Consider the following 57671-nt stretch of genomic DNA (forward strand, 5'->3'; position numbering starts at 1 on the left):
CGCTACTTTCACTTCGGTGAATGTCTGCGAGGAAGGAAAGCCTCCCGATACGCAGGCTATCTTCACGTTGTCGGCTTCCAGCGTGTCGTGCACGATTTCCGCCATGTTGGGGTAGACGCAGATAGCTGCTACGTTCTTCAGGTCGGGGTGTTCGTCATCGAAGGCATTGATCCGTTCGGTGAATTTCATGACGCTGGTTTCGCTGTCCGTACATTTCAGCGTGGTGAGGTCGATGCAATGGAAGAGGAACTTCTTTACTTCGGGCGTGTCGTTTTCCGCCGCGTATTTCTCGATAATGTGGGCGGTCTTTGCCGCGATGTCCTCGTCTTTTAATGCCGTGTTGTATTTTCCCAATGCCATGTCATACTTGCTGGGTTGGTTCAGGTGCTCTTTGTCTTCCATATCCAAGTTTTGGAAGAGTTCGCTTTCAAATTCTTCGTTCTTGCTCATGTCGTTTTCAATTTTGGGTTGTTTTGATGTCTTTCTTTATCGCGTGCTGTTTTCTTTTCCAGGTTCTTCCGGAAAGCTTCGGTCAGGTTTACGCCCGTTTGGTTGGCAAGGCAGAGCAGCACCCAAAGTACGTCTGCCATCTCGTTGCCCAGGTCGTGTTTCTCGCCTTCCTTGAACGACTGGTCGCCATAGGTGCGTGCCATGATGCGTGCCAGTTCGCCTACTTCCTCGGTCAGTACCGCCATATTGGTCAGTTCGCTGAAGTAGCGTACGCCGTAGGTCTTTATCCAGTTATCGACTGTTTTCTGTGCTTCTTCGATTGTCATAATTATTTAGTTGACAAGTTAACGAGTTGACAAGGGAACAAGGTCTTGAATTGTTATGCAAGGTATTTAGAGCCTTGTTAACTCGTCAACTTGTTACCTTGTCAACTGGATTGTTTTTTTATTCCTTATTCTTCGTATCCATACATATCGTGACGGGACCGTTGTTCAGCAATTCTACTTTCATGTCGGCTCCGAATTCGCCGGTACCTACCTGCTTGCCTAAGGCGATGCTCAGTTCGTTGCAGAAGTATTCGTAGAGAGGAATGGCGGTTTCGTGCTTGGCGGCGCGGATGTACGAAGGACGGTTTCCCTTCTTGGTAGAAGCCATCAGGGTAAACTGGCTGACGACGATGATATCGCCTCCTGCTTCCAGAATGGATTTGTTCATCACTCCGTTCTCGTCATCAAATACACGCAGGTTGACGATTTTCTTGCATAGCCAGTCTGCATCTTCTTGTCCGTCGGCTTCCTCGATGCCAAGCAGGACGAGGAAGCCTTCCTTAATAGCCGATCTGCACGTCCCGTTGATGGTGACCGATGCATGGCTTACACGTTGGATTACTACTCTCATATCGGTTTTTAGGTTTTTCGCAAAGATACAATTTTAGTTTGTAAGTTTGTGAGTTTTTGAGTTTGTTAGTTCTTTCGTTTTTCGAGTTCTTCATGTTTCAATCTACAAACTCTTAAACTTAAAAACTCACAAAGTCTCTTTGATGGTTTGCGCCACGCTCATCCCTACCACTTCGGCGAGTTCTTCCAGCGAGGCTTTCTTGATGCGTGCCACGCTCTTGAAATGTTTCAGCAACGCTTCCTTACGCATTTTGCCTACGCCCTTGATGCCGTCCAGTGCCGAGGCAATCTGGCTTTTGCTTCGCTTGTCGCGATGGAAAGTGATGGCAAAGCGGTGGACTTCATTCTGTATGTTTTCCAATAAGTGGAAGAGGGGAGTCCCCTGCTTGAGTCCGATGTTTCTGGGTGGAAAGCCGAAGAGAATTTCCGAAGTGCGGTGTTTGTTGTCTTTGGCAAGTCCGGCTATCGGGATATGCAGACTGAGTTCGTCTTCGATGACTTGGCGCACCACTTCCATCTGTCCTTTGCCGCCATCGGTTAGAATCAGGTCGGGCAATTCTCCTTGCTCTTCCAGAATGCGTGTGTAGCGGCGGCGTACCACTTCTTGCATCGAAGCATAATCGTCGGGACCTACTACTGTCTTGATGATGTATTTGCGGTAGTCCTGTTTGCTGGGGCGTCCTTTCTTGAATACCACGCAAGCCGCTACGGCATCTGCTCCCTGGATGTTGGAATTGTCGAAGCACTCGATGTGAAGGGGAATTTTCTCCATGTGCAGTTGTTCCTGAATTTCCTTTAGCAGACGGACACTGCGTTGTTCGGGATTCAATTTTTCGGCTTGCTTCAGCCGGTCTACTTTGTATTGCTTTACGTTGAGGATGGACAACTCCAGCAGATGCTTCTTGTCGCCCCGCTGGGGAATGGTGAAAGTTACGTCTTCCATTTCCAAATCTAACTCAAACGGCACGATGATTTCTTTCGACTGGCTTTTGTAGCGTTCGCGCATTTCTACGATGCCCATCTCCAGCAGTTCTTCTTTTGTTTCCTCCAGCCGCTTTTTGTATTCGAACGTGAAGGCTTGGTTGATACACCCGTTGGTGATGTGCAGATAGTTGATGTAGGCGGATTGCTCGTCGTCTTCGATGGAAAAGACATCGATGTTGTGCAGCACCGAACTTACCACTTCGCTTTTCGACCGGTAATTCTCAATCAGCTCGTATTTCTCTTTGATGAGCTGTGCTTCTTCAAACCGCATTTCATCGGCAAGCCGCATCATTTCCTGCATCATCCCTTGGCTCACTTTTTGCGTGTTTCCCTTTAGCAGTTCTTTAATGGATGCAATGTTTGCCATATATTCTTCGTGCGATTGCGCTCCTATGCAGGGACCTTTGCAATTCTTGATGTGATATTCCAGGCAGACCCTGAATTTGCCCGCCTGAATGTTTTCGGGTGTGAGAGCCAGGTGGCAAGTACGGAGAGGGTACAGTTTCTTGATAAGGTCGAGCATGGCTTGCATGGAAGGGAAATGGGTATAAGGTCCGAAGTAGGTGGAACCGTCGCGCACAATCTTCCGTGTCTTGAACACACGCGGAAAGTATTCGTTGCTCACGCAAATGGAAGGATAGCTTTTGTCATCTTTCAGCAAGACGTTGTAGCGGGGCTTGTATTTTTTGATAAGGTTGTTTTCGAGCAGGAGCGCATCTTCTTCCGTGTTTACCACGATGTAGCGTATGTCGGCTATCCTGCTCACCAGAATACGGGTTTTTGCCGAGTGGTGGTCTTTCGAAAAATACGAGTAGACACGGCGCTTCAGGTTCTTTGCCTTCCCCACATAGATGATGGTTCCCTCTGCATTCAGGTATTGGTAGATGCCCGGGCTGGTTGGCAGGTTCATTACGATTCCCCGCAAGTATTCGTTGGTCTTCAGTTCTTCCATTTTCGTAGTTCATTTGAGATGACTAGTTGACTAGGTACTAGGGACTAGGTCTTAGATACTAAAGCTTTCTTCGCCACATCAATGGAGGTATTAAAACCTAGTCCCTAGTACCTGGTTAACTAGTCCCTGCTGATTATAATTGCAAGAGGGTAGTCACTTCCACGTCTTCGGGGAATGCCTTACGCCCGTTCAGCCCTTTCAGCTCAATGACGAAGTTGATGTAGGCTTGCTTGGCTCCGCATTTCTTAACCAGCCGATGAGTAGCCGCCATGGTGCCTCCTGTGGCGAGCAGGTCATCGTGAAGAAGCACTACGTCGTTTTCATCGATGGCATCGCGATGGATTTGGATGGTATCGGTTCCGTATTCTTTGGCGTAGGTCTCTTCGATGACTTCGGCGGGAAGCTTGCCCGGCTTGCGTGCCATGATGAAGCCGGCGCCTAACCGTGCCGCCAAGGCTCCGCCCAGAATAAAGCCTCTCGACTCGATGCCTACTACTTTGGTGATGCCTTTGTCCTTGTACATCTCGTATAATTCGTCGATGAGCCCTTGCAGGCACTCCGCATTTTTGAAGAGCGTGGTTACGTCATAGAACAAGATTCCCGGCTTGGGGAAGTCTGGGATTTCTCTTAGATTTTTTCTTAATGTTTCTTTGTTCATAGCCAGTGTTTTATGATTGTTTCTTAAACTTGTTGTTTCACGTGAAACATTGTGCTTTACCTGCCCAGCAGGACAAGGAGCACGTTGATGTCGCTGGGCGAGATACCCGGTATGCGGCTTGCCTGTGCCAGTGTCTCGGGATCTATCTTGATAAGCTTCTGACGTGCTTCGGTGGAGAGCGAGTTCAGGTTGGCATAGTCGAACCGTCCCTTTATCTTGATGCTTTCCAGCCGGTGTATCTTGTCGGCTATCATCCGTTCGCGGTCGATGTAGCCTTGGTATTTTATCAGCACCTCCGCGGCTTCGAGGGTCTCTTCTTTCCGGTCGGTCACTTTATCCAGTTCAGCTTGGAAGGCGGGGATGTGCGGCGCGATGTTTTCGATGGTGATTTGCGGGCGGCTCAGCAGGTCGATTAACTTGCATCCGTGGGCAAGCCTTGCCGTGCCCAGACTCTCCAGTGTGTCGTTGATTTTATCGGTTTTGATGGAGTAGACCTTGGCAAACTCTACCAGATGCTGTATCATTTCCCGCTTGCGGCAAAGCATGTCGTAGCGGTCGCGCTTGGCAAGGCCGAGGCGGTAAGCCCGTTCGGTAAGGCGCATGTCGGCATCGTCCTGACGGAGCAAGATGCGGTATTCGGCGCGTGAAGTAAACATGCGGTAAGGCTCGTCCACGCCTTTTGTCACGAGGTCGTCTATCAGCACGCCGATGTAAGCCTCGTCCCTTCCCAATACGAACGGTTCGCCTCCGGTGCAGTTCTGGTGTGCGTTGATGCCGGCAATGATGCCTTGCCCGCCTGCTTCCTCGTATCCGGTAGTGCCGTTCACTTGTCCGGCGAAGAACAGGTTCTTGATGACCTTCGATTCCAGCGTATGCGTGAGCTGGGTGGGGTCGAAATAATCGTATTCGATGGCATAGCCCGGGCGGTAAGCCACTACGTTGCGGAAGCATGGTATCTTACGCAGGGCGGCAAACTGGATGTCCATCGGGAGCGAAGACGAGAAGCCGTTCAGGTAAAGCTCGCGGGTCGTTTCGCCTTCGGGTTCCAGGAAAAGCTGGTGTTGCGGCTTGTCGGGGAAGGTCACGATTTTGGTCTCGATGCTGGGGCAATAGCGCGGACCGATGCTTTGGATTTGCCCGTTGTAGAGAGGAGAGTCGGCAAGCCCGCTCCGCAATACGGCGTGCACTTCCTCGTTTGTATAACATGTCCAGCATTGCAATTGCTTCAGGTGGCGCGGTTCGCTCATGAAAGAGAAGCTATGGAAATCATTTTCTCCGTCTTGTGTCTCCATGAGCGAGAAGTCTACACTCCGTGCGTCGATGCGTACGGGGGTACCTGTCTTCATCCGTCCGGCGGTAATGCCGTGCCGGGTGATGGATTCGGTCAGGTGATACGAAGCCGGTTCGGCGCACCGTCCTCCGGCGAGCATCTTGCGTCCGATGTGCATCAGCCCGTTCAGGAACGTGCCTGCGGTAAGGATGACACACCGTGCGTAGAAGGTGACACCCCAGCAGGTGACCACTCCTTTTACTTCTCCGTCTTCTACCAGCAGTTCTTCTACCGTGTCTTGCCAGATATGCAGGTTGGGGATGTTTTCCAGTATCTCGCGCCAGGTCCAGATGAACTTCGCCCGGTCGCACTGGGCGCGGGGGCTCCACATGGCAGGTCCTTTCGAGCGGTTGAGCATCCGGAACTGGATGGCGGTGCGGTCGGTCACGATTCCCATATAGCCTCCCAGCGCGTCAATCTCCCTTACGATTTGTCCTTTGGCGATTCCGCCCACGGCAGGGTTGCAGCTCATCTGGGCAATCTTGTTCATGTCCATCGTAATGAGGCAGGTCTTCGAACCTAAGTTGGCGGAAGCCGCCGCGGCTTCGCATCCGGCATGTCCCGCCCCGATTACAATCACGTCGTAGTTAAAATCCATTCGTCTTTACATTTTAATATACGGCACAAAAATACGAAAAAAAGGTGGGTTAAGCTATGGAATAAGGGAAAAAGAAAAAGGCACCTATATGCATCGGGCGATGCATATAGGTGCGTGGGTGGATGCATATAGGTGCCTGGCTCTGTGTCCTCCGTGGTGAATCACGTCAACCCATTTCCGCCAGCAGGGCGAGTGCCTTGTTCTCGGCGGCTTCCATGATTTCACGCTCGCCCGGACCTTTGTCGTTGATGCCGCACAGGTGCAGGATGCCGTGGATGATGACCCGGTGCAGCTCGGTGTCATACGGGGCATTGAATTGTTCGGCATTGGTGCGCACCGTGTCGAGGCTGATAAACAGGTCGCCCGCAATGCGGTTTCCTTCGGAATAGTCGAAGGTGATGATGTCGGTATAATAATCGTGTTGCAGGTATTGGCGGTTCACCTCCAATATCTTCTCATCGGAGCAGAAGATGTAGGCTATCTCTCCCACCTTCTTTCCATACGTTTGGGCGACGGCTTTCACCCATTCCGTGGTCTCTCTTTTCCTGATAGAGGGCATTTCCACTCCCTCGGTCTGATACGTAATCATAGTTGACTTGTGTTTTTATATTGAACACAGAGACACAGAGTCACGGAGTTTTTTATTTGAGAAAATAAAGATGTAAATGAAAAATTCTCTGTGTCTCCGTGTCTCTGTGTTCCTAAAATTAGAAGAATAAATAGCAAACGAATATCGCGGCAAGGATGCCCGCAAAGTCTGCAAGCAAGCCGCAAGGTACGGCATGGCGGGTCTTTGCTACGCCTACGCTTCCGAAGTACACCGCAAGGATATAAAACGTGGTGTCGGTAGAGCCTTGGAAGATACATGCCAACCGTCCTACGAACGAATCTGCTCCGTAGGTGCTCATGGCATCTACCATCAATCCGCGTGCACCGCTTCCGCTTAACGGTTTCATCAGAGCCGTAGGAAGCGCGCCTACGAAATCGCTATCCAGCCCACACATCTCTACCAGCGAGGCAATGCCTTGGGTCAAGTAATCCATACACCCCGAAGCACGGAACACGCCGATAGCCACCAGTATCGCCACCAGATAGGGGATGATGCGCACGGCGGTGGTGAATCCCTCTTTCGCTCCTTCGATGAATGCATCGTACACATTCACTTTCTTGCGGATGCCCGCCGCGATGAACCCGATGATAATCACGAACAGGAAAACATTGGCAAAGGTGGTAGAGTAGAGGTCGATTTGGTCTTGTGACAAGGTGCTGAAGAACCAGATGATGCCTGTTATGAATGCGATTGCTCCTCCTAAAAAGAGCAGAATCGTGCGGTTCAAAAGGTTGATGCGCTGATAAAGAGCCACGGCAATGATACCGGCAAGGGTGGAAATAAAGGTGGCGATGAGTATCGGCACGAATACATCGGTGGGTTGTGCCGCCCCCAGCTGGGCGCGGTAGACCATGATGCTGATAGGTATCAGGGTCAGTCCCGAAGTGTTTATCACCAGGAACATAATCATCGGGTTGGTGGCGGTATCTTTCTTTGGATTCAGTTCTTGCAAGCCTTCCATGGCTTTCAGCCCGAGGGGCGTGGCGGCATTGTCCAATCCCAACATATTGGCCGCCATGTTCATAAAGATGCTTCCCGTTACGGGATGCCCTTTGGGAATGTCGGGAAAGAGTTTGGAAAACAAAGGGCTAAGCACGCGCGAGAAAAGGGCGATGACTCCGCCTTGCTCGCCAATGCGCATGATGCCCATCCAAAGTGCCAGCACACCGGTCAGCCCGAGGGAAATCTCGAATGCCGACTTGGAAGAGGCAAAGGTGGAGTTGATGATGTCGGGGAATACCTCCGCGTCACCAAAGAATACCAGCCGTATTGTGGCAACAATAAAAGCCAGCACGAAGAAAGCAATCCAGATGTAGTTCAGAACCATAGTCTTATTGTTTTGTCAAGTAAGCAGATGTCTTTATGAAACGCAGATTAGCGCAAATTTTCGCAGATTATTATTTTCCCTATCTGTGAGAATCTGCGTTAATCTGCGTTTTAAAGTTGGAAACATAAAGATTTGTGCCTCATTTTCTGTTATTAAAATTCTCCGCAAAAGTAAAGAATTAATTCCGAAAATGATAACTTTGCATTCATGAAATACATTCGATTCCGATATATTCGTTGGGCGGTACTGGCTCTGCTTCTGATAGGTGTGTGGATGTTCCGCTGGATACCCGGTGCCGGAGAATGGTACGCACGGGAGGTATATCCTGGGCTTTCCGTTTGCCTTTCGGGTGTGGCTTCGGTAGTTCCGTTCTCGCTTTGCGAAGTGACGGTTATCGGGATTGGAGGCTTCCTGCTGGTTTATCCTTTTGTGGCACGGCGGAAGAAACGGAGCGGATGGCACATCTTAGGGCGTGAAGTGGAAGTGTTGGTGTGGGTTTACGTCTGGTTCTATTGGGGCTGGGGGATGAATTACTTCCGGAATGACTTCTTTTCCCGTTCGGGCGTAGCGCGTGTTTCGTATGAAGAGGCACGGTTTCATCGTTTTCTCGAAGCCTATACCGATAGCTTGAATGCCACGTATGGTGTGCAGATGTCCTTGTCTGAAACCGGAATGCAAAACGAGGTGAAACGGATATACCGGCATGTGCCGGAGCGGTTCGGGCTGACCGTTCCGAAAGACTTTCAGCATCCGAAGCGCTCTTTGGTAAACGGACTGTATTCGAAAGTCGGTGTGCTGGGCTATATGGGACCTTTCTTTGATGAGTCGCACGTCAATCACGAATTGCTTCCGGCACAATACCCGTTTACGTATGCTCACGAGCTTTCCCACCTGCTGGGCGTGAGCCAGGAAGCCGAAGCCAATTTCTGGGCGTATCAGGTTTGCGTCCGCTCCGCAAATAGGTACGTGCGCTATTGCGGATACTTCGGTTTGCTACCTTATATATATAGGGACGCTTATCGGATATTGGGCGAAGCCGGCTGTAAAGAATGGGCAAGCCATATCCGTTCCGACATTATGCGGGAACTCCGCGCGAAAGAAATTTATTGGGGAGAACGGTATAGCCCGTGGATAGGTGCGGTACAGGATGCTGTCTATAACTGGTACCTGAAAGGAAACTGTATCCCGTCGGGGACGAAGAATTATGGCGAGGTGACAGGTATGATTCTTTCCTTGCCCGAAAACTGGTGGCAATGAGGCTGCGAGAATTGAAAAATTACGTAGGGGAGGCGGGAAGGTCTTTGATTTTGCGATTCTGAATGGTTGAAGGATACCGTATGGGATAAGTTTTCCTTTCTATTTGTCGCAAATAGGAGAGGATAGGATGCAGATTTGTTTCCTTTTGCTTGGCTATTTGCGCTTATCGTGTCAATTTGATGAATTTACGTTGGTTGATATCTGATGCGCATTTAGAAAAATATCCCGCAATTCATGCTCCGGTTTCAAGTTCCTTCTATTTTCGTCCGAAATCAGCCGGTACTTCACCCCATTTCTCAGTCTCCCATTTTAGTAAAGGAGTGGTGTAGGCATTTTCTTTCAACCATTTCTCGGCACGTTCTATCAGGCGAAACAATTCTTCGGTCTTTGCCGTACGCTCCAGTTTGGTTTTGCATTTCTTTTGCTTCACCCAGCTCAAGGCGTTCCGGCTATCTGAATAGACAGGCATTGAGATGTTCTTTTGTTTTAACAAAGCAAGGGCATGTACGATGGCAAGGAATTCGCCGATATTGTTTGTTCCATATACGGGACCGAAGTGAAAGATTTCCTGCCCCGTCAACAGATACACACCCCGGTACTCCATCGGACCTGGATTACCGCTGCATGCCGCATCTACGGCAAGGCAATTCAAGTCGAAACCGGAAGGCAAGCGTTTTTCAAAAGATTGGCTTGCCGTTTCTTTATGGGGCTGCAGGTAATGGTGCGGAGGGGTAACCAATGCCTTTTCTGCTTCTTCACGTGTATCAAACGATTTATAGAGCGCACCCTTATAGCCTTTAATCTGTAGCTGGCAATCTGTCCACGAGTCGTACACACCTGGTTCTACGCCTTTCCACACCACGTAAAATTTCTTCTTTCCCATATAATTTCTTTTTTCACCACAGATTACACAGATTTTCAATCAATTTTTTAATCTGTGTAATTTGTGGTGAAGCTGTTTCTTACATGCGTTCAGGCACTTCGATGCCCAGCAATCCCATGGCTTCTTTCACAATCTTGCCCACGTTCTGGCTCAGAGCAAGGCGGAAGACTTTCAACGCTTCGTTTTCTTCGCGCAGGATGCTGAAGTCGTGGTAGAACTGGTTGTATTCTTTTACCAAGTCGTAAGCATAGTTGGCAAGGATAGACGGGTTATAGTCGGTACCTGCCTGATCTACGGTAGCCGTAAAGTCTGCAAGCATCTGAATCAGTCCTTCTTCTTTTGCTGTCAGTTCCATGCCGGCTGGGATAACCGCCGGAATCGTGATGCCGGCTTCGGCTGCCTTGCGCAGGATGGACTGGATACGGGCATACGTGTATTGGATGAAAGGACCGGTATTCCCGTTGAAGTCGATAGATTCTTTCGGATTAAAGGTCATGTTCTTGCGCGCATCTACCTTCAAGATGAAATATTTCAATGCGCCCAATCCTACGATGCGGGCGATGTCATCGGCTTCTTCCTGTGTCAGTCCGTCCAGTTTGCCCAACTCGTTGCTGGTTTCCTTAGCAGTCTGAATCATGGCTTCCATCAGGTCGTCGGCATCTACCACGGTACCTTCGCGGCTCTTCATCTTTCCTTCGGGCAATTCTACCATGCCGTAAGAGAAGTGCACCAAGTCTTTTCCCCACTCGAATCCCAGCTTGTCGAGCAGGATAGAAAGCACTTGGAAGTGGTAGTTCTGTTCGTTGCCTACCACGTATATCATCTTGTCTATCGGATAATCGGCAAAGCGCTGTTCGGCAGTACCGATGTCTTGGGTCATGTAAACCGAGGTACCGTCGGCACGGAGCAACAGTTTCTGGTCAAGTCCTTCGGGGGTAAGGTCTGCCCATACCGAACCGTCTTCCTTGCGGTAGAAGATACCTTTTTCCAGGCCTTCCAACACTTTCTTTTTCCCTTCCAGATAGGTGTTCGATTCGTAATAAATCTTGTCGAAGCTTACTCCCATCATCTTGTAGGTCTCATCGAATCCGGCATATACCCAGTTGTTCATCTTCTCCCAAAGGGCACGCACTTCGGGGTCGCCTGCTTCCCATTTGCGGAGCATTTCACGGGCTTCCTGCATCAAAGGCGACTGGGCTTCGGCTTCTTCTTTGCTCAAGCCTTTTTCCATCAGTTCGGCTACTTCGGCTTTGTAGTGCTTGTCGAAGGCTACGTAGTAATCGCCTATCAGGTGGTCGCCTTTCTTTCCCGATGATTCGGGAGTCTCGCCGTTGCCGTATTTCAGCCATGCCAGCATGGATTTGCAGATGTGGATGCCGCGGTCGTTCACGATGTTGGTTTTCACCACGCGGTTGCCGTTGGCAGCCATGATATTGGCAAGTGCATTACCCAGCAGGTTGTTACGCACATGTCCCAAGTGGAGCGGTTTGTTGGTATTGGGCGATGAATATTCAATCATCACCAGCGGAGCCTTCTCGTCGGCTTTGCGGATACCCCATTGCGCATCGGCATGGATGCGGTTCAGCAAGTCAATCCATACGTCCGAAGCAATCGTCAGGTTCAGGAATCCTTTGATGACATTATAGTCGGCAATGGCAGGTTCGTTCGCCTTCAGGTATTCTCCGATTTCCTGCCCGGTTTGCTCCGGTCCTTTCTTCGAAAGTTTCAGAAAAGGGAACACTACCACTGTCAAGTGGCCCGCAAACTCTTTCTTCGTCTTTTGCAACTGCACCATGGCGGGGGTAATCTCCGCTCCGTACAGCTTCTTCACTCCGTCGATAACGGAAGCTGTAAGTTTGTCTTCTATTTTCATGTGTATATCTTTGTGCGTTTGTTTTTTACTTTGTGCGCAAAGGTACGAAATTTTTTTAAGTTAATGCACAAATCTGTACTGCGCCAAATCGTAAATCGTAAATTGTCAAATCGTAAATCAAGCGGTTTTCCAGTCCTCCACCGTCCCCGTCTCGGAAGAGAAGCTGACACCTATTTTATATAAGGTGCGCGGGTCGGCTTCGTAGGGTCGGGCGTAGCCTTTCGCCTCTATCTGCGCCAACGCTTCGTCTGCCGTGCCGTCTCGTTTGAACTCGAAGATATAGATATAGTCATCGGTCTCTACGATGCAGTCGGCACGCCCTTGGCTCTGCTCCTTTTCGGTATAGACCGTGTAGACGCTTATCAGGCGGAAAATCAGGTAGAGCGTGTAGTGGAAGAAGCGTTCCTTCTCCGTCTCGCTCTTCTTGCTGCGCATCGAGTAAGGGATGCCGGCGAGGAAGGAGGTGAACAGCTTGCGGAGCTGCTCCAAATCACCGTGTTTCAGAGACTCCACCACGTCTATAACCCAATTCCCCATATTTTCTTTGGATTTCAGGTAATCGGAAGCGATTAAGGACACGAAACCGTTCTTTACTTCATTGTTCGGGAAGTCGAGCAGGAAACGTTCGTATACAGGCTCATATCCTTTGATGGTCAGATAGCCGCTCTGGTAAATCATCGGCAGAGGCTTTTCCACGTCCGCCTTGTAATCTACAAACTCTTCGGGGCGGTAATAGCGTCCGGTCAGTTCGTTCAGGTTTTCTTGTGTATGGTTCAGCAGGCGGATCAGGTAGGTAGGCGTGCCGCTGGCAAACCAATAGTCGCGGAGTGTCTTTTTGGCAAACGCGTTCAACAGGCTGAACGGGTTGTACATGTCCGTCAGGTTGCCGCTGAAGTGATAACCGTCATACCGGTGCTTCAGCATGTCCAGCATCCTTTCTTCAGTAACCTTATATTTCGTGGCCAACACCTTGATAGGTTCGGCAAAATAACGCTCCAGCTCTTCCTGCGTGATGCCGCAGAGCGTTTCATACTGCTCGTCCATGCTGATGTCGCTCGGCTGGTTGAATCCGCTGAACACGCTCACCTGAGAGAACTTGGTCACACCTGTCAGCAGGACAAACTGGAGGTCTTCGTCCGCTAATTTAAAGGTGGAATAGAAACCTTTCAGGATTTCCCTGTGGGCGTCCTCCAGCAGACGCTTCTCTCCGCCTACCGTAGTCGTGTAGCCCGTATCCAGCACATCGAGTATCGGCTTGTCGTATTCGTCTATCAACACCACGCACCGCCTGCCGTACTGCTTGTGCGCCTGCTGCAGCACGTAGGCGAACCGGTCGCCCAATGTTTCCCTTCTTGCATCTTTGCCATATTGGTCTTCCCATGAAGCAATCCTGCCCTCTATCTTTTTCTCCAGTATTCCGGCTTTGGTGAAATTATCTCCGTTGAAGTCGATATGGAACACGGGATATTCCGCCCATTCCGTCTCTAACTTGTCAATGGCAAGCCCCTTGAACAGTTCTTTCCGCCCTTGGAAATAGCATTTCAGGGTAGATACCAGCAGGCTCTTGCCGAACCGGCGAGGGCGGCTCAGGAAATAAATACTACTGCCCTTTACCAGTTGGTAGATTAAATCGGTTTTGTCTACATAGACATAACCGTCCTCTATAATTCTGTCAAAGCTCTGGATTCCTATCGGATACTTCATCATGGCGCATGCTTTTTTGAATACAGATACAAAGAAACGATTTTATTTCGAGAATATCAACCTGCCGCTATAAAAGAGCAGTGTTTTTTTTGATTCCGCAAACATCCCCTGTAGGGGCGTTTGCGGATATTCAATTTTTTTATATCTTTAGAAGCTGTTTTGAATTTATCGTGCGATGATTTGGGATGAGTTTTTGAGGCATTTTCGCTTCTGTGATGAGGAAGATAGCGGGCTATCTGACGAAGAACAGGAGCGGAAAGGACCAAAAAATCGCCCAAAGCACACACGAAAACGAACACATCAAGCCAAGAAAAACTTTTTGGAGAAATTCAAAACAGCTTCTATATCCTAATGTAAACAAAAGCATAAGTCATGACAAAGAAAGAAGCGTTGAAACTTTTTGAGGACAAAAAAGTCCGTACCGTATGGGATGATGAGCAGGAGAAGTGGTATTTCGCCATTGTAGACGTTATTGCCATTCTTACAGACAATGATTATCAAGGCGCAAGAAATTATTGGAAAGTTCTGAAAAACAGGCTCGCTAAAGAAGGCAATGAACCGGTTACAAACTGTAACCGGTTGAAACTCCGTGCGGCAGACGGCAAGATGCGGCAGACGGATGTAGCCGATACCGAACAGCTTTTCCGGATTATCCAGTCGGTCCCTTCGCCTAAAGCCGAACCTTTCAAGCAATGGATGGCACGTGTAGCGTCCGACCGCATTGACCAAATGCAAGACCCGGAACTTTCCATAGACCAAGCAATCATCGACTATAAGCGGCTGGGCTATTCGGACAATTGGATTAACCAGCGCATCCGCAGCATTGAGGTGCGCAAGGAGCTTACGGACGAATGGAAGCGTGGAGGGCTGGAGGAAGGCGTGCAATACGCCTCGCTGACGGATATTATTACGAAAGAATGGAGCGGGCGCACCACGAAAGAGTATAAACGCCTGAAAGGCTTGAAGAAAGAAAACCTGTGTGACAATATGACCAATGTGGAACTGGCTCTTAATACGCTTGCCGAAGCGTCTGCCACGGAGATTTCCAAGCAACGTAACCCGAAAGGCTTCAAGCAGCATGCGGAGGTGGCTCAAAATGGAGGCATGGTGGCAAAGGTGGCACGCGAACAGCTTGAACAGCAGTTAGGGCGTACGGTCATTTCGTCTGCAAAGGCGAGTGATTATTTGCTCCCTTCCGAAGAAACGGAAGAGGACGCATGACTTCTGAAATCCCTACTTTATATGAATTTGACATATCCTCCCCGAAAAAGTAATATATACTTCATCCGCCGATGAATATATACTTCGATGGCAGTTGCAGTATATATTCATCGGCGGATGAAGTATATATTACTTTCTAATGCCTGTATATTGGCGAAATTCGGGACAGCCTGTATGCGGGAAAAGAGGCTCATCCTCTGCAGCGGAGAAGATATGCTGTTGTGGCGGATGTGGTGAAAGATCACTTGATGTCAATCATGTGGATTTTTTCAAGCTCGATGGTTACGTCAATGGAGAGCATGGTGAGGAAATATTTCTTAAAGTCATATTGCTTAAGTATGTTATTCTTGAAATCACCGGTTTCATGGATAATCCCGCATATTTTATCGATTTGATTTTGATAATCTTTATCTTTGTCTTTATCTTTATCTTCTGAAGTGAATATGTCATGTTCATAGCTTAACGTAGTGACTTTAGCATTATCGAACAGACGGTTCCGCGAACGCCTTAATCCGTCGTAGGGCTTGGGGATAGGCTTTTCTTCTTTTTCCCTTTCTCCCTTTTCTTCAATGAACGGAGGAACTATTTTAGCCAAATCGGTATATGCGCCCAGTCCGCCCCTTGTCTTTGTCCAGTCATCCACTTTGCTTATATGTTCGCGTGTCATGATAGATGCGGCGTTTCGGGACGCGTCATAATCTTTGCCGCCGTTTTTTTGAGCCATAATCTTGCCCGTTATGCTGCGGATTGCTTCGATGAGATGCAGAGGCTTGTATACCAATGTGTCCAAATCGTTTTTCACCTCGTCAAGCTTCATGTTCCTGTTTTTCAGATGCATCAGTGTCGTGTCTATTTCTACATCGTAGTTTCGGAACAGCAGCTTCAGTTCATGCATCTTTTGATAGATTTCAGGATCATTGTTGTATTTTTCCAGATGCAATGCATCCTCAGAAAGGATTTTAAGTTTTAGCAAATGTTCTTCCGAGGGGTATTGACCTATTTTCTTCTCCTCTTCTTCCGTTTCATCGGAGGCGGATTCCAAAATCTTTTGGCTGAATGCCAGCGTACACACCAGGTTCCGGTACAAGTGTCTGATCAGGTCGTTGAATTGTCCCTCAAGCACGTTGAGAGAGGCGCGCATCACGTTGTCGGCGGTTCTCTTTGAAGCTTCATAGCCAAGTTTGGTAAACTTATAGCTAATGAATGCAATAACCAAACCGGCAATTGTAAGAAAAATCGTAAAGATTGCAATCTTGACATTCAACTTGTCTATATCGTCCCCGAACATGATTTTAACCTCGTCCATTTTATCTATAGCAGACGAGATTTGAACTTGTATGGCATCTAGGCTCGCTTTTACAGGCTCGGCCTCTTTCGTGATAGAATCGGTTGTTATTGAATCATTTCCGTTTGGGTTGGGGAGTGCGTTTACGGAAAATACACTAAGCGTTGACGCAATGAGGGCGAAAATAAGTTTCTTCATAATGTCTGTTCATTTAAGGGTTTTGGCAAAGATAATCTATTTTTCGAAAAGAAAAAAAAGCGACTCGAAAGAGCCGCTTTTTTTATTTATAGAGTAATGATTAGTGACGAATAACGTTAAACTTAACATCTGCTTCGAGAACAAGTCCCCACTTATCAGTAACTTTAATTGGCAATGTTTCACTTGCAGTAGCTTCAACAGGTTCACCTGTAACTTTGAAGTAACCGTCTTGTGCTTCAATACCAGTTACCGGATTTGCTTCAACTGCATCCTCCGGAGTAACGGCTTTAATGTATTTAGCTTTTGAAGCGTCAAATGTTACATCATATACCTGCGGAGTTTCCCATTTATGAGCTTTATTATCTACTGGCATCAAACTGTATTCAAGAGTATTATAATCGATGAGTTTAATCATTTCATCTGTAATCTTAGCACCCTTAACCAAGTCGTTACCATCAATAGTGATTTCACCATTAGTTACTTCGATTGCGCCTTCGTAAATCGGACTCATCAAGCGGATATTGAATGAATACTTAGTATCTTTTGTATCATTGTACTTCCAGCCTGCGTAGTTGTCTTTACTAACTTTAAGATTCAAGATTTCTCCATAACCACCTGCAGGTTTACCATCTTTTACATAAGCAGCATTAAAGTTAAGAGTCTTAGTGCCAAATCCAGTTTGAGTACCTAACTTGAACAATTCATCTTCCGTCTTATCAGTTTCACCCACTTTATCAGTTTTGCTCAAAGCTGTTACCGTAGCATCATCTACACACTTCGTGAAGTAGTCTTTCAAGTTAACTGCTGTAGAAGGTTTTGTTGGAGGATTAGTTGTTGCATCACCTACATTTCTGAAGTAAGCAGTAATAGTTTCCAATTCAGTGTTATAGAAACCGCTTGCGATTTCGAACAAGTCGCTCAACGGCTCTGCAACGAAGGTCACAGGAACGATAATGTTGTTGACTTCCTGAGAAGAAACATTATTGAATGTAACCTTAGCATAGTATTGCTTGTTAGCTTTCAATGCGTTTGCTTTTTCATATACATTCATCTTAATAGAAGCCAAATCAGCTGCATCTGTAGCTGCAGTCTTACCGTCAGCTTTCAGCAATTGGTAAGCCAAACCTTTACCTGTATTAGAAGCATCTATTACGACTCCATTATCACTTGCGGTAGAAGCTTTACAATCTTCATTATCAAAGATTTCAATAGTAGTATTAGTCAAATCAGTTGCATTGAACCATTCTTGCCATGCTGCGTCACCCAAAGCTTCCTTCATTGTGTTGATGTCGATGCTGAATGCATCATTCTTGTCATTCTTGTCAGACAAGTTGCTCAACGGGAAGGTTACAGGTGCGTATTCAGCTGCTGTATCAACTGCATCGCTCAATGAGATTTCATATTTTGCGACTCTTACATTACCCAATACATCCAAAGTATGAACATACAAAGTCAATGCTTTTGCAGCAGTAGACACGTCCGGACGTTTAGTGATTTGGAATGTACGTGCTTCATCATCGGTCTTAACACCATAATTAGTCGCATCTTTTTCGCTAACTTCGAAATACAAGTCATACAAAGCTGCATCTTCCGTTGCATTTTCAATTGTATAAACTTGGTCTTTGTTTACTTCAACTTCAGCTGCAGTCAAAGTCGCAACCTCTGTACCCAACGTAGCTTTATCATCATCACCCTTATAGCCTTTAATTTGGACAGCAAGCATTCCAACAGCATCTTTTGTTCCAATAGCGACATTGTATGCAGAACGTGCAGTACTATTTGCATTTACAGCATAAGCAATGCAATCATTAATATTATAAGTAGCAGCATCAAGATCAGCAGCTTTAGCTTTCTCTGTCAATTCTTTTTCGAAAGCTTCTCCTTCACTCTTTGTCAGGACTTTCATATCCATAGACAAAGTATATAATCCATTACCATTATAAGCGGCACGACCTTGAGCATCACCAATAGTCAATCCATCATCGTCTATGTCTGTAGAAGTGGCACTTAACGTAACATTGCTTAAGTTTTCGTTCTTCGCATTTGTCAAATAATATTCAACTTCTGTAGCAGGTGCGTCTACCGGATTAATGCGTACGTTCAATTCAGATGAAGTAAAAATAACAGCCTTATCTTCGGGCATTGCAGCTTTTCCAGCCCATTTTTCAGGTTTATTAAAGACAGCCTTAGTAATTGTAAATGTAGAACCCTTTGCTGAATTTGCTTTAGCAACATCAATAGAAGTAATCAAAGAAGCTGCGCTCGGCAATTCAACTTCTTGTTTTGTTCCGTCTGCATCATAAATAGTGAATACGAAGCCTTCAGCTTGGCTACCCGATACAGTTACGCCTGATACAGGAACACCGGTTGATTTGTAAGTACCGTCTTCCTGCAGAACAGACCACATACCATTTTCAATAATTATTTGATCTTGAGTCTCAGTTCCAGGAGCTACAGCAAAATCTTGAGCTACGCCATCGATATACAGAACGCCGTCTTTAACTTCAACGGTGCTGCCTACCTGATCTTCCAAAGTGATAGTTTTCGGTCCTGCAGTCTTAAAGGTAATAACAAGACCTTCAGCAGACTTTTCGACATTGGTAACATAGTCACCATTATCAACGGCACTCTGCAATTCACTTACAGCATTCTTCAATTCTGTAAGTTCCGTGCGCAGACCGTCGATGTCATCATCATAGTCTTTACAAGAGGTAAAAGTTCCTGCCGAAGCGAACAGAAGCGCTCCGAACAGCAGTGCACTTAAATACTTTTTTCTCATAACAAAATAAATTTAATTTATAAATTAAAAAACTCAAATCGTTCTAACTCAAGTCGTTACATACACCGCCGAATCCGACCGAAACCCCTGATTTTCAGCCCCGTCAGTATTCGCGCCGATAACTGAACCGGCTTCTTTAATGTGTTGATAATGAATGATATGTAATTCGTGATTTAAGGTTTTATAACAGAACGGCGCAAATCTGTGCCGGTTTGTTGGTCTAAAAGCCAGACCAACAAACCGGAAATTGTTGATAATGAGGACTCTTTGAGCCTTATTTGAATGAGAATCTTATATTGTGAAAGATTGTTATCGGTAGATTAAAGTAGAGAGATAATTTTCCGAAAACATTTCGTTTGCGATGTCTTGCAATTGTCCGGCGGTAAGGGCTTCGATGCGGCGGAACACTTCTTCTTTGTTTTCGTAATGCTTGTAATGCAAGAAACATTTCGCCATGTCGAGGGCGTTATTCTCAAAGTTGTCACTTGCTACGCCGATTTGCCCGATGATTTGCTTCTTTGCCGCATTCAGGCGGGAATCGGTCAACGGCTGTTCGCGAAGCTTACGCAACTCCCTTTGCACCAGTTCGATGCAACGGTCGGCATCTTCCGGGTCGCATCCGAAATAAATGCAGAACGTACCTGTATCGGTATAGGCGGTCAGATTGGATTCTACGTTATACACCAACCCTCTTTTTTCGCGCAAAGCGACATTCAACCGGCTGTTCATGCCCGGCCCGCCCAGAATATTATTCAGCAAGTAAAGTCCTGTACGCCGTTCGTCGTATGCGCTATAGCCACGCCCGCCTATCATGACATGTACCTGATGCGTGTCTTTGTGCACCGTGACTTGGCGCGGCACATAAGGTCCGGGAGCCTGGCGGACATAGTTTTCCACTTTGCCGAAAGGAATCATCGCCGTGACCTTCTCCATGGTGCGTACGATGCGGTTGAAGTCCAGATTCCCTTGCACGAAAAAGACCAGATTGTCCGGCTTGTAATAACGTCCCACAAAGTCCAGCGCATCCTCGCTCCGGAAGTTCCGAAGCTGTTCGGGCTTGCCCAAGATGTTTCTTCCCAGCGGGTGATTGGGAAAAATCAGTTCCTCGAAATCATCGAATATCAGTTCTGCAGGACTGTCTTCGTAGCTTTGTATTTCGTCGATGATGACTTCTGTCTCCTTCTCGATTTCGTTTTGCGGGAACGTGCTGTTGAATACGATATCGGTCAGCAGTTCCGCAGCGCGCAGGAAGTCTTCTTTCAGGAAAGCGCTATAGATAACGGTCTCTTCCTTGTTGGTATAGGCATTCAGTTCTCCTCCCACATTCTCCATCCGGTTCAGGATGTGCCATGCATGGCGTTTGCGTGTTCCTTTGAATATCAGGTGTTCCACGAAATGCGCCATGCCTTGCTCGTCTGCCCGTTCATCCCGAGTGCCGGCATCCACGGCGTAACCGCAGTATGCCACATTTATCGGATTCGGTTCGTGAACAATACGTATTCCATTGGGTAAAGTCGCTGTCTGGTAGCCCATATTCTTTTGGTTTAGCATAAATTCGGCTGCAAAAATACAATAATCCTCATTGTGTTTGCAGAAAAAATGCAGATATTTGCAGGTAAAACGAAAGAATTTAAATACTGAAAAAGCATGGACAAAATAGCACTGTTCTGTTCCGCATCCGATGCGATAAATCCTGTTTATGCCGAAAAGGCAAAAGAGTTGGGCGATTGGATAGGCGAACATCATAAATGGCTGATATACGGAGGTTCGAATACCGGACTGATGGAATCCGTAGCGGAAGCTGCCAAGGCGAAAGGCGCAATGATTATGGGTGTAGTCCCTACCAAGCTGGAAGAACAAGGCAGGGTAAGCGACAAGCTGGACGTGACATTCCGTGCCGTAACCCTGAGCGACCGGAAAGACATCATGCTGCAAGAAGCTGACGTAATGGTTGCTTTGCCGGGCGGTGTAGGGACATTAGACGAGGTTTTTCACGTCATGGCTTCGGCAACCATCGGCTATCACGGGAAACAGGTCATCTTTTATAACGTCAATGGCTTTTGGGACGATATTCTCCGGTTCTTTGCCAAACTGGAAACGGCACATTTTGCCCACCGGCCGTTGAAACAATACTATAAGGTGGCGAATACATTCGAAGAACTGACTAAACTGTTAGCATAATTATGAGAAAGATAATAGGCATAGGAGAAGCCATCCTCGATATTCTTTTCCGCAATAACCAGGTTCAGGCGGCTGTTCCGGGCGGTTCGGTATACAATGCCCTGATATCGCTGGGCAGGATGGGCATGGACGTCACTTTTATAAGCGAAACAGGAAACGACCCTGTGGGAAAAATCATTCTGGAGAATATGCGTGCCAATGGCGTGCATACCGGTTGCGTCAATGTGTTTTCCGAAGGGAAATCGCCCGTCTCTTTGGCTTTTCTTAATGAGCAGAACGATGCCGGATACGTCTTTTATAAAGATTACCCCAGCCGGCGTTTAGACGTGGCTCTGCCCGATATTCAAGAAGACGACATTGTGATGATGGGCTCTTACTTTGCCGTTACGCCTGCGTTGAGAGAGAAAGTGAAGGAATTGCTCGACTTGGCACGCGAGCGGGGCGCCATTGTCTATTACGATGTGAATTTCCGTAGCGCTCATGCCCATGAAGCCATCAAGCTGATGCCCTTTATCCTCGAAAACTTCGAATATACCGACATCTTGCGAGGCTCTGCCGAAGATTTCCGGAACCTGTTCGGGCTGGATGACCCGAAACGCATTTACCGCGAGAAGGTGGATTTCTATTGCAAATCGTTTATCTGCACCGACGGACCGCACGACATAAGCCTTTTCACAAAGAACTTCGCCAAGCAATACCCCGTACCTCAGGTGAAAGCGGTAAGCACTATCGGGGCGGGCGATAACTTCAATGCAGGTGTAGTCTACGGGCTGATAGCCAACCGCATCCGCCGTTCCGACCTCGATAGCCTGAACGAAAAAGACTGGGACGACATCATTGCGTGCGGAACGGCGTTCGGAAGCGAAGTGTGCCAAAGCATGTCCAACTCCGTTTCCCTTGAGTTTGCGAAGAATTTCCGCAGATAGTTTTTCGCCACAGATTACACATTTAAATTTACTATTTTTCGATTTACGGAAAATAGTACGATTGCCAAATCGTAAATTTAAAAATCTGTGTAATTCTGTGGTGAAATGGTGAAACTCAAATCATGTGATTCGCTTTAAGCCATCTCTTGCCCGGTGGCGTAAGACACCATAAAAGAAATACCGCACATGGTATTCCTACCATTCCTAAAATAATCAGTGTTCCCATTTATTTTTCCTCCTTCTTTTGATTTGTCAATAGTAATCCGGCAATAAGCAAAATTGCCGCTACAGTGCCGCTAATCGTATAAATCAGCCATCGCATATCCTCCAGATCTTTTACCAGTGATGCAATAAATACACCGGTTAAAAAATACTTGGAAACATCTATCAGATAGTTCCCTAATTTCTCTTTCCACATAGAATTGTATCTGTTTGTGCAAATATACAATTAAATTCTGAAAATCAGCGGGCAATTCCGCTAAAATCACTATCTTTGTAAGTCATTAAAAGCCAGTTACGATTATGGAAAGCAGAGACCTCAAAGACAGATACGTCAACCCGTACACCGACTTCGGTTTCAAGAAACTGTTCGGTACAGAGATAAATAAAGACTTGCTTATCAGCTTCATCAACAGCCTGCTCCATGGCAGGGAAGTGGTGAAAGACCTTACTTACCTCAATACCGAACACCTCGGCACCAGCGAAGCCGACCGCCGTGCCGTGTTCGATGTGTATTGCGAGAACGAGAAAGGCGAGAAGATACTCGTTGAAATGCAACGGGGTATCCAGCAGTATTTCAAAGACCGCAGCCTTTATTATGCTACCTTCCCTATCCGTGAGCAAGGGCAGAAAGGGGAATGGGACTATCGGTTGAAGTCTGTATATATCATTGGTATCCTTAATTTTACATTTGACAAGGACAATGACGATTATTACCACCACGAAGTGCAATTGTTGGACAATCAGACCAAGGAAGTCTTCTACGACAAGCTGACCTTCATCTATCTGGAGATGCCCAAGTTCAATAAGACCGAAGATGAACTGAACGGCATGTTCGAGAAATGGCTCTTCGTGCTCCGCAACCTTTCGCGCCTGATGGAACGCCCCAAAGCCTTGCAAGAGCGCGTCTTCACCAAACTCTTCGAAGCCGCAGAGATTGCCAAGTTCACCAAGACCGAATACGACAATTACGAAGAAAGCCTGAAAGTCTACCGTGATTGGAAAAATATGATAGTTACGGAAAAGAAGATCTCATGGGAAGAAGGGCATGAAATAGGAACTGAAGAAGGAGAAAAGAAAAAAGCAATTAAAACGGCACGGGCAATGAAAGCTGACAACGAGCCTATTGCTAAAATTATGAAATATACGGAACTGTCTGAAGAAGAAATTAATCAACTATAAAAAACGATTGTTTTATGGATATAGATGTAAAACCCTCCGACTTCGGTATAGACCATTTCTTAGAACCCGAAGAAATCAATCAGCTGACCGTAGCCGAATACAGAGAATACGAAAGGAAACTGAGAAATTACCGCGATTGGAAAAATACGATTGTAACGGCTAAAAAGATGGCCTATGAAAGAGGATTTAAGGAAGGAATGGCAGAAAAATTAAAGGAACGAAATGTTCCTATTGAGGAAATAATTGAGCGTACCGGCTTAACTGAACAAGAAATAGCCGCCCTCTAAAACACGACCGCCCGTGTAGCCCTGCACATACGGCTGCATCAGCCTGCGCAACCGCTTGCGTAGCCCGATGCAGCCGTATGTGTTTCCCGTCACATCAATACGTATATAGTAGAACAAAATTGAAAATGAATTCCGCAATTCATTTCTGATTGTCCATAGCACAAATCCATACCGTGCATGGCGTAACTCCCAATTCGTATTATATAATATAAGGAGTGAAAAACACCATACGGAACGGGGCGGATGTGACAAAGTCATTGCACAAATCCGCCGATATTGCGCAATGCCTTTGCTGTTCTGTTAATAAATACAAAAACAAGCGAAGTTTTTGTTAGAATGTATTTTTGTATAAAATAAAACTTTTACATTTGTGCCTTGAAAGTTGTCTTCTAAAACAAATTTTGTGAATGAAAACCTTTTGAAAGCAAGGAGATGCGTATCCGGATACGTATTCTCGGCGTGAGTAAAGAGGAAGAGTTCTATGGTAAAACTGCTTTATCCCAGAAACCGGATGCTTAGAAGCTGATTTGGTCAGTTATCGGCGCGTTTACTGACGGGGCTGAAAATCAGGGGTTTCGGACGGATTCGGCGGTACGTGTAACGGCTTGAGTTAGAACGATTTGAGTTTTTTAATTTATAAATTAAATTTATTTTGTTATGAGAAAAAAGTATTTAAGTGCACTGCTGTTCGGAGCGCTTCTGTTCGCTTCGGCAGGAACTTTTACCTCTTGTAAAGACTATGATGATGACATCAACGGTCTGCGCACGGAAATTACTGATTTGAAGAGCGCAATCACTGAATTGCAGAATGCTGTTCAGAACGGTAAGTATGTTACCGCTGTGTCAGGCAATGGAAATGTCATTACCTTTACTTTTAGTGATGGTACTACTACTCCGATTACTGTAGAAACCGAAAGTGGAGAACCTTCTCAGACTGTGACCATCGGTGAAGACGGTGAAGTAATTATCAATGGTGAAGGAACCGGATATTACACAACCAAGACTCCGACAGAAGCTGAAGTAGAAGCTGGTTTGGTTAAGAAAGGTGCAAATGGAACTTGGGAAGTATTGGGCGAAGACGGTGAGTATACAGACACTAAGATCCCTGTATCAGGTATCTCTGTATCAGGTAGCGATGCTGAAGGCTATACCTTTACTGTTGTAAATGCTAATGGCGAATCTCAAATTGTAAAATTGCCTTCTGTTGCTTCTGCAATTACTAACATTGACTTTAAAGACGCTACAGGTGTAGAAATTGTTACCAATACAAGAGCAGACGGTACTATACTGAAAAAAACTGATGGTACAACTAATGTCAATGATGGTACTGATGGCAATAACTTCACTTTCTCTCAGACAATATTCAAATATCGTAATTTCCCGACAGGCTTTAAAGCAAGCGACTGGAAAGGTAACAAGGCATTGCCAGCTGATGAAAGCGTTATTCTGTCATCTGAAAGTTCAATTGATGTACGTATTGACCCTGTTGGTGCAGATGCAACTTTGGTTTCATATACACTGACTAATACAAAGAATCAAGACGCTCCGGGTCTGACATTGAAAGCTGTTGCGGAAAGCGGTAAAGAACCGTTGACTACAGATAAAGTTCAAGGTCGTGCAGGAAACTTGGGCAATGGTTTGTATACTCTTTCTATGGACAATAAAGTCCTGACAAAAGACGAAGCAAAGAGCATTTTGGATAATGGCCTTGAAGATATTAATCCTCAGACTGCATACGCTGTAAATGCCGCTCACGCTGCACGTTCTAAATATGCATTGAATATCATCGAAGCTCAAGCACCGAAGTTGACACAATTGACCTTTACGCAAGGAAGCGATGTTAAAATAACTACTGGTGACATAACTACCACAAATTCCTTCGATGCAACAGGTGAGACTCCTAATGATGCAACAACAGGAGATGCACCTATTAAGGTTGGTGTACCTGTACAAGTAGCTGGCGTTTATGACAAAGCTGTATACGACATCTATTTGGAAGTTGCAGATGAAGATGCAAAATTCAATGTAACTTTCGATCAAGACAAACACACATTCACTATTGGTCAAAATCCGGATTGGGCTACCAGAATTGTAGACTTGGATGTCATTGTTCATAGTGTAGCAACTGACGGTCATGTATATACAACTACAGTAACAGTTCGTCTTGACAGCGAATACAACACAGCAGCTGATTACCAGCCTGTAACTCATAACATTGCTGTGGCTAATCCGAACGATAATGTTCAATACTTCGACTTGCAGACTATGAAGGATGGCTTCCAGTCACAAGACGATTTGGATAGCTGGATTAAGAATGTCAACCTGAGTGGTACTTCATACGAAGTCTTCACTGATGAAGCTTGCAGCGCAAGTAAGAAAGTTGTTAATATCAGCAAGTTAGACTTTGACATTGTTAGTGAAAAGAAGACAGACGCAAGTGTAGTACAAACTGGCGAAAAGGGTGCTTCTGCTAACTTCGTTCGTATGATGGTTAATAACACTGTATCTGACAACTTGACTCTTGACAAGCAATATTATGTGAAAGTAACATTCCGTGATGGCGCTTCTAGCGCAAATACAGCTGATATCTTCAACAGCATTGTAATACCTGTAACGTTTACCGCTCCTACTGTAGCAGAACAGTTCACTATCTCTACGAACTATCAGAATGGAACGGCTAATTCTATCAAGGCATACTACAATGTATGGGAAAGTGCTAATGGTATTGATGTTAATGAAATCGACTTGGTAACATTCTTCACAAAAGACGGTTACGATAAGTATGCAACATTGACATTAGACACTGATGAAAAGGTTGCAGAATATGGTTCATTCAGCAAGTTAACTTCTAATGACTTAGCAAAATTGGAGATTATCACAACTGGCGATAAGGTTGTTGGTAATACTACTATTGAGTTGAATAAGACTAAGACTGCTAACAACGATTTGGTATTGAATGACAAGACTAACCGTGAAGTAGGTTATGGTAAGGCTCTGACTATTACCGCTGAAAATGACCACTATGCTAACACTGAATGGAAGTATCCTGAAAAGGCAGAATATACAGACTACACATTCACTGTAACTGTATTGAGCCCGATTTACGAAGGTGTTATTGCAGCAACAGACGGAAGCAAGAACTTGACTGTAATTGCTAATAGCGAAACAGGTACAGATATCACGAAAGATATGATTAATTTGACCGACTACGCTAACAACAAGTACAATGTTGTTCCTGATGCAAGTGTTCCTAGTGATAAGACATTAACTAACTCAGAATTCAATAAAGCAGACGTATGGTCGCATAAACAAATTGAAAATGTTTGGGTAGATGAAACCGGTAAGAACAACTACATCAAGGAAATCAAGTTGAGAGGATTGAATGCTAAGGATCCGGACAATATTATTCCGGGTGCTATTACTGTTATCGCTCAACCAATTGCAGAGTTTACAGAACCTACTGAAGTTACAGTTCATGTAAAAGACGTTTGGGGTTATGTAACTTCTCAACCGCTGAACATGACATTGATCAAAGCCGAATAATCCTAACCGATTACTCTATAAATAAAAAAGCGACTCGAAAGAGCCGCTTTTTTTGTGTTTACTTGCGATACTATTACCAATGTTAACCTGTCACATTGGGTTTGTAATCTGGCGTGACAGAATTTCACATTTCACTCAATGAACTGTAGGGGCGTATCGCATACGCCCTGAAAGCATTCGCGTGGATAAGTTTGTGCATTCGGGCGTATGCGATACGCCCCTACATGGACTGTTTACGAAATTCATAAATAATGCGAATCAGGAGTTAAACGTAGTTATGTTTCACAGGAGTTATCACTTCGTTCAGGAGTTAAAGGCCAATAGCTTAACTTCTGAAAGCGGTGCAAAAGGTATTGGCATCTAACTCCCAGCCCGCACTGGCGGGCGATAACTACCTATAACTCCCTTTTAACTCCTGATTGGCATAAATAGTAAATCGTAAATAGTCAAATCGTAAATCAGACCGTTTTCCAGTCCTCCACCGTTCCCGTCTTGGAAGAGAAGTTCACTCCTATTTTATATAAGATGCGAGGGTCGGCTTCGTAGGGGCGGGCATAGCCTTTCGCCTCTATCTGTGCCAACGCCTCGTCTGCCGTGCCGTCTCGTTTGAACTCGAAGATGTAGATGTAATTGTCCGTCTCCACGATGCAGTCGGCACGTCCCTGGCTTTGCTCCTTCTCGGTATAGACCGTATAGACGCTTATCAGGCGGAAAATGAGGTAAAGCGTGTAGTGGAAGAAGCGTTCTTTCTCCGTCTCGCCCTTCTTGCTCCGCATTGAATAGGGGAATCCTTATCCTATTCTAATGCACTGAAACTGTGGTTTTGATATGCTGAAACTGTAGTTTCAGTGCATTAAAACTAAAGTTTCAGTATATCTAAACTTCTCTGAAACCAAACCGTGTGATGTAAGCTAATTATTTACAATGGCTTATGCATGCCGTGGTCCCTTCTTCTCCAGCCGTTCTTTCTCCTTTCCGGATGCCAATGCTTGCCGGCAAGGAATATTTAACACTTTAGCGGTATCAACGTATGTTTTTATTCGTATCTTTGAAAAACATGAACTTTAAAAAGCAAACAGATATGAACGCAAATCCTATTTTCAGTTTGTACGTACCGACCAAGATATTGTTCGGATGCGGTGAGATAAAGAAGTTAGCTACCGAGACGCTTCCCGGAAGGAAAGCCATGATAGTCATCTCAGGCGGAACATCCATGAGAAAATACGGATACCTGGATAAAGTAATAGGATACCTGACCGAAAACGATGTATCTGCCATTGTGTACGACAAGATACTCCCTAACCCGATTAAGGCACACGTGATGGAAGCCGCGGCTATCTGCCGTGAGCAGAAGTGTGATTTCATCATCGGCCTGGGAGGCGGAAGCAGCATCGATTCAGCCAAAGCCATTGCCATCATGGCATGCAATGACGGGGATTATTGGAATTATATCGTAGGCGGAAGCGGCAAGGGGCGTCCCGTGACGAAAGCCCTTCCGGTTGTTGCCATACCTACCACCGCGGGCACGGGGACCGAGGCTGACCCCTGGACGGTAATCACTAACGAGGAGAAGCAGGAGAAAATCGGTTTCGGATGTCCGCTGACTTTCCCCGCCCTTTCGATTATCGACCCTTCCCTGATGCTTACGGTTCCCCCTCACTTGACCGCTTATCAAGGTTTTGATGCATTCTTCCATGCCGCCGAAGGCTTCTTGGCGAACTGCGCTACGCCGATAAGCGACCTGTATGCGCTGGAGGCCATCCGCCTGCTTTACAAGTATCTGCCTGTAGCCGTGAACGACGGGCGCGACCTGAAGGCACGTGCCAAGGTGGCATGGGCAAGCACCCTTGCCGGGCTGGTGGAAGCTACCTCGTGCTGCATTTCAGAGCATTCGATGGAACACGCCATGAGCGCTTATTATCCCGAACTTCCGCACGGGGCGGGGCTGATAGCCATCAGTGCGGCTTATTTCGAGACGTTCCGCAACGATAGCATGAAGCGTTACATGAAGATGGCTGAGGCGATGACCCAGCAGAAGAGCAACCGTCCGAGCGATTTCATCGATGCGCTGCTCCGGATGCAGAAAGAATGTCGTGTAGACGAGATTAAGTTGAGCGATTGGGGCATCAAGCTGGAGGATTTCCCGAAGATGGTTCAGAATGCGCGCGAAACCATGGGCAATCTCTTTACGCTCGACCCGCGCCCGTTGACCGATGAAGAAGTTTTGGGCATTTACCAGAAGTCTTATAAATAAGGCAGATGAGGGATTTTATTTGAACACAGAGGCACGGAGGCACAGGGATTTTATTCTGATATACTAGAAGCTGTTTTGAATTTCTCCAAAAAGTTTTTCTTGGCTTGATGCATCCGTTTTCGTGTGTGCTTTGGGCGATTTTTTGGTCCTTTCCGCTCCTGTTCTTCGTCAGATAGCCCGCTATCTTCCTCATCACAGAAGCGAAAATGCCTCAAAAACTCATCCCAAATCAGCGCACGATAAATTCAAAACAGCTTCTATACGAGAGATATTTTCTCTGTGCCTCCATGCCTCTGTGTTCAAATATGTGTTCCGTATCAAAGCGCTTGTTCTTCTTCGGTCCGCTTGGCGTGCGGATAGTCGATGGTATAGTGCAAGCCCCGGCTTTCTTTGCGTTCCATTGCCTGGCGGGTAATCAGATAGCCTACATTAATCATGTTGCGGAGTTCGCATATCTCGCGCGAAGCCTTTACGCGTTTGAAGAGGCGTTCGGTCTCTTCGTACAAGATATCCAGGCGGTTCCATGCACGTACCAGGCGGAGGTTGCTCCGCACGATTCCCACGTAGGCTTCCATGATTTGGTTCACCTCTTTCATGCTTTGGGTAATCAGGATACGCTCTTCGTTGTTCATCGTTCCTTCGGCATTCCATTCCGGAATATCCTCGTTGAAATCGTACCGGTCGAGTACGCTCAAGGCATGACGGGCGGCAGAGTCGGCATAGACGATTGCCTCTATCAGGGAGTTGGAAGCCAGGCGGTTTCCTCCGTGCAGGCCGGTGCACGAGCATTCGCCCAAGGCATACAGGCGCTTGATGCTCGATTGTCCGTCGAGGTCTACCTTGATGCCTCCGCACAGATAATGGGCGGCGGGTGCTACGGGGATATAGTCTTTGGTGATATCGATGCCCAGGCTGAGGCATTTCTTATAGATGTTCGGGAAATGCTTCTTGGTTTCTTCGGGGTCTTTATGGGTTACGTCGAGGAATACATGGTCTTCTCCCCTTTGCTTCATCTCGCTATCGATGGCGCGGGCTACGATGTCGCGTGGAGCCAGAGACAGGCGCGGGTCGTATTTCTGCATGAATTCCTCACCCGCCAGGTTGCGGAGCACGCCGCCGTATCCCCGCATGGCTTCCGTAATCAGGAAGCTGGGGCGGTCGCCCGGATGGTACAGGGCGGTGGGGTGGAACTGGATGAACTCCATATCCTTCACGATGCCTTTGGCGCGGTAGACCATTGCGATGCCGTCTCCGGTAGCCACCAGCGGGTTGGTCGTATGGCGGTAAACCGCTTCGCATCCGCCTGTAGCCATTACCGTCACCTTTGAGAGGAAGGTGTCGACTTCGCCCGTGGCTTCGTTCAATACGTATGCGCCGTAGCACTTGATGCCCGGCGTATGGCGGGTGACGATGATTCCCAAGTGGTGCTGGGTGATGATTTCCACGGCGTAGAAGTTGGTGAAGACGGTGATGTTCGGATGCCGCTTCACTTCTTCTATCAGGCTGGTCTGTATCTCGGCGCCGGTGTTGTCTTTGTGATGCAGGATGCGGAACTCGGAATGCCCGCCTTCGCGGTGCAGGTCGAACTCTCCGTCCTCCTTTTTATCGAAGTTCACCCCCCATTGGATGAGTTGTTCGATTTGGGCGGGTGCGTTGCGCACCACTTTCTCTACGGCGGCGCGGTCGCTTATCCAGTCGCCTGCGACCATGGTGTCATGAATGTGTTTTTCGAAATTGTCCACCTTCAGATTGGTCACAGAAGCGATTCCTCCTTGTGCAAAATAGGTATTGGCTTCTTCCAGTCCGGCTTTGCAAATCAACGCGACCGAACCTTTATGCGCCACTTTGAGCGCAAAACTCATTCCGGCAATCCCTGAACCGATAACGAGAAAATCAAATTTCCTTATCATAGATACTACGTATATGTTGGATGCAAAACTACAAAAAAACTCCTATGCCCGTATGCCGCTCTCTTCTTTTTTTCGGCTGAACTTGCCGTTTTCTCTAAATTATTTACTATCTTCACCGAGAAATACGAAAATGAGCAAGATAATGTACAGGACATTCCATTCGAAAGTAGGCTGGTGGTATTGGCTTCTCATGGGCGTTACCGCTTTCCTGCTTTTGGATTTCTTTTGGTTCCATCACACGGTCCTCATGATTCTGACGGCCGTGGCAATGGTGTTCGAGATTGAAATGCTGATTCATACGTGCTATATCCTTACGGAAGACGGGAGGCTGCGGATAGAAAGCGGGCGTTTTGTTCCGGACACCGAAATCGAAATCCGTTCGATAACAGGCATGAGGCGGGTGAAGTCGTGCTCCCTCGCTCCGGCATTGTCCGTGGAGCGGATTGAAATCGCCTATCGGAAAGAAGGGAAAGAAAACGCCGTGCAGGTATCTCCCCGCCATGCCGGGGACTTTATGGCATGGGTGCAAAAGAAAATGAATGCAGATAATAAACCGAATACAGAATAAAAACAAAAGCGTTATGGCAAAATCATTTAGAGTCCGGAAAATCTCGTACCAGTGGGTTTCCCTCATCGTGGTACTGGCATTGGCGATAGTCTGGCTCTGCTTGGACAGGGAAAATTATTGGGGCTTGTTCGGCTTGCTGGGTCCGTTGGGGTTGACATTAGACCAGCTCCTGGTCCGTATCCAGATAAGGGACAACGGGGATGTATGGATTCGCCGCGGGTTTACCGGCGTACAGCGCCTGCACGGCATATCGAAGCTGATTTACCGCAAGCAGGCATGGAAGAGCCAGCAGATTGTGTTGCGCCACACCAAGGGGCATGCCACGGTGGATCCGAAAGACCGGCGGGAGTTTATCTCCTGCATGAAAGAGGCGAATCCGATGATGGAGTACGTAGAAGAATAAACGAACCTTACATAGAAGAATACCATGAAATACCAAGTAGCGATTATCGGAGGGGGACCTGCCGGATATACCGCCGCCGAACTTGCCGGAAAGGCGGGACTCAGTGTGGTCTTGTTTGAGAAGAACAGCGTGGGAGGCGTATGCCTTAACGAGGGCTGCATTCCTACGAAAACGCTCTTATATGCATCGAAGCTTTATTATAGTTGCGTGAACGCCCGCAAGTATCATGTAAGTGCCGATGCAGTTACGTGCGATTTGCCGAAGATGGTGGCGCGCAAGTCGAAGGTGGTGCGCAAGCTGGTGCTGGGCATCAAGGCGAAACTCACCGCGGCGCATGTCACATTGGTGAGCGGAGAGGCGTTCATCGTAGACAAGCATACCGTGCGTTGCGGCGAAGAGACGTATGCGTGCGAAAACCTGATGTTGTGTACGGGAAGCCGGACGGTTATCCCGCCCATTCCGGGCATTGATAAAGTGGCATACTGGACACATCGCGAAGCGCTCGACAACAAGGAAGTCCCCCAGTCGCTGATTATCGTGGGGGGAGGCGTTATCGGAATGGAGTTCGCCTCGTTTTTCTGCGATTTGGGCGTGAAGGTGACCGTGATTGAGATGATGGACGAGATACTGAACGGCATCGACCGGGAGATAGCCGCTTTGCTCCGTGCCGGATATGCCAAGCGGGGCGTGGATTTCAGGCTGGGCGCCAAGGTCACCCAGCTGAAGCAAGGCGATTCGGGCGTCTATGTATGTTATGAGTCATCGGGCGTGGAAGATTGTGTCGCGGCGGAACGGTTGCTTTTGAGCGTAGGGCGCCGTCCGGTGACGGAAGGTTTCGGGCTGGAGAACTTGGGGCTGGAAACTACAGAGAGAGGCTGCATCAAGGTAGACGGGCAGCTCCGCACTTCTGTTCCGGGCGTGTATGCATGCGGAGACCTGAACGGGGTTTCCCTCTTGGCGCATACGGCGGTGCGGGAAGCCGAAATAGCCGTGGGGGCAATTCTGGGCAAAACGGACACGATGAGCTACCGCGCCATACCGGGCGTAGTGTACACGCATCCCGAAGTGGCATCGGTAGGGAAGACCGAAGAAGCCTTGCAAAAAGAAGGCACCACATATCGGGCAATCAAGTTCCCGATGACGTATTCCGGACGGTTCGTTGCCGAGAATGAGGGCGAGAACGGTTGGGTGAAGGTATTGGCGGATGCCGATAATAAGGTGCTGGGTGTGCATCTGTTGGGAAATCCGGCTTCCGAACTTATCGTGCTGGGCGGCATGCTGGTAGAAGACGGAGGTACGTTAGACGCCTTCCGGCGGTATGTATTTCCGCATCCCACGGTGGGCGAATTGTTCAGGGATTTGTGATTGGCATGTATAACATGAAATGATGATAGGATAGAAAGAAATTAATACGATTGATAATTAAATAATTATCTGCGTAAATCCGCGTTAATCCGCGTTTCAAGAAAAAAATGATTAAGAAGAGTTTATGAGAAAACTGGGCTTACTGTTATTGCTTTGGGCAGGAATATTCCGGCTATACGGGCAGGACATCACCGTCCGGCTCGATTCGTTGGTTTCGTCTTCTGCCCTTTTGCAGACGTCCGAAGTGGGCATTTCGGTCTTCAACCTGACCCAAGGCAAGCCGGTGTATGCCTATCAGGACCGGAAACTGTACCGTCCCGCTTCGGTAGAGAAAGTGATTACCTCGGTCACGGCTTTGGCTCGGCTGGGCGAATCGTATACGTTTGATACCCGTCTGGCATATACCGGAACCATAGGGCAGGATAGTGTCTTGCACGGAGACCTGATGCTGATAGGAGGCTTCGACCCCGAATTTATGGAAGAAGATTTGGATGAACTGGCGGAAGCGGTTCTCCGGGCAGGCATCCGCAGCATCGAGGGGAAACTGGTGGCGGATGTGTCGGTGATGGATTCCGTGTATTGGGGCTCGGGCTGGGCATGGGACGACGCGCAATATTCGTTCCAGCCCTATCTGTCTCCCCTGATGCTCAACCGGGGGTGTGTGAGCGTATCGGTAAAGCCTGCGCAAAGAGGGCACCGTCCCGAGGTGGAGGTCACTCCCGAATCGGATTATTATGTCATTGATAACCGTGCCGTGAGCCATATCCCCCATTGTGGAAGGTTGAGAATCGAGCGCGACTGGATGCATAACGAGAATGCGATTCACATCACGGGGAACGCCAACCGTGCCTGCGGGCAATTGCTGAGCATGTTTTCTTCTCAGGATTTCTTTGTGCATACGTTCGCCTATAAGCTGAGGCAAAAGCGCGTCGGTCTGGATTCGTTGGCGTATGGGATTTGTCCCGAAGAGGCTACCTATATATATAAGGTGTCCCGTCCGCTGGAAGCGGTATTGAAGCGTGCCTTGAAGAAGAGCGATAACCTGTGTGCCGAGGCTTTGTTCTATCATTTGGCGATTGGCGGTTCGGAGCGGAAAGGCATCGGTGCGGAAGATGCGCAAAAGGCGGTAGAGCGTTTCATGCGGCATCAGATTAAGAAAGAGCCGGATGACTATAGCATTGTAGACGGAAGCGGCGTGTCGATGTACAATTACATTTCGCCCGACCTGTTGGTGGAATACCTGAAGTATGCCTATGCCCACAAAGAGGTATTCGAGCCTTTCTATGCAGCCTTGCCGATAGCGGGTGTAGACGGGACCCTCCGTTATCGGATGCGGAAAAGCAATGCCTTCCGCAACGTACATGCCAAGACAGGAACCGTAAAGGGGGTCAGTTCGCTTGCCGGATATGTCCGTTCGGCAAAGGGGGACTTGCTTGCGTTCGCTATCATTAATCAAAATATATTAAGCGGAAGAAAAGCACGTCTTTTTCAAGATAAGATTTGTGAAATTTTGGCACAATAATAAAAGAATTTGTATATTTGTGCACGTTACCGGATTCCGTGCCCACAGACCATACGGATAAAGGCAAAACGATTTAGTTACTTAATTTAATATTAAAACTTAAAAAAACATTATGGTTAATTTTTCATTAGAGGGTAAGGTAGCTCTTGTAACAGGTGCTTCTTACGGTATCGGTTTCGCTATTGCTACTGCTTTTGCTCAAGCAGGTGCGACGATTGTGTTCAATGATATCAAACAAGAATTGGTAGACAAAGGTTTGGCTGCTTATAAGGAAAAAGGCATCACCGCACATGGTTATGTATGCGATGTAACCAATGAAGAAGCCGTAAACGCTTTCATTGCACAAGTGGAAAAAGAAGTGGGCGTTATCGATATTCTGGTAAATAATGCAGGTATTATCAAACGTATTCCGATGTGCGATATGACAGCTGCTGAATTCCGTCAAGTGATTGATGTAGACCTGAACGCTCCGTTCATCGTGTCGAAAGCCGTTATTCCGGGCATGATTAAGAAAGGTCACGGAAAGATTATCAATATCTGCTCTATGATGAGCGAATTGGGCCGTGAAACTGTATCTGCATACGCAGCTGCTAAAGGCGGTCTGAAGATGCTGACCCGTAACATCGCTTCTGAATACGGCGAATACAATATCCAATGTAACGGCATCGGCCCGGGTTACATCGCTACTCCGCAGACCGCTCCGTTGCGCGAACGTCAGGCAGACGGCTCTCGTCACCCGTTCGATGCATTCATCGTAGCGAAGACTCCTGCTGCCCGTTGGGGAACTCCTGAAGACCTGATGGGTCCGGCTGTATTCCTGGCATCAGATGCATCCGACTTCGTAAACGGCCATGTATTGTACGTAGACGGCGGTATCTTGGCTTACATCGGCAAGCAACCGAAATAAAAATCAAGTCGTTTCATTCATAATAATTACGGGAAGCCTTCTCTTTTTTCAGGAGAAAGGCTTCCTGTTTTTTTTGAGGAAAACCTGTTGCTCCCTATTGGTAAAGAGAAGAAAAAGCCGTACTTTCGTAATCGGATATGTAGTTTGTTTTTTCTCCCGGAAAATATGAAAGCACTTATATGTATTCTCGTTGTGTTCTGTTGTTCTTTCATCCATGCAGCAGAAAGACGGTTGGACAATCTGACGTTTCGCCACTTTTCTACGTCTGAAGGATTGCCCAATAATATGGTGCATCATATCTACCAAGACCGCGACGGGTTTATCTGGATTTCTACTTTTTACGGCTTGTTCCGTTACGACGGATATGAAGTGCGCACTTACAAGTCGAATTTGTATACGCCCGGCTTGCTGGCAAACAACAATGTGCTTTGTGTGGCTGAGGACAGGAGTCATCATCTTTGGATTGGTACGCACGAAGGGCTTTGCATGCTTGACAAGCGTACGGGGATATGCGCAGGATGAAGCTTGAGGGAATTGACAGGCACCGGGTCAATGAAATTCTGGTGTCGAAAGGGAATCAGGTATATTGTGGATACATACGGGGTGTTGCCTGTTATGATGAACAACGGGATACGTTGCTCTTGATGACCCGGAAGAACAGTAAAGGCACGGTCCCCGAACGCGTAAATGTTCAGGCCATGCTGGAAGACGAGCAGGGCGATTTGCTTATCGGTACATGGCAGGACGGGCTGTACCGTTATGCCGTAAAGACTCGGACATTTACCCATTATCCGCAAGAAGAGGTAAAATCGGTCTTGTCGCTCTTTCAGGATTCGCGTGGCGTAATATGGATTGGAACCAATGGAAACGGTCTGCTCAAGGCACGTTTTTCTTCGGACAAGAAACTTATCATCGACAACATATACCGGCATGAAGAAAGGAATCCGCATTCTCTTTCTTCCGATTATGTATATGCCATTCATGATTTTGCTGGATAACCGGTCTGTAGAATCCATGCCTGCGGAGGAGCGGGATGTTGTCACCCCTTTTGCGCCCGATTTTACAAAGCGGCTGACCATACCGTCCTCGTACACGAATTTTTCCATTTGTTTTGCTTCGCTTACCTATAACCAGCCCCGGCAGAACGGATACGCTTATCGCTTGCATGGGTTTGATGAAGATTGGAGATATGCCGGAGCAGATAACCGTAATGCCCGGTATACGAAACTTCCTCCGGGTACTTATACGTTCGAGTTGCGTGCCACAAATGAGAACGGAGACTGGGGAGAACCGCGAAGCATGGAAATCGTGGTAGAGCCGCCTTTTTGGGCAACTTGGTGGGCATATCTTATGTATCTGTTGCTGTTCATTTCGTTTTTGGGTTTCATACGCTGGATGGTCTACCGCAGGTTGATGCAGCACAATTTGAAATCCTTGCAAGAAGGGGAAACCGACAAGATGCACCATCTGAAGCTGCAATTCGTTTCCAGCATACCTTCTGAAGACGAGAAGTTCCTGCAAGATGCCATTGCCTGTGTGAAACGTCATTTGGATGACCCCGATTTCGATGTATCGCAATTCGTAGAAGAAATGTCGGTGAGCCGCACCAGCCTGCACAAGAAACTGAAGTCGCTTACGGGGCAGAATACGACCGGCTTCATCCGCTCCATCCGCCTGAAAGCGGCATGCAGCCTGATGGATGCCGACCCTCACATCCGTATCTCGGGCTTGGCTTACAAAGTGGGCTTTAGTTAGCGGCGGAAGCCATGGCACGGAAGATGCTCGAAGCGCAGCGTGCCCGTTCGTATGCCATGGGGCAATGCGATGAGACGTTATGGGGACGGGATGAAGCCATGCTCCGTGCTTGTGCCGAAAGCCAGAAAGCCTATCAGGAGATACGACAATTGACAGATTTCTATAACAATCGGATGGCTGGAGGCAAGTGGAAATATTCCATGTGCTACAATCCCCGTGACTTGTATGTTTTCTTCCCGCCTATTTTACCCGTCTGGCAGACCAATGCCGAAGTGGATTCCATTCGTAAAGTATCTGATGTCATGCATCCATTGAAAGGTGAAACGGAGAAGGATTCATGGTATCTGGCTAAAGATGCCTGTGATTACAATCGGGCTACGAGTCGGTCAATGCAGCCGAACGCAGGGCGGACTGGTGGCTCTTCGGAGGTATCTACCGGCCTGTTTATTTGGAAGCAAAACCACAGACACACATCGAACGCTTTGCCGTGGATGCACGTGCCGATGGTACATTACGCACCGATGTTTATATGGCTAACTTGAAAGAAGGCTCCCGGCTGGAGATGGAACTGAAAGCGGTCGCTTCGGCTTCTCTGGTGGGACAACGGGTGTTCGAGCTTACCACTGCTTCTCAACAAACGCTTACGGCGCAATGGGATAATATTCGGAAATGGGATCCTGAACATCCCCATCTTTACCAGCTCACCCTGCGTTTGCTGGATGCGGACGGAAACCTCCTTCACGAGATGGCAGACCGTATCGGTTTCCGAACCGTGGAGTTCCGACCAGCTGATGGTATTTATCTTAATGGAGTCAAATTGTTGGTGAAAGGTACCAATCGGCATTGTTTCGACCCTGAAACCGGACGTAGCGTAAGTCGGGAGCTCGACTTGAAGGATGCCCGCCTTATCAAACAGATGAACATGAATGCCGTACGTTCGCACTATCCGCCCGACAAGCATTTCCTGCAGCTTTGCGACTCGTTGGGCTTGCTTTATGTGTACGAATTGGCTGGCTGGCAGAACAGTTATAGCGATAGCATTGCCGCACGCTTGCTTCCTGAAATGATAGCCCGAGATGTCAATCATCCTTGCATCTTCCTTTGGGGCAATGGAAACGAAGGCGGATGGAATACTACCGTAGATGACCGTTTTGCCGATTATGACCCTCAGCAACGGCATGTCATCCATCCGTGGGCCAATTTTAACGGATTGGACACAAGACATTACCCTAATGGAGAAGACAATGTGTATCGCATGGAACGCGGGCAGAATGTATTCATGATGACGGAATTTGTTCACGGACTGTATGACCGGGGGCAAGGAGCCGGCTTGGAAGGTTTGTGGGCGAAGTTCCGTACCAGTCCCCTCTTTGCCGGAGGATTCACATGGGCTTACGTGGATGAGGCTTTGCATCGTACCGATACCGGACAGATGGATACGTATGGTCCCAATGCGCCTGATGGCATTGTCAGTGCCGACCGTCAGCCCGAAGGAAGTTTCTATACCGTCCGTGAAGTGTGGTCACCTATACAAATAGCGCCGATGCGCGTGACCGGTTCTTTTGATGGTGCTTTTCGGGTGACTAACGAATATTTGTTCAGCCGCTTGGATGAAGCCCGCATGAAGTGGCGGGTATGGAAGACTCCCTTATCTCCCGAAGTCCCCGTGTGTCTGGCTGAAGGCGATGTCCAACTGCCTGCTATCGCCCCAGGTGAGACCGGAACGGCTCGCTTTACCCTGCCCGAAGGTTTCCGGCAAGCCGATATGCTGGAACTGGAAGCATACAATGCGGCTGGCGATACGGTATGTACATGGACGTATCCTATCCGCAATGCTCGTGCTTATTTTGAAGCTTATCAGAGAACGGTCTCCACAATGCCGGCCCGTTATCAGCTGGACGAAGACAGTGTCATGCTTGAAGCCGGAGAAGTACGTGCCACTTTTAGCCGGACAGACGGTATGCTTCTCAGCCTTACGCGAAACGGACAACTTATTCCGTTAAGCCGGGGACCGCTTCCTGTTGGTATGAAAGCTGAAGTATCTTCTTCTGCAGTACGGATGCAAGGCGATACAGCCGTATTCACCGTGAAGTATACGGGAGGAACTGATTCTATTGTTTGGCGGATGACCCCTTCCGGATTACTGGGTATGGATGCGCTGATTCTTAACCGGCGTGGCGCGTTTTATGACAAGGATGTATATAACTTAGGCTTCACTTTCTCTTATCCGGAGCGTGCCGTAAAAGGAATGCAATGGTTGGGACACGGTCCTTACCGTGTATGGAAAAATCGCATCCGGGGGACACGCCACGGCATTTGGCAGAAAGCCTATAACAACACCGTTACAGGTGAATATTACATTCCGATTGTCTATCCGGAGTTCAAAGGCTATCATGCCGGAATTTATTGGGCTACGCTGCAAAATCCGGATGGACCTTCTTTGCATATTTATAGTGAAACAGACGGGCTCTTCCTGCATATATTCACTCCTGAGGAACAACGGGACCGTGAGAGCCGGGGACTTTCTGTCAAGCAATATCCTGCGGGCGACCTTTCCTTCCTGCTCGACATACCTGCTGTTAATTCGCAAGGCTTAGGCGGAAATTCTTCTACCGTCAAGGTGAACAAGGGTGATGAAGGCTTCCGCATCAAGTTATGGTTTGGCTTCCGCTAAGTATAGAATATTGTTTCTTTACACTTGAAAAAGCGTCCCATTTTTGGAAGTGGGACGCTTTTTTGATACCTTTATTAGAGAACGTTAAATATTGTCTTTAATTTTGTTAGCAAACTTGTAGGGGTAAGATATATTATCAAAAAATCAAATATGAGGACAATAAAAAAATGGTTTTCCTTTTCCTTGTTATTACTGATGACAGGGATAGGAACTGCGTGTGTAGAAGAAGAACGCGCTCCTTATAGCGGGGGAGAAGGAGAGGGCTTTTATGTACAGTTACCCGGTTTTGGAGAGTTTTATTTAGGGTCGGAAGTGCTATTAAAAGGTAATGCTCTTTCGGAAATCAGTAAAGTGTATGTAGAAGGCATTAGTCCGGATATGGATGAAGAAAAACTTGAGAATGGGGATTATGCTGATATGCCTGATACGAATGGGGATGGTATTCCCGATGAGTTCCAACGGGTAGAGGCACGGATTGACGGGCATACCGACAAGGAACTGGCTTTTATACTTCCGGCAAATGCCGCAACGGGAAGTGCTATGGTTTATTACGAGCGGAGAGGAGAATTGTGTGCCCTGAATGTTTTAAACAATATTATGGAACAATCTTTCGATTATTATGCGGATGAAACAGACCGGTATATTACCATTTACGGAGATACTCCTTTAGAAGACGATAAAGTCTATGTGCAATATACCAAGTATGATTATGAACAAGGGCAAACGGTGCCGATTACCGGTGAATGGATTGAAATGCCTTTTATCTCTTCAGACGAGAATAGTTTGAAAGTAAGCCTGATAGGCATTGGCGAGATGCGTGTCATGTATGTACATAATGGAGAAGAGATTTTGTTCCCCAATTATTATATCAATGTGGAGCCGATGGATATCGTCCGTTTTCCGGAAGGTGAGTATTACGCGGGGGATGAAGTGACCATCACCGGAGGTTTCTTTGAAGAAGGGGATGTGATTGCCTTGAATTCAGAGCCGGTAGAGATTGTTTCGATAGATAAAGAGCGCGATGCATTGACATTCCGTATTCCGGAGGATGCACTTTTTAGACAACAAGTATGGTTGCATCGCTACGGTCTTGATTATTTTGTGAAGGAAATTTATGTGCAAGAAAGAAACCAATCGATTCAATAACCATTTAAATAAAGGAATGTCATGATGAGAAAATATGTCTATATAATAATAGGAGTACTGATAGGTTTATCGTGTCCGGCGATGGCGCAAGGCATACATGAAGCGTCATCTTCTTCTCAGCCCACTGATTCATTGGTGCAAGTGATTGATTCGTTGAGACAAACCGTAACGGCATTATCTGGCGAAATCAAAGAGAATAAAGAAAACGAACGCTTGCAGGAAGTATGGGGCAAGCACCGGAAATACATGAACATCGGTTATGTCAGTCAAAGCTTGACCCGGAAAGAAAACGGAGGCGGAACATGGAAGAGTGAAATCGGTTTTAATTATGGGCAAGGCCGTACGTATTATTTGCATAAGAAACCGATTCTTGGCATGATAAAGTTTGGCATTGACTGGACCTTTTACGACTTGAATTTTGTGAAGTATAAAGATAAGTTCGGCGTGTTTGGCGGCAATGCCGATTATTTGGGGTATGGGGATTATTATTACGAAGACGGTTATCTGCCCCCGTTGCCTGATACAGAAGGCGATGAAGAGGTTTCCGATGATATGATGCAAATGGAAATCAGCACACAGGTAGGCCCTTCGGTCACTATCAATCCTGTCAGCCACTTGAAAGTGAGCGGCTATTTCCGTGTAGCTCCATCGTATTCTATGTTGGTGGCAAGCGAGGAATTGTACCATGGCTATGGGACGTTTTTCACCCTCGGCGGATCTGTCTCGTTCAAGATTATCTCCATCGGCATCGAGGGAAGATGGGGAAATACGAAATACAATAACATTGACCTTGGAAACTTGGAGGATGAAGAATATTGGGACGAAGATGCAAGCATGGGCGATATGTTGAAGGGAGAGAATGATAAAATCAAGTGGAAAACCGGCTCCATGCGGTTTTATATCAGTATTCGATTGTAAAAAGACAACCAAAACAAAATTAGTATTATGAAAGCAAGCAGATTTTCTTTTTATTTGTTCATGCTATTGTTAAGCGGTATGACAATATTATCTTGTTCGAAAGACGATCCGGTAGAACCGGATGGAGGTACGGAAGATCCGGGTACAGAGGATCCGGAAGAACCGGCTGGAGATGAAGATATAGCTGTATTAAGTGAAGATGCTTTTGTGCTTACGGAAGATATTCTTAACTATGTGGAGAACGATGTTGTAACAGATCATAACATTAAACTTAGCAATGCTATCCCTGAGCCAGAATTGCCTAAAGTTGGTCAAGTTATTGTATGTGGTGTAGATTCAGAAAAGTTCCCTTATGGGTTTATGGGTAAGGTAGAACAAGTTGTATCAAGTGGGGGTAGTTATGAAATACATACTGTTCCTGCTTCATTAACAGAGGCTTTTGATGAGCTAAGCATTAATCAAGAACTTGAATTTGAAGTAGAATCAGATGATTCTGATTCAAGAGCATTTTCGTGGGGAATGGAAAAGTATTCGGATGCAGATGGATTCGAGGGAACCAATTATATAATTAAAGAACTCCCTTTAGTTAATGATGATGTATCTGTAAGTTTAAGTGGAAATTCAGGTTTTGCGGTAAAAGGCAATCTTGTAATAGAACACTATAAAAATACTCCTTTATATGTTTCTTTTACGGCGGGATTTAAAAGATTTTTTAATGTAGGTATTTCGGTTGAAGGTGAAGCTTCCGGAAGGATATTTAATGGGACATTGGCTTCTCTCTCATTTAGTAAGATGCCTGTTAAAATATTTGCCAAAAAGAATACTAAGTTAGGAGAGTTAGGAGAGTTAGGAGAGAGTAGAGCTGTGCAAGTTATTCCTGTTATACTTTTTATTTTGCAACCTCGAATAGATATAAATGTTTTTGGAGAACTTGAAGGTTCTTTTGAAGTAAGTGGAGGATTCGGTGCAGAAGCTGCTATACAAGCAGGTGGGCTTTATCGTGGAGGAGAAGGGTTTAAAGTGGGAGCTCATGTGTTGCCTAATTCAAAGTTTAATCTTGATTTTAATGGCTTATCTTTGGATGGGAAATATAAAATGGGGCTTGAGGCTGCATTTATAATACAGCCTCTTTTCTTCAAAAAGCCGCTTATGCAATTAAGCGCAGATATTGGACCTTCCATAGAGGCTTCAATGAAGGGCATTGGATCTCCTAATTTTTATGAACAAAATCAAGAAACAACCATTGCTTTAAACTTCTTAGATTCAAGAGGGCAAGCTATTATTGATTTTAGAGAATTGTTTGGTAGTAAAGAAGACGATGAGGATTTAGTAAAAGAATGTGCACTTACGTTCCCTTTATTATCTCATGAATATAGTCTTTTCCCAAGATTTGATGATTTAAAGGCTCAACGCACTGCTACGGATAAGACACAAGCGGTTATTACATCAAATGTAGTGAATGATTTAATAGTGCCTGTTGAGGTGGATTATCAGTTATATAATAAGGATGAAGTAAAGTTGCCGATAGAAAACAACTGGACTTTTTATTATAGAGCAGAGGATATGGTTAATCCTTTTATGAAAATGATAAGTGGTTTAGCTACAGATGAAACGTATTATATTCGACCTAAATTAAATATGCCTATTTTCGGTGAAATAGAGGCAAGCCCTTCTGTAGAGATTGAACCGGAAATAAGTGTAACTACAGAACATTATCTTTCTCAAGGCGAATCATTGACCTTGTTAGGTTCTTTTGACCCGGCATTGCAAGCCGATTGTAACATCACTGAATATGGCATTTGCTATGATACAAGCGGGAATCCTACGCTTTATGGGACACACAATGCAGCAAGTGGGAATGATGAAGGGCTATTCCAAACGACTATCATAGCGGAAGATGATGTTACCTACTATTATCGGGCCTATTTGATTGCAGATGGGCAGATTTATTATGGTGAAGTGAAAGAGGCTAAGAAAGAAAAGAATGATTCTATCATTGGTTATTGGAAATTGAAATCGACTCATTCAGAAACGATAGGAGCAGATCATCCTCATGATGACCCGGGATGGACATGGGGCGATTTATTAATAATGGCAGATGGTACATTTTTGACAGGAGACCCAACTTTATACGGTAATTGGGGATATAGTAGCGGTTCGCTTCTGTTGGAATATGAAGATGAAGGTGAAATGCTTAATTTCTATTTTAGAATAAATCAATTAGATGAACAGATTTTGGATGTAGTTATGACAGTTTATAATGATTCAGAAGTGTATAAAATGTATGTGACTTTTGAGCGTTTGTATTAAATTTATATATGTATGTCATTGAAACTTTAAATAATATTCAGGCTTATATCTGCCCTTCACGTATATGCAAAGCTGCTTCCATATACGTGCGGGACGGGGCGCAACTATATGTGCTGGAGTAAATAAACGAGTGGTGATTTTTTCTTGACATATTTTTTATTTCCTCAAAAATATGTTACATTTGTAGGCTATAACGGTAATGATTCGTTTATGTTTAATTTAAATTTAAATTTTAATGTTATGAAAAAGACGAATGTATGGGGCTTGCTTTGCCTTTTGTTGGTTTCTGCATTTTCTTTCGTCTCATGTTCGGATGATGAAGGAGGAATAGAAGATGCCGGTTTGATTTATGGTATTTGGGAACCTGTGCGTGCCCAAGGTTATGAAGTCATTGATGGTGATAGAAGTGAGTGGGACTATGATGTGGATGAGGTAAATGAGGATGAATATATTGAGGCTGATTATAACCGGTTTGGTTTTTATGATGATAACACATGTACTACATGGTGGTATACGGGAAGTGGCAGATGGGAAGTAGAATATAGCGGTATCGATTTCAGTTTGGACGGGAACCGACTTTACGTAGGCGGGGATTATTGTATTGTTTCGACGTTAAATTCTACGACATTGGTTATGGAAATACATGAAGTGGAGAGCGATTATGAATATTATGAAAAGGTGACTTTCCGGCGTGTAGAATAAGAACGGTACAGGACATCAGATAATAGGAATGTCCGTCAGGTGCTTTGCAAGTGCCTGACGGACATTTTTTTACTGTATTACTCTTCGTCGCTTGTCTTTCGGGTTTTGCATATATGGGCAAGAATGATTATTTTTGCGCAGGAAACAAAAGACCAATGTATGAAAACCTATCTTTTTCTTCTTATCGCCTTGCTTCTTACGGCTTGCGGAGGGAGCCAACAGGCTGGGCAGAAGCCGGTTATCACCGTAAGCATCGAGCCGTTGCGCTATTTTGCCGAAGCCATTGCAGGCGACCGGTATCAAGTGGTAAGTATGGTGCCGGAGGGGAGCAGCCCTGAGACATACGACCCTACGCCCAGGCAGATGATAGACTTGAGCCGGAGCCGGGCTTTCTTGCGTGCAGGATACCTCGGATACGAACTGGCCTGGGCGGACAAGTTGCAGCAGAATGCGAAAGATGTGCCTTTCTTCGACCTTTCGGAAGGCATTGAACTGATACGGGAGGAAGGGCACGCTCATGCCGGAGGGATAGAGCCGCATATCTGGACTTCGATTACCAATGCGGGGATTATCGCGGATAATATTGCCCGTGTGATGTGCCGGCTGGACCCGGAGCATGCGGAAGAATACAAAACCAATGCCGCCGGATTGAAGGCGAAGATAACGAATCTGGATAAGGAGATAAGGGCGTATCTGCCGGATGCGCCAAAGGCTTTCCTGATTTATCATCCTGCCTTGTCGTATTTTGCCAGGGAATACGGGCTGACTCAAATCAGCATCGAAGAAGGAGGAAAAGAGCCTTCGCCCGCACAACTGGAAACGTTGATTACCCGGTGCAGGGAGATGCATGTCGGGGTGATATTTGTTCAGAAAGAATTTGATACCCGCAATGCGGAGGTGATTGCCCGTGAGCTGCATGTCCCGACGGTGACTATCAATCCGCTCAGCTATCAATGGGAACGGGAGATGAGAGCCGTTGCACGTGTGTTGTCGAACCCGAACGAGAAGCTATGAATCTGCAACCGATTATCCGATTGGAGCATATCTTTGCCGAATACGAACGCAAGACGGTGCTGGAGGACGTAAGCCTGAATGTATACGAGCGTGATTTCTTGGGAATTATCGGTCCCAATGGGGGCGGGAAGACTACGCTTGTCAAATTGATATTGGGTTTGCTCCACCCTGTGTCGGGGGCTGTCCGTTTTTATCAGGAAGGCGAGGAGGTATCCGGCATCAGCATGGGGTATCTTCCCCAGTATACCGCGATAGACAAGAAGTTTCCTATTTCCGTGTACGATGTGGTGCTTTCAGGCTTGAACAAGCAAAAGTCTTTGTTCCGTCCGTTTACTCCTGCCCAGCACGAACAGGTGCGGAGAGTGATTGTCCGCATGGGGCTGGAGGGATTGGAAAAGCGGGCTATCGGGCAATTGAGCGGAGGTCAGCTGCAGCGTGCCTTATTGGGGCGCGCCTTGGTCTCAAATCCTCAAGTGGTTATCCTGGACGAGCCGAATACGTATATCGACAAGCGTTTCGAGGCCCGCTTGTATGCGTTGCTGGAGGAAATCAACCGGGAGCATGCCATTATTCTGGTAAGCCATGACATCGGGGCGGTGCAGAAGCGTGTGAAGCGCATTGCGTATGTCAATCACCGGTTGGATGAGCGTGCGGATACGGATATTCCGGAAGGCTGGCTGGTGTAGCATGTTTATATTTACCACAGAGGACACAGAGTTTTTAAAATTTTCCTCTGTGTGCCTCTGTGCTCTCTGTGGTAAAATAAGCAGGTAATGATAAAAAAACGAAAAACTATCGGGCGCATACCTGTGCTGAGGTGAAAATCACTATCTTTGCGCCGATTATGCAAATTTGGCAGAGAAATTAAACAAACCCATTCATAATGAAACAATACAACAAGATTAACAACCTGGTAGGCTGGATCGCTTTTCTTATCGCGGCATGTACCTATTGCATGACCATTGAGCCGACTGCCAGTTTCTGGGATTGTCCCGAATTCATTACCACCGGATATAAACTGGAAGTAGGCCATCCGCCCGGTGCGCCGTTCTTTATGCTTACTGCCAATTTGTTCAGCCAATTCACGAGCGACCCTTCGCAAGTGGCACGGATGGTGAATATCATGAGTGCGTTGATGAGCGCGGCATGTATTCTTTTCCTGTTTTGGAGCATCACGCACCTTGTCAAGAAGCTGATTTGTCCCGATGAAAAGGAGATGACCGCCGGAAAGCTTATTGCCATCATGGGCTCGGGCTTGGTAGGCGCATTGGCTTATACGTGGAGCGACACCTTCTGGTTCAGTGCCGTAGAAGGTGAGGTATATGCTTACTCCAGCCTTTTCACCGCCGTCGTATTTTGGTTGATATTGAAATGGGAAAACCGTGCGACAGAGGCGCATAGCGACCGTTGGCTTATTCTGATTGCTTATCTGACGGGCTTGTCTATCGGCGTGCATTTGTTGAACTTGCTTTGTATTCCGGCGATTGTGCTGGTATATTATTATAAGAAGAATCCGAATGCCAACCTGAAAGGAAGCCTGTTGGCGCTTTGCGGTTCGATGGTATTGATTGCCGTGGTGCTTTACGGCATTGTGCCGGGCATTGTGAAGATAGGCGGATGGTTCGAGCTTTTGTTTGTCAATGGTTTCGGGTTCTCGTTCAATACCGGACTCATTATCTATATTATCCTGTTGGCGGCAAGCCTTGTATGGGGTATATACGAAAGCTATACCTTGCGGAGCCGCAAGCGGATGAATATTTCCTTCCTTACTACCGTGGGCTTGCTGGGCATTCCTTTCTACGGACACGGGGTGAGCAGTGTGATTATCGGCATTATCGTGCTGGCGGTATTGGCATTCTATCTGTTTGCCAATCTTCCCGAAAAATACCGGGTCAGCGCACGTACGCTCAACACTTCTTTGCTCTGCCTGATGATGATGGTGGTAGGGTATTCTTCGTATGCCGTCATCGTCATCCGTTCTTCGGCGAATACGCCGATGGACCAGAACTCGCCCGAAGATATCTTTACCTTGGGCGAATACCTGGGACGTGAGCAATACGGTACGCGTCCGCTTTTCTATGGGCAGACATACGCTTCGAAAGTCGCATTGGAAGAAGTGGACGGAGGATGCGTATATGCCATGACCGAAGGTGCGCCGGTGTACCAACGCAAGGAGAAAGAAAATCCTGACGAGAAGGACAGCTACGAAGTGGTGCGCCATAAGAATGAATACAAGTATGCGCAGAACATGATTTTCCCGCGTATGTATAGCGACGCGCATGCGGCGGCATACGAGAGTTGGCTGGGAGGCGTGGAAGGCCGTCAGGTTCCGTACGACCAATGCGGAGAAATGCTGATGGTGAAGATTCCGACCCAGTGGGACAACATCAAGTTCTTCTTCATCTACCAGCTGAACTATATGTACTGGCGTTATTTCATGTGGAATTTTGCCGGACGGCAGAACGATATACAAGGTCAGGGCGAAATCGAGCATGGCAACTGGATTACCGGCATTCCGTTCATTGATAAGGCGTTGGTGGGCGACCAAAGCTTATTGCCCAGTGAGCTGAAGAACAACAAAGGGCACAATGTGTTCTATTGCCTGCCTTTGATATTGGGAATCATCGGCTTGTTCTGGCAGGCATACCGGGGCGAACGGGGCATCCAGCAGTTCTGGATTGTCTTCTTCCTTTTCTTTATGACCGGACTTGCCATTGTGTTATATCTGAACCAGACTCCCCAGCAGCCGCGTGAGCGGGACTATGCGTATGCAGGCTCGTTCTATGCCTTTGCCATTTGGATTGGTCTGGGAGTAGCCGCTATTGCCGAATGGTTGAAAACGAAATTGGGCGAGAAGCCGTCGGCTATTCTGGCAAGTGCCGTATGCTTGCTTGTGCCTTTGCAGATGGTGAGCCAGACATGGGACGACCATGACCGGAGCGGACGCTATACGTGCCGTGACTTCGGACAGAACTACCTGAACTCGGTACAGGCAGAAGGCAACCCGATTATCTTTACCAACGGAGATAACGATACATTCCCCTTGTGGTACAATCAGGAGACCGAAGGCTTCCGCACCGATGTGCGTGTATGCAACCTGAGTTATTTGCAGACCGACTGGTACATCGACCAGATGCGCCGCCCGGCATACGACTCGCCTTCCGTGCCTATTGATTGGGAACGTATCGACTATGTGCAAGGGCATAACGAAGCGGTTTACGTGCGTCCCGATGCGATGGAAACCATCAACAATTATTATAAGCAATATCCCGAAGAGGCGAAGAAAGAGTTCGGCGAAAACCCGTACGAGTTGAAGAATATCCTGAAATATTGGGTACGCTCGCCGAAGGAAGGCTTGCAGATGATTCCTACGGACAGCATTGTGATTAAGTTGGATAAGGAGGCTATCAAGCGTTCGGGCATGTTGGCGCCCGATTCGATACCCGACTATATGCACCTTTCGTTGAAGGGCAAACGGGTATTGTATAAGAGCGAGCTGATGATGCTGGAAATGCTTGCCAATACCAATTGGGAACGTCCGATGTATATGGCGATTACCGTGGGGTCGGACAATCACTTGAACCTGACCAACAATTTCTTGCAGGAGGGGCTTGCCTACCGCATCACGCCGTTTGATAACGCGAAGTTAGGACGCCGCCTTGACTCGGAGAAGATGTACGACAACCTGATGCACAAATTCAAGTTCGGCGGCATTGACAATCCGGATATCTATTTGGATGAAACCGTGCTCCGAATGTGCGATACGCACCGCCGCATGTTCGTGCAACTTGCTTCCCAATTGATTAAGGAAGGCAAGAACGACAAGGCGAAGGAAGTGCTCGACTATTGTGAAAAGGTAATCCCGAGCACCACGGTGCGTCACGATTACATCTATAGCAGCTCGAAAGAAATGGCGGATGATTATGCGGCATTGGGCGAAACCGGAAAAGCCGAGAATATCCTTGTCCAGCTGGCGAAGAACTCTGTAGAATATGCGTCATGGTACATGAGCCTTGATGAAGTGCGTTTTGCAGGTTCGTACGAAGAGTGCATGCGTCATTTCTATATCTTGGACGACGTTTGCAAGGCATTGGAAAAGCTGAAGGATGAAAACGGAAAGCCGCTGGAGTCTGCTGCAAGTTATCGCCATCAGTTCGACCAGCTGTATGGCTTGTTGGAGAACTTGGTCGGAAGCGCGAATCCGGCTCACGAATAGTTAATAATTAATAGGGAATAGTGCACAATGGATAGTTTGTAAAGGTTTTATGCCTTATACCGTTATTCACTATTCCCTATTAATTATTAATTGTTCATTATTAAATTATTAACTGCTATCAGAAATGCTCATCGAACAACCCCCGTTGATACTTCGTTGGATTTATCCGCGTGCTATGTGGCGGATGGATAAGAATGAAAAATCGGTCTATCTGACTTTTGATGACGGGCCTATCCCCGTTATTACTCCATGGGTGCTCGACCTGTTGGATAAATACGGCATTAAAGCCACGTTTTTTATGGTAGGCGATAACATACGAAAGCATCCCGAAGAATTCCGTATGGTGGTAGAGCGCGGGCATCGTCTCGGGAATCATACGTTCAACCACATCCGTGGTTTCGAATACCTGAGCCAGAATTACCTGGCAAACACCGATAAGGCGAACGAATACCTGCATACCGACCTTTTCCGCCCTCCTCACGGGCACATGCGTTGGGTGCAATATCATGTCTTAAAGAAGAAATACCGCATTGTGATGTGGGACCTTGTCACCCGCGATTATAGCAAGCGCCTTACCGGACCGCAGGTGCTTGCCAAGGTGAAGAAATACGTCCGTAACGGCTCTATCATTACTTTCCACGATTCCATTAAGTCTGAACCCCGCTTGAAGTATGCCCTTCCCCGTGCTATCGAATGGTTATTGGCGCAAGGCTATACGTTCAAAGTCTTCGATTGATATATCTTCGTTTTCAAAGCTAACTATCTCTGTCCCCAGTCCTGATAGGCTGGTACTGCTGTTTTGACAGGTCAGTACTCCAGTCCTGGCAGGCTAGGACTGCAGTCCTGATAGGAAGGACTGAGAAAAGAATATGGATACATAAAATGAAGCAGCTGTCTGCTTCGGGGACTTGTTCTTGTTTCATTGCCGTTCTTATCTTATAGTGTCTTGTCTGCCGGAAGTGAGAAATGCGCTATAAGAACTGGAGTTTGTCTCAAATTATTACTCCCTCAGTCTTCATGACATTGTGCTATGCCGTAGATATCCCTATTGGGATTGTTCCTCTTGTCTGTTAAAGAAACTTGCTCATCTGCATTCGATTGTGAATATTAGCTTAATATTCGGAAATATATCCTTTTCTCTTCAATTTTTCTTGTGCAGGTTTTACTTTGAAAAATAACAGGTTCATCCGATGGAAAAAACGGTTCGTTGAATAGTCATTTGCTGCGTGTGTAATCCTGCTTTACACAGATGTTTAAATTCATATATTTGTTTTAGGCGAAATTATAAAAGGATTTTCGTTGCCTTAATCTTATTGTATAATTTTTTAAAACTTAAATCGTATGTATGTAAAACAAATTGTGCAGAAAGCATTCGCAGTCCTTTGGGTGAACATGCTATGTTTGGCGGCGTTTGCGCAAGAACGTTCGATTACGGGAACGGTCGTTGATGAAGCCAATGAGCCGATTATTGGTGCAAATATTACTGAATTGGGTACTACTAATGGGGTAATTACCGATTTGGATGGTAATTTTACGTTGAATGTGCAGGCGGACGCAAAGATTCAAATTTCGTTTATTGGTTACATTATGCAGACGGTAGCTGTTGGGAACCGGACACATTTTGACATTGTGTTGAAAGAAGACACCAAAACGCTTGATGAAGTGGTGGTGGTAGGTTATGGAACCATGAAAAAAAGCGATTTGACTGGTTCTATTGCCTCTGTTTCTTCTGAGAAATTGGCATCCCGCGGTACGGTACGTGTAGAAGACGCATTGCAGGGGGCGATACCCGGTGTGAATATTACGCAAAGCAACAGCCGTGCCAACGGAAGTTTTGACATGCAAATCCGCGGACAAGCATCTATCAACAACAGCAGTGACCCGCTTTTTGTGGTTGATGGAATGGTTGTCTCATCCATTGATTTCTTGAATCCTGAAGATATAGAGCGGATAGATGTATTGAAAGACGCGTCTTCTACCGCCATTTACGGTTCGCGCGCTTCTGCGGGTGTAATCGTCATTACGACAAAAGGCGCGGGAGCGGGACAGGGCAAGGCACAACCGGTGGAAATCTCTTACGATGGTTATTATGGTGTCCGCAAGGTGGCGCGCATGCCTGAACTTATGGATTCGCGCGAATGGATGCAATACCGGTTTGCCCGCTATACAGAAGGAACGGTAGATGAGGACGGGCATGTAACGTATGTCATGACTGACTCTAACTTGCAATCGGTGTTTCAAAATGGAACCGATTGGCAGAATTCTACATTGATGCAAAGGTATTTGACGAATGAGACTTATGACTGGTCTGACTATGTGTTGCGCACCGCGACACAACAAAACCATTATATCAGCGCGAGCGGTGCTACGGAGAAAACCAGTTATCGTTTGGGCATGGGGTACCAGAGTGAAGAAAATGTTTTCAAGAACAACGATTACCAGCGTTTTAATATCAAAGGTTCGTTTGACAGTAAGCTGTCAAAAGTCGTCGAAGCCGGTATGTCGGTCAATTTGGTACACGATGTGCAGGATGACTGGATTACCGCGACTTCAAGCAGTTATTCTCCTTATAATAATGCTTTCTGGATGGCGCCGGTCTTGTCTCCTTATGAAGAAGACGGAAGTCTGGCTGCTCTTCCGGGAAAAGTAGGGACCATGTCATTGACTTCTACCCCTTCTCCTTTGGTGGATTTTGTCATCGATGCGTATGATAATGAAACCCGTAAGTTTCATACTTTCGGTAATATGTATCTGCGTTTTAACATTTTGGAAGGATTACGTTTTACGACCACTTTTTCTCCCAATTACTATCATGGCAGGCAAGGCATTTTCTACGGGACGGGAGTTTCAGATGAGTATCCGTTGGGAACTGCTTATTACCAGAGTCAGGAACATAACCAGGCTTCTGTAATCAATACAGAGCGTCTGGACTGGACTTGGGATAATCAGATTGATTATGCAAAGACGTGAGGAGAGCATTCATTGAACGTCATGGGGCTGTTTTCCATGTATGCTTCGAATAAGGAAACTTATACGCAAACCGTAAACGATATTTCAGATGACAAATTATCTTACCATGCGATGGATAAAGGGTCGGGTACAAAGACCATAGAATCTACTTATACCGAATCGTCCTTGGTATCAGTCGCTACCCGTTTGAATTATTCTTATAAGGGGCGTTACATGGCAACGGCAACCATACGTGCTGACGGTTCTTCCCGGTTTGCCAAAGGTAACCGTTGGGGATGGTTCCCCTCGGCAGCTGTGGCATGGCGTATGTCGGAAGAAAGCTTTATGAAGGATGTCCGTTGGCTCGACAATTTGAAGCTTCGTCTCTCTTATGGTATTACCGGAAACAATAACGTAGACGATTATGTCACGGAATCTTCGGCTTCAGGTCCTAATTATGTTACTATCAATGGGATAGAATATCAAGGATATTATCCGAACGGGCTGATAGACAAAGACCTTATTTGGGAACGCATCAAGGAATTTGACGCGGGAGTGGATATCGGTGTGTTGCGGAACCGCATCAACCTTACTGCCGACTTTTACCGGCGCATATCCGACGGGCAGATAATGGACTCTACCGTTCCTCTTGAAACAGGAGAAAGTTCAGTCACAACCAATATCGGATGTGTGCAAAATACCGGTATAGAGCTGGCATTGGGGCTGGGCATCATACGTACCAAGAATTTCACTTGGGACATGAACCTTGCCTTTGCGCGGAACTGGAACAAGATTACCGAATTGCCGAACGGTGACGACACATCGAATAATTGGTTTATCGGCGAGAGCCTGAATGTATTGCGTGGCTATACAGGTGCGGGAGTGGTTACGGAAGACGGGGTGACCATGAATACCGTGAATGGGAAAAAACATTATACCTTGAAAGAAGTATATCAGAAGTATGGATGGTACGAAGGGCAATATGCAGTGAACGACTGGAACGATGATGGGGTAATCAGTGAGGAGGATAAGCAAATCTATGGTTGTACCGACCCCAAATGGACAGGCAGCCTGAGTTCGACCATGACGTATAAAGGATTTGATTTTTCATTCATGCTGTATACGAAACAAGGGCAATGGTCCCGCAGTTATTTTCATGAACAATATCTGGACTATAGTGACCGTGGGCGGCAGAAAATGAGCTTTGACTATTATATTCCTGCCGGAACTCCGGTATTGGACGAAGACGGGAATGTAACGACTCTCACCGAAGCCCATTACGGCGAATATCCTTACCCGACCAATATGGATAAAACGGCGGGCGGTTATTTCGACAAGAGCAGTGATGCGGTGCGCTATCACAAGACATCTTTTGTAAAAGTGAAAAACATTACGTTAGGCTATACTTTCCCGCAAAAGTGGATGAGCAAGTTTGCCGTGAAGCATTTGCGCCTTTACCTCAATGTGCTGAATCCGTTCTGTTTTACCGATTATGAAGGGTTTGACCCGGAATGGGCAGATGCCAACCTTACAAATGGCGGTCCGGCTTCTGTTACTTATCAGGTGGGTGTGAACCTTAAGTTTTAACAATAACCAATAATTACTATACGTATGAGAAAGACAATTGAATTATTATACACTTTCATCGCTGCAGGCAGCATGGTGTTGGCTGGATGTGATGATTTTCTTACTCCTGAAAATAAGAGTGCAGTGACGGATACGGATTATTTCGCTACTTCCGACGGTTTCCAGTCACTGGTGTACGATGCGTATGCACAGTTGGACCCGCTTTTCAATGATAGTGATACGCCTCTTTATTTCAATGCCGGGACGGACTTGTATCAGCAAGGGCGCAAGACATCCGACCAGGCATTACACCGCTGGCTGAACTTTACGCCCGAAAACGGTACGGTAGAAACGTTTTATACGGAATGCTATGACGGCATCCGTTCTTGTCTGGCTATCCAGTATTATGCGCCGAACGCTTCGGTTGACGATGAAACCAAACAAAAAGCGATTGACGAAGGGCGTTTTGTGGAAGCATTGTTTTACTATTTGCTGGTGAATAATTTCGGTGGAGTGCCGATTGTTACCGAATATGCTGATACGGCAGTAAAAGGTTATCCTCGGGCGACGGCTGAAGAAGTGTATAATTACATTATCGGAGAGCTGGAAAGCATCATCTCGAACAATCTGCTGGTGGAGTCTTCTGCAACTGCCGGCGGAGGAGAAGCCAGTATCGAGGCGGCTAAAGCCTTGCTTGCCAAAACTTATCTGTCGGCTGCATGGGATTTGGGAAATGACGCATATTTTTCCGAAGCCGCCCGATATGCCGATGAAGTGATTGACGGGCGTTCCTTGACCACAGAGTTCGCAGATTTGTGGGCTGCTGATTATTCGGGCGATGATGATGCCGAATTCATCTTTGACCTTGAATTTGATTTCGACAGCACCCACGACCAGACAGACGGTAATTGCTGGCAGAACTTTTATTGCAATTATTATGGAGGTTCGGAAGAAGGGATGAAAAACGGTGCCTCATGCTATGTCCCTTACATGCATACGCTCAGGTATTTCGAAGAAGGTGATAAGCGTTATGATGCCACCTTTATGAAAACATTGTTGGTAACCGGCGCTTGGGATCCTGACCAGGGGTTTAAGCAAGACGGGAATCCGTTGGGAGACTATTTCGGGTTTTATGAAAATGGCAATACAGCCATGGGGCGTATGGTAGGCGTATATTATCCGGCTTATTGGGAATGCGACGATGAATCGGTATCGGCATGGCGTGCCGAAGATCCGGAGAACCGAGAGCAGACATACGTTATCCCGCAAAACGAAAAAACGGCGATTATGGATCCGATGTCAACTTATGAGACGGACCGGGAAGAGGTCGATAACGGCGTTATTCTGAAATACGATTTGGAGACCGAGTGTTATCAAAAAAGCTGGTCTATTCAGCCCTGCCGTAAATTTGATGACAGCAATACGGCAAGCTATAACAGTGACCGCAGTTTCCGTGACATTCATATCATTACCCTGCCTGAAATCTTTTTGGTTGCGGCAGAGGCGTATCTGAAAAGCGGGGATTCCGCTACGGCATTGGAACGTTTGAATACCATACGCCGCAGGGCAGGCGTAGCCGATGTGGCGAGTGTGGATGTGGATGCAATCCTGAAAGAATCGGCATGTGAAATGTTCGGTAACGGATATCGCCGTATGGACCTTCGCCGTACAGGCAAACTGATTGAATACAATAATCTGTATAATTCGGAGTTGCAAGGAACGGCAGAGTCGGCGATTGGGGAAAAACTTTTATGGCCCATTCCGCAAGCGGCGATAGATGCCAATGACCAGCTATCTTCTGCCGACCAGAATCCGGGATATTAACGGCTTTTTGCCAAGAGTTATGCCAATTGTTAAGGCGAATACGCTGAAAGTTACAGATGGTAACTGTAAACATGAAAAGAACCATATCAAACTCGTTGTTGAGTGCGGTATGGTTCTTTTTTTGCTCCTGCCTTACAAGTTATTTTAGAGTCTGTTTAAATTTTGCTCAGGTTAATTTTGCGAATTGTTTTCGAGGATGTTTTTCTGATTTTATGAGAAGGATAGCGGGCTATCTGACGAATAAAATCGGGAAAACAGACCGGAAACAAACGCAAAAGAACCTGATAGAATATTACTTTATTGGAAAATTTAAACAGGCTCTTAG

41 protein-coding genes and 3 pseudogenes (1 of these 44 cut by a window edge) are annotated in these 57671 nt (G+C 46.6%); 27 read left to right on the plus strand and 17 right to left on the minus strand.

Features of this window, described 5'->3' with window-relative positions; translation table 11 throughout:
* The 8 genes from deoC to BACSA_RS12080 all read right to left on the minus strand — a co-directional run.
* On the minus strand, positions 1-402 hold the start of the coding sequence (deoC, locus tag BACSA_RS12045; RefSeq protein ID WP_041584396.1) for a deoxyribose-phosphate aldolase. Its footprint begins 507 nt before the window's first position; 402 of the gene's 909 nt are visible here — the first part of the coding sequence; the start codon lies at positions 400-402; the stop codon falls past the left edge of the window.
* 44 nt (positions 403-446) lie between these two features.
* The gene (locus tag BACSA_RS12050) at positions 447-776 is read right to left on the minus strand and encodes a nucleotide pyrophosphohydrolase (RefSeq protein WP_013618370.1); all 330 of its coding nucleotides are present in this window, start codon (positions 774-776) and stop codon (positions 447-449) included.
* A gap of 118 nt (positions 777-894) precedes the next feature.
* A complete protein-coding gene (gene dtd, locus BACSA_RS12055) occupies positions 895-1347 on the minus strand; it encodes a D-aminoacyl-tRNA deacylase (RefSeq protein ID WP_013618371.1) in 453 nt (150 codons plus the stop codon).
* A 126-nt stretch (positions 1348-1473) separates the two neighbouring features.
* A complete protein-coding gene (uvrC, locus tag BACSA_RS12060; protein WP_013618372.1) occupies positions 1474-3282 on the minus strand; it encodes an excinuclease ABC subunit UvrC in 1809 nt (602 codons plus the stop codon).
* Positions 3283-3415: 133 nt separating this feature from the next.
* Positions 3416-3940 carry an adenine phosphoribosyltransferase gene (locus tag BACSA_RS12065; protein ID WP_013618373.1) on the minus strand — a complete coding sequence of 175 codons (525 nt, stop codon included), beginning with the start codon at positions 3938-3940 and terminating at the stop codon, positions 3416-3418.
* A 56-nt stretch (positions 3941-3996) separates the two neighbouring features.
* A complete protein-coding gene (gene mnmG, locus BACSA_RS12070; protein WP_013618374.1) occupies positions 3997-5868 on the minus strand; it encodes a tRNA uridine-5-carboxymethylaminomethyl(34) synthesis enzyme MnmG in 1872 nt (623 codons plus the stop codon).
* Between the two features lie 166 nt (positions 5869-6034).
* Entirely contained in the window at positions 6035-6457 is a 423-nt protein-coding gene (gene ybeY / locus BACSA_RS12075; RefSeq protein ID WP_013618375.1) for an rRNA maturation RNase YbeY, read from the minus strand.
* A gap of 118 nt (positions 6458-6575) precedes the next feature.
* Entirely contained in the window at positions 6576-7805 is a 1230-nt protein-coding gene (locus BACSA_RS12080) for a nucleoside recognition domain-containing protein (protein WP_013618376.1), read from the minus strand.
* Between the two features lie 207 nt (positions 7806-8012).
* Here BACSA_RS12080 and BACSA_RS12085 point away from each other — a divergent pair, with 207 nt between their 5' ends.
* Entirely contained in the window at positions 8013-9062 is a 1050-nt protein-coding gene (locus BACSA_RS12085; RefSeq protein ID WP_013618377.1) for a DUF3810 domain-containing protein, read from the plus strand.
* 256 nt (positions 9063-9318) lie between these two features.
* Here the strand turns inward: BACSA_RS12085 and BACSA_RS12090 are convergent, their stop codons facing one another.
* The 3 genes from BACSA_RS12090 to BACSA_RS12100 form a co-directional block, all read right to left on the minus strand.
* Positions 9319-9945, minus strand: coding sequence for a ribonuclease H1 domain-containing protein (locus BACSA_RS12090; RefSeq protein WP_013618378.1), 627 nt, complete (start codon positions 9943-9945; stop codon positions 9319-9321).
* A gap of 79 nt (positions 9946-10024) precedes the next feature.
* A complete protein-coding gene (argS, locus tag BACSA_RS12095) occupies positions 10025-11818 on the minus strand; it encodes an arginine--tRNA ligase (protein ID WP_013618379.1) in 1794 nt (597 codons plus the stop codon).
* A 117-nt stretch (positions 11819-11935) separates the two neighbouring features.
* Complete coding sequence (locus tag BACSA_RS12100) at positions 11936-13522, minus strand: ATP-binding protein (protein ID WP_041584397.1); 1587 nt, start codon at positions 13520-13522, stop codon at positions 11936-11938.
* Between the two features lie 175 nt (positions 13523-13697).
* Here BACSA_RS12100 and BACSA_RS19385 point away from each other — a divergent pair, with 175 nt between their 5' ends.
* Together BACSA_RS19385 and BACSA_RS12105 are read left to right on the plus strand one after the other, a co-directional pair.
* A complete protein-coding gene (locus BACSA_RS19385) occupies positions 13698-13874 on the plus strand; it encodes a hypothetical protein (RefSeq protein WP_169311456.1) in 177 nt (58 codons plus the stop codon).
* Positions 13875-13894: 20 nt separating this feature from the next.
* Positions 13895-14743, plus strand: coding sequence for a BRO-N domain-containing protein (locus BACSA_RS12105; RefSeq protein ID WP_013618381.1), 849 nt, complete (start codon positions 13895-13897; stop codon positions 14741-14743).
* A gap of 241 nt (positions 14744-14984) precedes the next feature.
* Here BACSA_RS12105 and BACSA_RS12110 read toward each other — a convergent pair whose 3' ends face one another.
* The 3 genes from BACSA_RS12110 to BACSA_RS12125 form a co-directional block, all read right to left on the minus strand.
* On the minus strand, positions 14985-16226 hold the full coding sequence (locus BACSA_RS12110; protein WP_013618382.1) for a hypothetical protein: 1242 nt from the start codon (positions 16224-16226) through the stop codon (positions 14985-14987).
* A 100-nt stretch (positions 16227-16326) separates the two neighbouring features.
* Positions 16327-19005, minus strand: coding sequence for a hypothetical protein (locus tag BACSA_RS12120; RefSeq protein WP_013618383.1), 2679 nt, complete (start codon positions 19003-19005; stop codon positions 16327-16329).
* Between the two features lie 309 nt (positions 19006-19314).
* Positions 19315-20538: a M16 family metallopeptidase gene (locus BACSA_RS12125; protein WP_013618384.1), complete on the minus strand. Its 1224-nt coding sequence runs from the start codon at positions 20536-20538 to the stop codon at positions 19315-19317.
* Positions 20539-20652: 114 nt separating this feature from the next.
* Here BACSA_RS12125 and BACSA_RS12130 point away from each other — a divergent pair, with 114 nt between their 5' ends.
* Entirely contained in the window at positions 20653-21186 is a 534-nt protein-coding gene (locus tag BACSA_RS12130; protein ID WP_013618385.1) for an LOG family protein, read from the plus strand.
* A gap of 2 nt (positions 21187-21188) precedes the next feature.
* Entirely contained in the window at positions 21189-22112 is a 924-nt protein-coding gene (locus BACSA_RS12135; protein WP_013618386.1) for a carbohydrate kinase family protein, read from the plus strand.
* A 226-nt stretch (positions 22113-22338) separates the two neighbouring features.
* On the opposite strand, the gene BACSA_RS12140 is transcribed toward BACSA_RS12135, so the two are convergent.
* Entirely contained in the window at positions 22339-22530 is a 192-nt protein-coding gene (locus tag BACSA_RS12140; RefSeq protein ID WP_013618387.1) for a DUF6722 family protein, read from the minus strand.
* 104 nt (positions 22531-22634) lie between these two features.
* Between BACSA_RS12140 and BACSA_RS12145 the strand changes: the two genes are divergently transcribed.
* The 3 genes from BACSA_RS12145 (at position 22635) to BACSA_RS12155 (ending at position 27343) form a co-directional block, all read left to right on the plus strand.
* Positions 22635-23513, plus strand: coding sequence for an Rpn family recombination-promoting nuclease/putative transposase (locus BACSA_RS12145; RefSeq protein WP_013618388.1), 879 nt, complete (start codon positions 22635-22637; stop codon positions 23511-23513).
* A 14-nt stretch (positions 23514-23527) separates the two neighbouring features.
* Entirely contained in the window at positions 23528-23800 is a 273-nt protein-coding gene (locus tag BACSA_RS12150; protein WP_013618389.1) for a hypothetical protein, read from the plus strand.
* Between the two features lie 657 nt (positions 23801-24457).
* Entirely contained in the window at positions 24458-27343 is a 2886-nt protein-coding gene (locus BACSA_RS12155; protein ID WP_013618390.1) for a hypothetical protein, read from the plus strand.
* Between the two features lie 458 nt (positions 27344-27801).
* Here BACSA_RS12155 and BACSA_RS12160 read toward each other — a convergent pair.
* Positions 27802-28128 (minus strand): annotated as a pseudogene (locus tag BACSA_RS12160) (PD-(D/E)XK nuclease domain-containing protein); the annotation flags it as partial.
* 296 nt (positions 28129-28424) lie between these two features.
* Here BACSA_RS12160 and BACSA_RS12165 point away from each other — a divergent pair.
* A complete protein-coding gene (locus BACSA_RS12165) occupies positions 28425-29597 on the plus strand; it encodes an iron-containing alcohol dehydrogenase (RefSeq protein ID WP_013618391.1) in 1173 nt (390 codons plus the stop codon).
* 317 nt (positions 29598-29914) lie between these two features.
* On the opposite strand, the gene nadB is transcribed toward BACSA_RS12165, so the two are convergent.
* Positions 29915-31507 (minus strand): L-aspartate oxidase, encoded by a 1593-nt coding sequence (gene nadB, locus BACSA_RS12170; protein WP_013618392.1) that lies wholly within the window; start codon positions 31505-31507, stop codon positions 29915-29917.
* Positions 31508-31637: 130 nt separating this feature from the next.
* Between nadB and BACSA_RS12175 the strand changes: the two genes are divergently transcribed.
* The 18 genes and pseudogenes from BACSA_RS12175 to BACSA_RS12265 all read left to right on the plus strand — a co-directional run bounded on the left by BACSA_RS12175 (position 31638) and on the right by BACSA_RS12265 (position 57346).
* Positions 31638-32075: a PH domain-containing protein gene (locus BACSA_RS12175; protein WP_245546543.1), complete on the plus strand. Its 438-nt coding sequence runs from the start codon at positions 31638-31640 to the stop codon at positions 32073-32075.
* Between the two features lie 13 nt (positions 32076-32088).
* Positions 32089-32478: a hypothetical protein gene (locus BACSA_RS12180; RefSeq protein ID WP_013618394.1), complete on the plus strand. Its 390-nt coding sequence runs from the start codon at positions 32089-32091 to the stop codon at positions 32476-32478.
* 24 nt (positions 32479-32502) lie between these two features.
* Positions 32503-33843, plus strand: a complete 1341-nt coding sequence (gene lpdA, locus BACSA_RS12185) for a dihydrolipoyl dehydrogenase (RefSeq protein ID WP_013618395.1) — start codon at positions 32503-32505, stop codon at positions 33841-33843.
* 124 nt (positions 33844-33967) lie between these two features.
* Positions 33968-35365: a D-alanyl-D-alanine carboxypeptidase/D-alanyl-D-alanine endopeptidase gene (gene dacB, locus BACSA_RS12190; protein WP_013618396.1), complete on the plus strand. Its 1398-nt coding sequence runs from the start codon at positions 33968-33970 to the stop codon at positions 35363-35365.
* A 112-nt stretch (positions 35366-35477) separates the two neighbouring features.
* Positions 35478-36272: a gluconate 5-dehydrogenase gene (locus tag BACSA_RS12195; RefSeq protein ID WP_013618397.1), complete on the plus strand. Its 795-nt coding sequence runs from the start codon at positions 35478-35480 to the stop codon at positions 36270-36272.
* Between the two features lie 165 nt (positions 36273-36437).
* Positions 36438-38024 (plus strand): annotated as a pseudogene (locus BACSA_RS20930) (two-component regulator propeller domain-containing protein); the annotation flags it as partial.
* A gap of 14 nt (positions 38025-38038) precedes the next feature.
* Complete coding sequence (locus BACSA_RS20415) at positions 38039-38569, plus strand: hypothetical protein (RefSeq protein WP_052305992.1); 531 nt, start codon at positions 38039-38041, stop codon at positions 38567-38569.
* Positions 38476-40701, plus strand: coding sequence for a glycoside hydrolase family 2 TIM barrel-domain containing protein (locus BACSA_RS12215; protein ID WP_245546547.1), 2226 nt, complete (start codon positions 38476-38478; stop codon positions 40699-40701). The genes BACSA_RS20415 and BACSA_RS12215 overlap by 94 nt, the downstream gene beginning before the upstream one ends.
* A 150-nt stretch (positions 40702-40851) precedes the next feature.
* A complete protein-coding gene (locus tag BACSA_RS12220) occupies positions 40852-41847 on the plus strand; it encodes a hypothetical protein (protein ID WP_013618398.1) in 996 nt (331 codons plus the stop codon).
* Between the two features lie 21 nt (positions 41848-41868).
* Positions 41869-42765, plus strand: coding sequence for a hypothetical protein (locus tag BACSA_RS18940; RefSeq protein WP_013618399.1), 897 nt, complete (start codon positions 41869-41871; stop codon positions 42763-42765).
* 27 nt (positions 42766-42792) lie between these two features.
* Positions 42793-45075 carry a hypothetical protein gene (locus BACSA_RS12230; protein ID WP_013618400.1) on the plus strand — a complete coding sequence of 761 codons (2283 nt, stop codon included), beginning with the start codon at positions 42793-42795 and terminating at the stop codon, positions 45073-45075.
* Positions 45076-45315: 240 nt separating this feature from the next.
* Positions 45316-45777, plus strand: a complete 462-nt coding sequence (locus BACSA_RS12235; protein ID WP_013618402.1) for a hypothetical protein — start codon at positions 45316-45318, stop codon at positions 45775-45777.
* A gap of 159 nt (positions 45778-45936) precedes the next feature.
* On the plus strand, positions 45937-46791 hold the full coding sequence (locus BACSA_RS12240; protein ID WP_013618403.1) for a metal ABC transporter solute-binding protein, Zn/Mn family: 855 nt from the start codon (positions 45937-45939) through the stop codon (positions 46789-46791).
* On the plus strand, positions 46788-47477 hold the full coding sequence (locus BACSA_RS12245) for a metal ABC transporter ATP-binding protein (RefSeq protein WP_013618404.1): 690 nt from the start codon (positions 46788-46790) through the stop codon (positions 47475-47477). The genes BACSA_RS12240 and BACSA_RS12245 overlap by 4 nt, the downstream gene beginning before the upstream one ends.
* 197 nt (positions 47478-47674) lie before the next feature.
* Entirely contained in the window at positions 47675-51007 is a 3333-nt protein-coding gene (locus BACSA_RS12250) for a DUF2723 domain-containing protein (protein ID WP_013618405.1), read from the plus strand.
* A 124-nt stretch (positions 51008-51131) separates the two neighbouring features.
* Positions 51132-51743, plus strand: coding sequence for a polysaccharide deacetylase family protein (locus BACSA_RS12255; protein ID WP_013618406.1), 612 nt, complete (start codon positions 51132-51134; stop codon positions 51741-51743).
* Positions 51744-52348: 605 nt separating this feature from the next.
* A pseudogene (locus tag BACSA_RS12260) lies at positions 52349-55543 on the plus strand (SusC/RagA family TonB-linked outer membrane protein).
* Positions 55544-55567: 24 nt separating this feature from the next.
* Positions 55568-57346 (plus strand): RagB/SusD family nutrient uptake outer membrane protein, encoded by a 1779-nt coding sequence (locus tag BACSA_RS12265; protein WP_013618407.1) that lies wholly within the window; start codon positions 55568-55570, stop codon positions 57344-57346.
* The last annotated feature ends 325 nt before the right edge of the window (positions 57347-57671 follow it).

This window comes from Phocaeicola salanitronis DSM 18170 (assembly GCF_000190575.1).
Lineage (GTDB): Bacteria > Bacteroidota > Bacteroidia > Bacteroidales > Bacteroidaceae > Phocaeicola > Phocaeicola salanitronis.

Bases quoted from the DNA above. Each gene is read 5' to 3' on its own strand.
- BACSA_RS12050 (WP_013618370.1), bottom strand. From the start codon at position 776: ATGACAATCGAAGAAGCACAGAAAACAGTCGATAACTGGATAAAGACC.
- dtd (WP_013618371.1), bottom strand. From the start codon at position 1,347: ATGAGAGTAGTAATCCAACGTGTAAGCCATGCATCGGTCACCATCAAC.
- uvrC (WP_013618372.1), bottom strand. From the start codon at position 3,282: ATGGAAGAACTGAAGACCAACGAATACTTGCGGGGAATCGTAATGAAC.
- BACSA_RS12065 (WP_013618373.1), bottom strand. From the start codon at position 3,940: ATGAACAAAGAAACATTAAGAAAAAATCTAAGAGAAATCCCAGACTTC.
- mnmG (WP_013618374.1), bottom strand. From the start codon at position 5,868: ATGGATTTTAACTACGACGTGATTGTAATCGGGGCGGGACATGCCGGA.
- ybeY (WP_013618375.1), bottom strand. From the start codon at position 6,457: ATGATTACGTATCAGACCGAGGGAGTGGAAATGCCCTCTATCAGGAAA.
- BACSA_RS12080 (WP_013618376.1), bottom strand. From the start codon at position 7,805: ATGGTTCTGAACTACATCTGGATTGCTTTCTTCGTGCTGGCTTTTATT.
- BACSA_RS12085 (WP_013618377.1), top strand. From the start codon at position 8,013: ATGAAATACATTCGATTCCGATATATTCGTTGGGCGGTACTGGCTCTG.
- BACSA_RS12090 (WP_013618378.1), bottom strand. From the start codon at position 9,945: ATGGGAAAGAAGAAATTTTACGTGGTGTGGAAAGGCGTAGAACCAGGT.
- argS (WP_013618379.1), bottom strand. From the start codon at position 11,818: ATGAAAATAGAAGACAAACTTACAGCTTCCGTTATCGACGGAGTGAAG.
- BACSA_RS12100 (WP_041584397.1), bottom strand. From the start codon at position 13,522: ATGAAGTATCCGATAGGAATCCAGAGCTTTGACAGAATTATAGAGGAC.
- BACSA_RS19385 (WP_169311456.1), top strand. From the start codon at position 13,698: ATGATTTGGGATGAGTTTTTGAGGCATTTTCGCTTCTGTGATGAGGAA.
- BACSA_RS12105 (WP_013618381.1), top strand. From the start codon at position 13,895: ATGACAAAGAAAGAAGCGTTGAAACTTTTTGAGGACAAAAAAGTCCGT.
- BACSA_RS12110 (WP_013618382.1), bottom strand. From the start codon at position 16,226: ATGAAGAAACTTATTTTCGCCCTCATTGCGTCAACGCTTAGTGTATTT.
- BACSA_RS12120 (WP_013618383.1), bottom strand. From the start codon at position 19,005: ATGAGAAAAAAGTATTTAAGTGCACTGCTGTTCGGAGCGCTTCTGTTC.
- BACSA_RS12125 (WP_013618384.1), bottom strand. From the start codon at position 20,538: ATGGGCTACCAGACAGCGACTTTACCCAATGGAATACGTATTGTTCAC.
- BACSA_RS12130 (WP_013618385.1), top strand. From the start codon at position 20,653: ATGGACAAAATAGCACTGTTCTGTTCCGCATCCGATGCGATAAATCCT.
- BACSA_RS12135 (WP_013618386.1), top strand. From the start codon at position 21,189: ATGAGAAAGATAATAGGCATAGGAGAAGCCATCCTCGATATTCTTTTC.
- BACSA_RS12140 (WP_013618387.1), bottom strand. From the start codon at position 22,530: ATGTGGAAAGAGAAATTAGGGAACTATCTGATAGATGTTTCCAAGTAT.
- BACSA_RS12145 (WP_013618388.1), top strand. From the start codon at position 22,635: ATGGAAAGCAGAGACCTCAAAGACAGATACGTCAACCCGTACACCGAC.
- BACSA_RS12150 (WP_013618389.1), top strand. From the start codon at position 23,528: ATGGATATAGATGTAAAACCCTCCGACTTCGGTATAGACCATTTCTTA.
- BACSA_RS12155 (WP_013618390.1), top strand. From the start codon at position 24,458: ATGAGAAAAAAGTATTTAAGTGCACTGCTGTTCGGAGCGCTTCTGTTC.
- BACSA_RS12165 (WP_013618391.1), top strand. From the start codon at position 28,425: ATGAACGCAAATCCTATTTTCAGTTTGTACGTACCGACCAAGATATTG.
- nadB (WP_013618392.1), bottom strand. From the start codon at position 31,507: ATGATAAGGAAATTTGATTTTCTCGTTATCGGTTCAGGGATTGCCGGA.
- BACSA_RS12175 (WP_245546543.1), top strand. From the start codon at position 31,638: ATGAGCAAGATAATGTACAGGACATTCCATTCGAAAGTAGGCTGGTGG.
- BACSA_RS12180 (WP_013618394.1), top strand. From the start codon at position 32,089: ATGGCAAAATCATTTAGAGTCCGGAAAATCTCGTACCAGTGGGTTTCC.
- lpdA (WP_013618395.1), top strand. From the start codon at position 32,503: ATGAAATACCAAGTAGCGATTATCGGAGGGGGACCTGCCGGATATACC.
- dacB (WP_013618396.1), top strand. From the start codon at position 33,968: ATGAGAAAACTGGGCTTACTGTTATTGCTTTGGGCAGGAATATTCCGG.
- BACSA_RS12195 (WP_013618397.1), top strand. From the start codon at position 35,478: ATGGTTAATTTTTCATTAGAGGGTAAGGTAGCTCTTGTAACAGGTGCT.
- BACSA_RS20415 (WP_052305992.1), top strand. From the start codon at position 38,039: ATGGCACGGAAGATGCTCGAAGCGCAGCGTGCCCGTTCGTATGCCATG.
- BACSA_RS12220 (WP_013618398.1), top strand. From the start codon at position 40,852: ATGAGGACAATAAAAAAATGGTTTTCCTTTTCCTTGTTATTACTGATG.
- BACSA_RS18940 (WP_013618399.1), top strand. From the start codon at position 41,869: ATGATGAGAAAATATGTCTATATAATAATAGGAGTACTGATAGGTTTA.
- BACSA_RS12230 (WP_013618400.1), top strand. From the start codon at position 42,793: ATGAAAGCAAGCAGATTTTCTTTTTATTTGTTCATGCTATTGTTAAGC.
- BACSA_RS12235 (WP_013618402.1), top strand. From the start codon at position 45,316: ATGAAAAAGACGAATGTATGGGGCTTGCTTTGCCTTTTGTTGGTTTCT.
- BACSA_RS12240 (WP_013618403.1), top strand. From the start codon at position 45,937: ATGAAAACCTATCTTTTTCTTCTTATCGCCTTGCTTCTTACGGCTTGC.
- BACSA_RS12245 (WP_013618404.1), top strand. From the start codon at position 46,788: ATGAATCTGCAACCGATTATCCGATTGGAGCATATCTTTGCCGAATAC.
- BACSA_RS12250 (WP_013618405.1), top strand. From the start codon at position 47,675: ATGAAACAATACAACAAGATTAACAACCTGGTAGGCTGGATCGCTTTT.
- BACSA_RS12255 (WP_013618406.1), top strand. From the start codon at position 51,132: ATGCTCATCGAACAACCCCCGTTGATACTTCGTTGGATTTATCCGCGT.
- BACSA_RS12265 (WP_013618407.1), top strand. From the start codon at position 55,568: ATGAGAAAGACAATTGAATTATTATACACTTTCATCGCTGCAGGCAGC.